The sequence below is a fragment of the Bacillus cereus group sp. BfR-BA-01356 genome, from assembly GCF_022663635.1.
Lineage (GTDB): Bacteria > Bacillota > Bacilli > Bacillales > Bacillaceae_G > Bacillus_A > Bacillus_A cereus.
This window is the reverse complement of sequence record NZ_JAKUFX010000041.1, coordinates 1-42,927: the sequence shown is the minus strand read 5'-3', so window position 1 is coordinate 42,927 and position 42,927 is coordinate 1. Positions and strand designations below refer to the sequence as shown.

Sequence of the window (42,927 nt, the reverse complement as noted above, 5' to 3'; positions counted from 1 at the left end):
CGTCAGGGTTTATTTGATATGCCCGCTTTTATAAAATCTACAAAAGATAATAAAAAACTATATGGAAAGACCGCATTTTGTTTAAAAATATACCTTAAGTTGATGGATGTGGGGCAGCACCACATTGCTATCAAGTTAAAAATTTTTTTCACCCAAAACAAAAAAACGAGCTGAATTTACATAAATAACTATGAAAGAAAACAAAAACTTGGGATTAAAGAACTTGTGATGTATGACTATATTGGCTGTTTTTATCCAGAAGGATACATGAATCCTGATTATACATTTGCATTTAATCATGAGGATACTGAAGGAATTATATTTGTAGGTTTTATAGATGAGGAAGAAGAGGCATTTGTAGGATTGCTTAATTGAATAGGATCTAGAAACAGGTAATCTTCAAATTTTGATAAAACTAGCAATCTCCACGCCGAAATTGGTTAAATTATAAGGGGGAAAAGCTGGTCACGAAAATGATGAAGAGATTACTATTTTCAAATCAGTTGGTTTGGCTGTAGTAGATACTATCATTGCGAATTATTTGTATGAGAAAGTAGTGGAGCGCGGGATGGGATTGAGTTTTGAGGGACTGCCTTTTGGTGGTCTTTTTTGCATAAAATCTTGTAAAGTAAGAAAAAGTTGAATATTAATATTCTAATATTCAATAGAAAGATAAAATGTTTTAAAGTTCAAAATAATACATTATAATATATTTAGTAAAATTAACCAATTTATATTTTGCTCATTATGTATTAAAGGGGAAATGAAAATGGCTGGACAAATTCGTATGTCACCAGAGGAGCTTAAATCGAAAGCAGCTCAATATGGACAAGGTGCAAATCAAATTGAGGACATTTTAAGTCAACTACAAAATTTACAAAATGAATTAAGAGGAGAATGGGAAGGTCGTGCTTTTGAAGGTTTTGACCAACAGTTCAATCAATTAAAGCCAAAAGTACAAAACTTCGCACAGCTATTACAAGAAATTAATATGCAGCTTAATAAAACTGCAGAAGCTGTTGCTTCTCATGATGAAGAATTATCACGTAATTTCGGTTTGAAATAAAAATTGTCATACTCTATATAACAGGCATTTCAAATGAGCCATACAGCTTATAGTGTATGGCTCATTTGATTGCATGCCCAACTTAGCTGGACACACGTTTAAAAAGAGTGATATTAATAGGGAATTTTCATATATTTATTGGGATTTCTTTGGCATCTTCTGAAAATTAGAGAAAGGATTTGAGTGATGGGACAATTTCAAAGTAATTTTCAAACGGCACAACAAATTGCTACGCAGATGAGAACAGCTTCGAATATAATCCAAAGTGCAACAAATCGTTCTATAACAAAGGCGACGCGTACAACACTATCTGTTAATTCCAAAGCACAAGAAGCGAATCAACAAATGTTAGATTTTACGAAACAATTTTCCACTGCCTTTCAACAAGCGGTCGATAATATTCATTCAGTAGCCCAAGAGTTTGAGAGAATGGATAACGAACTTCACAACACTTTTCGCTAATGTGAAAACCTACGTAAAGGTAAAATAGTAGGAGGAATATAATGAGTCAAGATATTGAAAAACAAATCAATCAAGTAAATCAAAAGTTAAGAAGTGTATTTGAAGAACAAGACCGAAATCAATCCGCGATTCACATTCAGGAGCAAGCGGAAGCAGATTTTTATGAATGGAGAGGTCGAAACCATCGTTTGTTTGATCGAATTTTAGGAACTTGGCATGGTGATAGAGAAATGTCTCAATTTTTTATGAATACATATCAAGAGGCACAACATATTGAACGAAAAGTCACATTTGAATTAGAAAACCAAAAAGAAACGTTGCTTAAAGAAAGACGAAACCTTAGTGATTTAGAAAACGACCTTTCCTATCAACAACAACAATTAGCGAGGGAGGTCAATGCATGAGCTTAAATATGTATTTAGGAGAAGTACAAGGCCAAACTCAAAGTATGAATGCTGTATGTAACGCTACTATTCAAGGTATGGAACAAGTCATTCAGTCAATTGATGCCTTTGCAATTGATACTGTTCTACAAGGACAAACTTATAGCAGTGCAAAATCATTTTTTGTACAAACCTTTCGTCCTTTAGCGCAAGGAATCATTTATCTGTGTGAAGAGTTAATTCGCCAGAACGATGCTTTTCCAAGTCAATTTCAATCACAAGTCGCTTCCACAGATGTAATTGAACAAGAAATATTAGAACAAATTCGAGAAATTGACCGAATGAAAGCAAGTATGGAAGCCATCAGTCAAGCTATGCCAATCCCAGGTATGGACGCTATGGCGAATCTTTTTACTGTGATGAGGAAAAAACTGCAAGAAAAGCTGGATCATTTGTATCAATTCAATCAGACCTCTAGTAATAATTATAGTACAGCACTTCAATTAGCAGCTAGTATTGCTGCAGGTCTTGCGGAAGTTCAAAGTGGGAAAGGGTTTAGTCCTGCAAGTGGTACATTTAGTACGCAAGGGTTGAATATGGAATGGACAACTTCAATTCAGGAGATTACAGAAGATAGAAATCGTCAGACTGATAACCTTCTAAATAGTGGTACAATTGAAGAAGGAGCAATTGATGGTAGATTTTCATCGGAATCAGAAGAAAAAGGTTTTGATGGTAAAAAACTAGCAAGGGATATAGCTGGTGAAATAAGTGGTGAATATGATATTCGTCGGGCTTGGGATGGTGTTGATCCATCATCTGGAGAAAAACTGTCTACTTTGGACCGATTTTTAGCTGGTGGGATGGTAGTAGCTGGTCTTACCCCAATTGGAAAAATTCCAAAAGTTGGTAAGGGTGTAAAGATGACTGCTGACGCTACTAAGGTTGTAAATAAAACTAAAAAAGTACCTGTTGAGAAAGTAAATGAAGCTAAAGGTACAAGTGAAGTTAATAAGAAAGTCAGCGGAACTAGTGTAGGAGAAGAAAACGTTACTTATCGTAGGGTTCAAGGTGGTGATAGTAAAGAGTTAATTTTAGTTAATGATGATGGTACACTCTCTTTAAATAGTAAATGGAGGGCAGATCATAATTTAAATGTATCTACTGGAAAAGATCACTCTACATATTTCAAAAATAAACGAGCAGACTCATATATTGTGGAATTTGATGTACCACAGTATTTAGATGATTTAATTAGAGAAAATGCGATTTCTCAGAAGGGTTATAAAACTAATCCACTTAACCAAGGTAGAACAGCTCCTAAGATTGTTGACAAGGGTATTTTTGATAAATATGGATTTGAAGGTATTGCATACGAATTACCTGACCCCATTCGTCGGTGGTTGGTAGAATACGGACGGAATGCTAAACTTATTAAGTAAGAGAGGAGAGCGTGTTAAATGATTAAGCCTTTATACGCCGAAAATATTATAGTAGGTGTAAAATATAAAAATAAGCTCAATTGGTATATAACTGAATCGGATTTATGGTATTTAGATTATAATCAAGCTGGATATTCTCCTAGTGAATATCCAGAGGAAAGAAAAGGCATTAGTATTTTAAATGAGACTACAATAGCTAACTTTTTAGAAAGAATAGAAAAATATAAAAGATTTACAGAAGATATTAGGTTAGAATTTTTAAGGGAAATAAGAACTAATAGAGAAGAAGCCTATTATGATTATAATCCATGTTTCCTAATAGACTTTGAGCGTTTAATTTTTTATTCTAATTATCCGGAATCAATATCTTTTGAAGAATATATTCCGAATAACTGGAGAGGTTATTTACAGCGATTTGATGAACAAGTACCCTATGAATATAGATATTGGGAAGATGAGAATAAAAACTATTTAGTTAGAGAGGATTAGGTCATGGAAGAAAATAAAGTAGTTATGATAAAAGAAACATTTAAAAATGAAGAAACTGGTGAACTAACGCCAGGAGTTACTATAATACTTGATGGGAATTTAAGGGAAGTGTTGGAGATAATTATGGAAAAAGAAGGCTATTCGGATTATCCAGAAGCTTTAAAAGAAGTAATCTTTGAAGGGATTCATCATTTTGTGAAAAGAAATAAATAATAAGCTGACATATACTTTTAAGGTAAAGGGCAATTCTGAAAGGGATATGCCCTTTTTATTTTTTAAATTTGAAATGTAACTCAGATATTAACTTTTTCTTCCTTATTGATACCAATATATTTTAAGTGTAATTTATGAGGTGCTATGATTGAGTATTTCTTACAACATAGCGAAATCTTTTGTTTATTTATAGAACCAATAGCCGAAGGTTTGTACATGGTGTGAGTCCCAATAGATTCGATACCAGAAAACTCTCCGGCTTTTTGAAATTTTTGATAAGCCTAGATCTTATTAATGGGTTGATCTTCTTTTCGAGAAGGGAATAATATTTTACAGAAGGTGTGAAATGGGATGTTGATTTAGATGATGATGGAGAAGATGATATTATTAAGGATATGGTGAAAATGGGTTCAAAAAAGCTTGGTTAACAGTAGCGGGGGTGGTTTAATTAACATGAAAAAAAATACAGATTTTAATAAAAAAGTTTTTGAATATTATATGGCTCTTTACGCTGTAAGTGATATAAGATCGACTATAATTACTCTTGTGATTGGGATAGCAGATATATTTGTGCTTTTGCCTGCTTTTGCGAATCCTGTTCAACCGATATATATGTACATAATAGTTCCACCAGTTGCTTTTTTAAATGTATGGGCAATATGGATTGTTATAAATCCTAGGAAGCGGCAATTACAATACACGCTATTTCGTGGGGTATTTGGCACCGTATGTTCAGTAGGATTATTAGTTATAACCCAAAAGTTTGCATATGGAATGTTAGGATTACAAACTCCTATCTATTTTATTTTTTCGGTTGGTTTGTATATTTTTGCTTTGAATTATTATTATAAAAATCATATTAAAAAACTTCAGGAATCAATCAAAAAATCAAAATCATCGAAAAAAAACTCTGGTTTTGGAGTAGTGGCTTTTGTAGGATTGGGTCAACTCATTGCTAATATCAGTCTTGGTTTTGCAACACAAAAGATGGTAGCAATTGTATTAATGTGTGTATACTCCATGCTTTCGTTTATGTTGTTTCATTTCATTATGGAACTCCATAGGTACTATTATTTAAGGAAGCATATAGAAGATGGGGGTAGAACACATGAAACCTTTTAAAGAGGTTTATTGAATTTTAAGTATTGTGATTTATGGAAGGAAACAAAAACTTATGGTTAAAGAACCTGTGATGTATGACTATATTGGCTGTTTTTATCCAGAAGGAGGAAAGCTGATATGCAAGCATTTAAAGTTGGGAAATTAGTCACATTCGTTGCAATTATAATACTTCTTGTAGTTGCTATTTTATCTCCTTACAACTTATTTAAAAAGATTTATTTTATTATTGGTGTTCTTATTATTGGCGCAATTTCACTTGGTGCAAATAAATTCTTTGAACTGATACACAGTAAATTTAATAAGAAATGATATTACTTATGTGATAGGGAAATTCCCCTCTAAATCATTAAGGATTTAGAGGGGAATTTCCACAATATGATTTTACAGGATTATGTGGAACTAAATTAGTTCATCACCATATTGGTGGTGGTCAAGCTGTTGGTGTTCCGATGCCACTACATCCTGGTTTTTGAGGGGTTCATAACGCAAAAAAAGCGATTGGAGCATGGGTGAAAGATGCAGGATATGTAGAAATGCTTCAGAAATGTATTGAACATCATACATTAGGCGGTAAATAAAAAATAAAAAATGAAAAATGAAAAATGAAATGGAAAATTGTTTTGATAAAATAATTTGAGAGTGGCAAGATTGTAATAGTTCATTACTAAAATCTTTATGGATAGAAGAAGCAGATACTTTTATCTATGAAGGAGAACCAGATATAGAGGGGTACGTATTCTGGAAACCGTTAGAAAAAAATATAATTCATGATTTTTCTAATATAGAAAAAGATTTGGGGATACAATTACATAATTCAATTAAAGAATATTATAATTCTTATTGATTTTTAGACTTTGGAGGTAATTATTTAGGTTATGCTTTTGAATTAAATCCTGTTATACCAGGAATTGAACTGCATGATTTTTATGTATCTTTACAAGGGTACCAAGGCGCACATGATAATCAACTGAATAATATTCCTATTGGTATGGAATTTAATGGTCTCTTGGTAGTTGTAGATAATGAAAATGGTACTGTTACAGGGAAACCAAATCAAGTTCCAAAAAAGTAAAAGGAGAATTATATGGATTTAATAGACTTTAAGAACAAAGGTCTTAAGTATGATTGGAAAACTATTTATACCGGTGTAAATAAAAAATATTTCGAACCGAATGTCATTTCTGATTATGCGGTGGAACTAATGGAAGCCGGTGATGATGAAGCTTTTGTTAATGAACTAGCTTGGGGAATAGATTCTAGTGATTTAGATAAAATTTTGTTTGAAATTAAAGATTTCCACTTTCCTAATCTAGAAGAAAATAGTGAAGAATTACAGAATGAGATAAGTAAACTCAGATTTGTTTACTTATCTAAGTTAAAAGAAAAGATTACTGATGAGGATGAACTATTAAATAGAATTGCAGAGTTTTATGATAGACATGATTATCCTGAAGATATGACAAGTTTTATTACTTATATGCCCCAAGATACCCCAACTACGAAGGAAGATTTGTTAAATAGGTTTTATAAATTTTTGGATTCAGAGAAAAAATTTATTGAATAGCTACTTTGCTAGATTCTGAGGGCAAGAAATGAATTTTTTGAAGAACAAGCCTTCTTTAAGGTTGAATATTTCAATGAACCATGTTATCTAGCTTGGAGTAAGTGAAGAGAAAGTTACATATGGAGAATGATCAACAAAAGAGACCTAACATTTGCGGTCTCTTTTGTTGATTTAAATTAAAAAGTATCATTTAAGTGGATGCCCTTTTGTACCTCTTACTTTACATACAAATAGGCTTCAATTGCTGATACATAGTATCTTTTATCCTTGCTGTTATGTACTTTGTATTGTGGCGCTCCATTCACAGTTACCTTTACATCAATGGTAAATCCTAATCTTACCTCTAAAGCACCAACAACATCTTTACCCTGCCAAGAAAGAGATTCATCGAGTTCAGTTTAACGAAAAACATAGAATACATAATTTTAACTAGACTTATTATTAACTAGTGTATCCCCACCACCAAGCTCTGCCTCAATCTGCGAAGTCTTCGATGACTCATCCATACGCCAATACGTAATAAAGCTGATCGCGATACATCCAGCTACGTAGAAGTAGAATAGTGACTCCATTCCGATACTCTTTAGCCATAATGCGATGAACTCAGCTGTTCCGCCGAATATCGCAACTGTTAGTGCATAGGGTAAACCTACGCCTAGTGCGCGAATTTCAGTTGGGAAGAGTTCTGCTTTTACAATTGCGTTAATTGATGTGTAACCAGTAACGATAATGAGGCCGACCATCATGAGTAAAAATGCTACGATTGGTTCTGTCGTTTTTTCCATAAAGAAGAAGATGGGCGCTGTTAGTAATGTTCCGAGAATACCGAATGCCATTAATAGTGGGCGGCGTCCAATTTTATCGGATAATAGCCCTGCAATTGGCTGAAGTACGACGAATATAAGTAGTGCGACAAAGTTAATCCAGCTTACAACTTCTTTCGGAAGGCCGACTGTGTTTACCATGAACTTTTGTAAATATGTTGTGTACGTATAAAATGCAACAGTGCCTCCTAATGTTAGGCCGACTACTGTTAATACTGCTTTCGGATGTTTCATAAGAGCGCGAATGGTTCCTGCGCTTTCACGTTTTTGTGATTTTATGTTTGAGAACTGCTCCGACTCATCCATCGTGCGGCGAAGCCATAATACAGCTACTGCGCCCATCGCTCCAATAATGAATGGAATGCGCCATCCCCAAGCTTTCATATCTGGTTCGCTTAGTAATTGCTGAAGAACAATTTGAACGCCTAACGCAACCATTTGTCCAGCAACGAGCGTTACATATTGGAAACTTGAATAAAAACCACGGCGGCCACTACTAGCCATTTCAGATAAATACGTTGCGGAAGTTCCATACTCTCCGCCGAGTGACAACCCTTGAAGTAAACGAGCAAGAACTAAAATAATTGGTGCCATAATACCGATACTTTCGTAACTCGGTGTACAGGCGATAATTAAAGAACCACCGGCCATAACCGTAATGGAAAGCGTTAATGCTGCCCGGCGTCCATGCCGATCCGCATAACGTCCCATTAATAAACTGCCGATAGGGCGCATTAAAAATCCAACTGCGAAAATAGCCGCTGTGTTCAGTAACTGACTCGTTGGATCTCCTTTAGGAAAGAACTCTGCTGAAAAATAAACGGCGAAAGCAGAGTAAACGTACCAGTCGTACCATTCAATTAAATTACCGACAGAACCTTTAAAGATATTGCCGGCGACTCGGTTAGATTTTGCTTGAGCCATACTAATTCCTCCTCTTGCTTAGTAATAAAAGGTATATATGAAAGCGTGTTCATTGTATTTGAATTGTACTGTTCTTTATTTAAAATCTCAATATTATGACAATTTTATTCTTTTTGTACTTTATGTACATGGATATTTTTAATAGTTGCTTCATTTTCAGTTTTGTCATAATAATAGAAAAAGGAGATTGATAGTTTTGAATATTTTATCAAAGGATATGAAGCATGAAAAAATCACGCAAAGTGTCATTACAAACGAAAATAGTAAGCTTAATTATCGCGTTAATTTTATTTGTCGTTCTCCTATTAGCGGGAATATTTGTTTACATTCAGTCCGTTGATACGAAGCGCCAAGTAGAACAGTTAGCACTGCAAACAGCGAAGTCGCTTTCTTTTATGCCTGCTATAAAAGATGCTTTTCAAAATAACGAGCATAAAAGTACGATTCAATCTATTGCGGAACAAGTTCGTGAGCAAGCTGGTGCGGATTATGTCATTATAGAAGATCACTTTGGGGTTATGTATTCCCATTCTAATTCGGAGTTAATTGGCACAAAGAGTAACAACCCGTATAACTATGAAGCGCTCACTTTTGGCGGATACTATACGCTCGAAGGAAAGGGTTCAAGTGGCCCGGCTTTAATGGCGAAGGCACCTATTATTGTTCATAACGGAGATTACGATCAAGTAGTAGGCGTTGTGACAGTAGAGTTTTTAATAAAAGGTATTGAATCTAACATATTGAGTAGAACGAAAGAAATTATCCTCTTTTCATTAGCAGTATTATTAGCCGGCATTGTTGGTGGCATTCTTTTAGCACGTAGCATTCGTAAAGATACACTCGGTTTAGAGCCGAATGAAATCGCAGCGTTATACCGGGAACGAAGCGCAATACTACTATCTATAAAAGAAGGGATCATCGCCATTGATCAAAATGGTTTTATTACGATGATGAACACCTCAGCAGAAGAAATGCTTCATGTAAATGATGATTATATGCAGCAGCACATTTCAAAAGTTTTACCGGAATTTAATATGGAGAGAGTGCTAGAAAACGATCAAGAAATCGCGTTTCAAGATAAGGTGTTTATTTTAAATATGACGCCGATACTCGAAAATAACAGTACGGTAGGAGTTGTATGTAGTTTTAGAGATAAAACAGAACTGCAAAACCTTGTTAATACAATATCTGAGGTAAGAAAATATTCCGAGGACTTACGTGCTCAAACACATGAATTTACAAATAAGCTGTTCGTCTTATCAGGATTACTTCAGTTAGGACATTACAAAGAAGCAATTGAATTTATCCAGCAAGAATCTAATATTCATCAAAGTCAAAATCATATTTTATTCCATCAAATTCATGATGCAAAAGTACAAGCAATTTTATTAGGAAAAATCGGAACAGCATCTGAGAAGAAAATCGATTTTCATATTGAAGGAGATAGTGCGCTTCATCCGTTACCAGACCATATAAAAGTGTCGCATCTTATTACGATCCTTGGAAACATAATCGATAATGCATTTGATGCGGTGAATGAACGAGAGGAAAAGAGTGTTTCCTTCTTTGTTACGGATATTGGGCACGATATTGTGTTTGAAGTGATAGATAGCGGGATAGGAATACCGGCAGAAAAAATAACGACCATTTTTCAAAAAGGATTTTCAACAAAAGGAACTGATCGTGGTTACGGACTAGCAAACGTGAAAGAAATGGTAGATCTACTAGAGGGAACAATTGAAATTCAAAACGAGAAAAATGGGGGAGCTATTTTTACAATTTACCTTCCGAAAACATTGAAAGAAAGTACATGACAAACAGGGGGATGGACATATGTTGAAGGTTGCAATTGCAGAGGATGATTTCCGCGTAGCGCAAATTCAAGAGGAGTTTTTATTGAAAATAAAGGATGTAAAAGTGATCGGAAAAGCATTGAACGCAAAAGAAACGATGGAACTACTACAAAAGGAAGAAATCAATTTACTTCTATTAGATAATTACTTACCAGATGGGATTGGAACTGACTTATTACCACAAATTCATGCTGACTTTCCAAATGTTGACGTCATTATGGTAACAGCGGCGAATGAAAACTATATGCTAGAAAAAGCAATTCGAAACGGTGTAAGCAATTACCTTATAAAACCAGTCACGTTAGAAAAATTTGTTCGCACAATTGAAGATTATAAAAGAAAGAAGCAACTATTACATAGTAACAATGAAGTAAATCAAGCACTCATCGATAATTTCTTCGGGACTTCGCAAACACAAGACATAAAAAACTTACCGACAGGTGTGGATCCGTTAACACTGCAAAAAGTGAAAGGCATTATAAAAGGATTCGAAGAGGGCATTACAATAGAAGAAATGGGAGAACAAATGGGGGCCTCCAGAACAACCGCAAGAAGATATTTAGAATACTTAGTAGCGACAAACGAATGCACAGTAGAATACACATACGGCATTATCGGACGACCAGAACGAAAGTACCGAATAGGAAGAGGACTATGAAAAAACGATTATTACTATGTATATGGATCATGACAGGAGTAATAGCTGGTTGTTCCTCAGAAAAATCCCATACGAATACAGTGAACATCGACAAAGTAGAAATTGTTGCACCGAACGTTCAAGGAGCAGGATGGGACTTAACAGCACGGGCGATGCAAAAAACACTAACAGAAGAAAAAATCTTCACAAAACCAATCACTGTCACAAACAAAGTAGGTGGCAGCGGTGATGTCGGATGGAAATATACGAAACAAAAAGGTGGTCACGTACTGGCGATTAACTCAAGCTTACTCATAACGAACAACCTACTAGGCCACAGTAAACTAACATATAAAGACTTCACCCCGCTCGCAACATTAGCATCAGACTGGGAAGTTGTTGTCGTATCAAAAGACTCAAACATAGAAAACGCAAACGAACTAATGAAACAACTAAAACAAAACAAGAAAAACTTCAAAATCGGAGTTGCCCCCGGCCTCGGAAACGACGATCACCTATCCTTCGTACAAGTAAGCAAAGCATTTGGCATAAACCCAGCCGAACTACAATTCTTCGTCTACGAAAACAAAGGAAAAATCATAAGTGCTCTAACGAACAAACAAATCAGCGTCGCAACCATGACCCTATCCGAAGCCGAAAAACAATACAAAGCCGGCAAAATAAAAATACTAGCCGTATCCGCACCAAAGCGCCTAGACCGACTACCAGAAATCCCAACCTGGAAAGAACAAGGAATCAACGTCATATTCCAGCACTGGAAAGGAATTATGGGCCCAAAAGATATGACGGAGGAAGAGGTTGCTTATTGGGATGGTGTGATTAAGAAGATGGTGGAGAGTGATAGTTGGAAGGGGATTTTGAGGGAGCGGGGTTGGAATTCTTATTATAAGGATAGTGGGGAGACGAGGGGGTTTTTGGAGGAGAGTAGTCAGGAGTATGGGGAGTTAGTGGGGGATAATAGGAATTATTAAATCATACGGTATGGCGTATGATTTTTCTTTTATACATATATGTAGTTTGATGAAATGGTAGTAATTGTAATTGTTGCGTGAGTTAAGTTAGGAATATTTTTGAACCTAATATTATAAAATATGAAACTGAACAATATTAAATTATTGATGTATAAAATTTGATATATATTCAAGAGTGAATAGAGTTTTATATTTTTATACTAGCATGAGGATCTAAAACTAATTCAAATATTAATATATGGGGTGGTTGAATGAATTGGATAGAAAATGCTAAGAAAAACATTTTTCCTTTGAGTAACGAAAAGTATAATTTAAAAAAGGCTTTGGGGGAATGGGTATATGAGGGGAACATGTTTGATGTAGAAATTGCAGATGAAATATGTCATTTATGCGATCATTCTAATATCAGATATCAATTTGAAATTGTGAACAAACAAAATGGAAATCTGCTATTAATTGGGTCAGAATGTATTAAAAAGTTTAACATTGTAGTTGTGAATGATGAGGGGACTAAATTATCGTCTGAAGATGCAAAGAAGAAAGTGAATAAAGATAGAAATAAATTAGTCACAGAGGCGAAAGAAAAAAGCGTCTTAAATACTTTAGTAAAATTGGCTTCAGTAGATAATGAGTTTATTATTGAAAACTTTATTGAGTATTTTAAAGAAAGAAAAGCTTTCACTCCTAAGCAATTAAGTTTATTAATATGGAGGCTTAAGAAAGCTGATATTGATTTTAATAAATCGCATTTTAAGTTAACTATTAAGAAAAAAAAGGAGCAGGAAAACTTATTACAGTTAGAGGATTGGAAACTAAAAAGTATTTGGGAATGTTTATCTAGTAGTCAGAAAAAATTCGTTATGGAAAAGAAAGGATTGTCTAGAGCTCCATTTTGATTAAATAATAAGTGATAAGGAGCTGCTTATCATTTATTAGCTGCTCCTTATCTTATCAGTTTGTAATATAGTTCTCTTCTTCTTCGTTTACATTATGAATGGGAGGTCGTTTGAAAGTAAATTTGAAGGTGTTGCCACTTTCTATAACTCTTCTCATTTCATCGTACATTGGCGAGGTAGATTGAATTCCTGTTAAAGTAGCCCATCCACGTGTTCTTGTCAATGCAACGAATAGTTGATTGCGAAGCTGGATATTGTCTTCTTTAGATGCAATAAGATCAAAACCAACTACGTATATAACATGTGCTTCGTTACCTTTAGCACGGTGGATTTGTGAAATCGTAATAGCGTCATCTTCCCAAAATTTATCACGATTTTCCTTTGGCCATTTTGGGAAGAGATAATTTTTTTCTAAGGCACCTGGAATATAGATATTTATGCCAGCTTTCATCAAATGTTCAGAGACGGCCTTTTGTAGTGTTTTTCCTTCTCCTAGGGTAATAATGAGAATGTCTCTTGAAAGATTTAATTTATCATTCTCAATATTTTCTTTTATAGATTTTGTAAGCGCGTTAAGTTCTGCTTCCCTGGAATCGTAAGTTTGAAATTGTAAAACATCACCTTTCCATTGATAGGGAATAAGGTTTGGAGAGTTTTTCTTTGGGCGATGTAGCACAATTTCTTCACCGGATCTAAAGCTACCTTGCTGTACTTCATAACCAATTCCTTCCCAATCTTTTCTAGTTGTTAAACCACGCAGCATTCCTTCATCTCGTAATAGTCCCATTCCAATTGCATGTGCTGCAGTAAGAATTGGGCCTGGCGTACGATAACAACGTTGCATGATTTCACTTTTTTTAATTCCTCCAGAATAAAGACCGCTCACCATTTTACTAAAGTTTTTATCATTACCGAAAAGTTCTTTGGAAGTAGGAACTTTTAGGCTATCTAGACTTTGACTTTCATCATAAGCCCATATTAAACGGCGATCATAGGGAGCACTTTCGTTTATTGGATGGAGTGATTGAAAGGCGAGCCAATAAAAAGGTTGTTTTCCATTATATTTAGCATGGTCACCTACTACTAAATCTTGTGCTTCATCAATTAATACGGCATCGAAGACAGGGTAGATATGTGAATTTTTTAATAGGTCAGTGCAAGCATAGGCAAACTTTTCACTTGGAGAACCTGAAGGTAAATCTGATGGTTTTTTAGGTATTATTCCATGACGTCTACATAGAAAACGATAAAAACCTTCACGATCTTTTGCTCCCCAAGCATGCAAAACTTTGATTTTTCGTTTTACGATCTCATCATAACAAGTTTCTCCATTACTAAAATGGCGTAACCACTTGTCTACTTGTGCAATGAACGAATCGTAAAGACTTCTTGTAAAGAAAACAAGTGCGATATCCCAATCTGGGTGTTTTAAATGCATATGTGCTGCTTTTTGAGCAAGTAAAACGGTTTTTCCGGATCCCGCGATACCACGAATGCGCTGTGCTCCTGGTGGAATAGTTTTTCCTGCTCTTTCTTGCTTTAAATCAAATTCGTAAAGGCTTTTATTTAATGCTGCAATCACAGCAGAACGACTATGCTCATGTCCAATGATTTTTCTTTCTTGTTTTATATGTAGAGGCGCACCACTTAATATAGATAAAAGTAGTTCCCAACGTTCTTCGATTAGTTCTTCCCCCGATTGCGTAACATAAGTAGATTCGATTTTATTTAATAAGCTAGCTTTTCCTAATTGATCTTTAAAAATAATTGGAGGACAAGATGGCAAACGATCGAATCCCTTACTTTTCCATTCGGCTTCTGTTATATAGGGTAATGCAACTAATACTCTACCTGTGATTTTATTTCTGATTTCTGGGAATGCATTACAATTATTTAAAAGTGCGTATAATTGATCTTCGGCTTGTTCGTAGGGATTTCCATATTTTGTGTAAAAATTTTCGAATTCCCAACGGTGTCCATTTAATTTTTTGACTTGATTAATGTGAATTGATTTTACTTCTATAACCACTAAACCGAGATTTCGATCTGCAATGAGAATATCAGGTTCTTTTCTACCATGCCCGGATTTTGAAAATATAGGGTACTTCCAGTAACCTAAGCATTCTCGGGAGCTAAAAGCCTGTCGTACTGCTTCCCAAACTTTTAGCTCCCCCTTTTCTCCGCTTTTTCCAAACTGCTCAGTCACGATAAAGTTTTGTTCATCAATGATTGCCATACCTCTTCCTTCAATCCTTTCATTTATCTATACAGATATAAATTTTGTTGGAAATATTTATATTTTATATTGTATAACGAATAGAGAAATAATAAAATTTGGAAATTTATTATTTCTTAACAAAAATTAAATTTCTTAGAGGATGAAACGTACCTATGTATAAAAGATTACTTTCTTTTATACATAGTTTGGTAAAATAGTAGTAATTGTAATTAATTGTAACGGTGGGGATGAAAATGTTAGAGCAACTCATAATGGAATTAGCTAAGTCAATAAAGCAGGTTGAAGATATAAATGGTGATAAAACTTATTTGGTTATAAACAAAGATGATGGAGACTTAGACATTGAAATCAAATTTTTACGTGAGCAATATGAAGAGAAAGTATCATCTTATTTTAAAGTAAGGTCTGAGCTCCTTAAGAACGCTTGGAAAAAATTTATCGATATGCGTACGGTAAAGAGTGAAGATTTCGGACAAGTGAGTGAATGTAATGATTTCTTAATAGCTTTCTTTTCACAGCTTCCATTTGTGAATGTAACGGAATCAGGGGCTATTACATTTAAAGAGTTCCAAACTGATAATTTACCATGTGAGCAGTATCATAAAGTTGTTGAATTTTTGGAAGAGGTAATAAACGATACGTACGATCCGAAAAATTTAAGTGATCAAATTAGTGGTAATTTGTATAGAGTTAAATCTAAAGGAAGACAAGATTTAAGGTTACTGGGATTTTTAAATGATAATCATGATATTGATACGTCTTTATTAAATGAATACATTGGAGAAAAGAGTAAGAATGATGCTATTCGGAAGCTAGTTTTAAAGCAGGAGTATTTTCAAATTGCTCTGTTTGTACTTAATCTTTTAAGAGTGTATCCGAGGGCTGCCAAGAAAGCTACTTTAGTTGATTTAGCGATGACAATCGTCCGGAACTCTAGAGGGGATAATTTAATGCTAGAATCATTAGCGAAAGAGCGTACACATAATCTCTTAATGTGGTTTGAGAAATTGGAAATAATTAATGCTGAATGGATTCCAGCCGAACAATACATAAAAAAGAGTGAAGAAAAGGGCGGTAATATGAGTAGTAGTTTACGTGAAGGCTTTTTAAAGATACTGAAAGAATATTTGGATGCAAAAACAGAAAAATTTGCAGGACATAAATTAGGATTAACAGTCCGAAATGATATAGCAACGGAAATCATTCGTTTACCATTTATAAATGAGAAGCAGTATAGTGTGATAGGGTCAGTTGGGAAAGGGAATTGGGCAACAGTTCCGTGGATTGCGCTAATGCATAGAGATATTACAACATCGACACAGAGAGGATATTATATAGTCTATTTATTTAGCGAAGATATGCAACGATTGTATTTGACCATTGGACAAGGTGTAACAGAAACAACTAAAGAAGAGATGCGAAAAATTAAAGAAGAGATTCGTGAACAAATACATATGTCCCAAAAGGTGAAAAAAGATGATGAGATTTTCCTAGGAACAAGCTCAAAAGCAAAAGGATATGCAAATTCAACAGCGGCTTATATTGCGTATGATGCTAATAAAATGCCAAACGAAAAAGAGTTAGTAGAGGATCTAGAAGAAATGCTTCGCTATTATGAGGGATACATAGCTTATAAAGAGGAAGGAACGAAATATGAAATGATTTATGAGAGGAAAGAAGTGTATTTAGATCAGCAATCAATTATTGATCATGTGTCTTCTTATATCCAGAGTAAAGGTTTCTTTTATGAGAAAAAGGATCTTATTAATTTCTTCCTTTCATTAAAAACAAAGCCATTTGTAATTTTATCAGGTATTTCAGGTACAGGAAAAACGAAAATTGTGCAGTGGTTTGCAGAGAGTTTAGGGGCTACGGAAGAGAATGGACAATTTACGCTTATTCCGGTTCGACCTGATTGGAGTGATAGTTCTGATTTGCTTGGTTATGTGAATCTTCAAGGGGAATTTCAAGAAAGACCGTTAATTAAAGTGCTTGAAAATGCAGATGCAAACCCAAATAGGCCGTATTTTGTAGTGTTGGACGAGATGAACTTAGCTCGAGTGGAATACTACTTTAGTGATTTTTTAAGCGTAATTGAGAGTCGTAAATGGAAAGATGAAAAAATTATTACGTCACCAGTGCTTCCAGAATCCATTACGAATAAGCACATTACGATCCCATCAAATGTATATATTATCGGAACGGTAAATATGGATGAAACGACACATCCTTTAAGTAAGAAAGTATTAGATCGTGCGAATACAATTGAATTTAATACCGTTAACTTAGATTATTTTAATTTCTTAATGGATATGGAAGAAAAGGAAGCTGAAGTTGTTTCTAATGGCTCTTTAGCAACCGAGTATCTTCATTTAAAAGAATGTTTTAAAGAAAATGAAGATCTTGTGAGAAATATATCGACTATTTTAATAGAAATAAATGAATCACTGGAATCAGTTGGGGCTCAAGTTGGATATCGTATACGAGATGAAATTTGTTTCTATATGGCATACAACGAAAAAGGAAAGTTATTATCGTTTGATGAAGCATTTGATTATCAAATCTATCAAAAGATTTTACCGCGTCTTGCAGGTAGCGATGGAAGAACAGAAGAGGTATTAAAGCAGTTGTATGTATTATGTGCAAATGAGGAATATGATAGTGGCAACAATGACGCTTTATATGCTAAATATCCTCGTTCTGCTAACAAGCTGTCTCATATGTTAAGGAGGTTCGAGTATGATGGTTTCACCTCTTTCTGGATCTAATAATGAGATAGAGTTAGTTAAGATTGAAACAGAGGAGCTATCATTGACGATTAAAGGAAACCCTTATCATGAAAAATACGAGAGTTTAAAAGAGTATCACGCTATGAGTGCGGATGAAATGATGTATTTTCAGGTAGATGGGAAGGCAGAATCCGTTTCTGTATTTGATGCGAGATTGCAGAGATTAGATAAATGGAACGAACATCCGCCGATCTTTTTTGAAAATAGAAGTTATCAGCTTGTTGTTGTTCCGAAAAATAACAAGCAGTTCTCCTTATATCATGAACATCCAGGATTTCGAAAACAAGTTAGTTCCATTCAAATGGGTTCACTTCACGTGTTAATGGGAAATCTTTCTTTTCCGAATGAAGTAGGAAATACAACGTTTGAAATTAAAGATGATAAAGAAACTTTATTAACCGTTACATTTGAAGTTTTTCCAGTAAAACTTGATTATAAGGATGATTATAAAGCTTTATTAGATGAGGTAAATGATGAAATTTATAATTTAGCGTTTCATCTACTAAAGAGAACTTACTTAGGAGCATCTGCAATTTACGCTACAAATCCATCGAAGAGTGAATTTTATCGTATTTTAAATGATTCCTTTGAGCGATTTATGAAGTCGATCTCTCATATAAAAAGACAGCCGCATCACACACTTATGACTAGGCATCAACTTGTACGAGGAGAAAAAATTCGTAAATTGGATTCTGTCGGAATGAATTAATTACGAAAGCGACCACACTTGCTGCAAGGAGAAAACAGTATACCGACTAAAGGCATTACAGCTTATAAGGAAGTGTCATATGACACGCTGGAAAATCGATTTGTTAAATGGATGATTCAAAGAGTTGTACATAAAATAGACGATTTACTTAAGGCGCTAGAGAAAAAGTCTAGATATACACGTGGTGAATCTGATGAAGATTTGCTAGAGCGTGTAAAAAATATGAAGTATCGAATGAAAAGTGAATTGAACGATCCATTTTGGAGAGCAATCGGAAAATTAGATCGTTCAGTTTTTTCACTCGTTATCCAAATGGCAGCAGGATATAGAGATGCGTATCAAATCTACTTAATGCTATCACGAGGCTTAACATTACGAGGACAAATTTTCAAAATGTCGGTAAAGGATGTCGCTAGATTATACGAATACTGGACATATTTAAAACTCGGACAAATTTTATCAAAGAAATATATACCGCTCCATCAAGATGTTATTCAAGTTAAGCAAGATGGTTTATACGTAACACTTGATGAAAGTAAAACTGCCAAAAGAACGTTTAAGCATCCAGAAACAGATGAGACAATCGAACTTTACTTCCAAAAAAGAAACGGTCGACTGCCAACAGTTACACAAAAGCCAGATACGATGCTCGCTATAGAGAAAAAGGGAAAGAGCTATCAATACCAATACATTTTTGATGCGAAATATCGAATTGATTTTGCTGAAACATCTCATTATAAAGGGAAGTATGGCGCCCCTGGCCCAATGGAAGAAGACATTAATACAATGCACCGTTACAGAGACGCACTAGTAATAGAAGAAGAAGGACCATTTGAACGAACAGCTTACGGAGCATACGTATTATTCCCATGGAACCAAGAGGAAGTGTATGAGAACCATCCGTTTTATAAAAGTATTGAAAAAGTAAATATCGGTGGCTTCCCGTTCTTACCAAACGCGACAAGATTAGTAGAACAATTTCTAGAACATCTCATTGAAAAAAGCCCAGAAGAAATTATAAGAGAAGGCATCCTTCCAAGAGGCACAAAAGAAGAATGGAACTCCTCATTAGAAGAAAAAGTATTAGTGGGCAGCGTGAAAACTGAAGGTGACTATGAAACATATAGAAAGAATGGCGTATATCAGCTACCAGTTACACAACTAAAACCAGGATGGCAAGAAGCAAAGTACATAGCATTATATGCACCGAAAAAATGGCATGGTGAAAAAGGCGGAGTTCAATACGTCGCCAAAATCAAACACATTCAAATGCAACAAAACGATGACTATGTACATTTCGAACTAGAGCCATGGAAAAAACTAGACCATCTCATCCGCCCAGTAGGATATGGCATTCAAACATACACAATAACAACTATGTCGTTATTAAAAGAAGTACAAGAACTCCCAGAACTCTTCATGAAATCAAAAGAAGAACGAATTCTTTGGAAAACGCTGCGTCGTTTTACGAAGCAGGTTAAGGTTGAGTTGGATCACCGTAATTTAGATGAGGCATCTTCTATTAAGAGTTATTATGTGCAAGATGTTCAGATTTGGGTTGATTATGAGAATGGGGTTGTTATGGTTGGGAGAGATGGGAGAGGATCGGTGTTGTTTAGGGAGGTATTAGAGATTTTAAATGTTGGGGAATAATATATAGATAAGGGACCAACCTTATTTTCACATGGAATAAGTGAGTTATCGCAAGATGCTTTTATTTATTGGCTAGCAGAGTGAACGAACTTAATCTATAAAGAAACCGATGAATGGTTACATACAGCAGGTACAGGTCTTATTAAAAGAAAGTTTTTCTTTTAATAGTTTGAAATAGAGCATATAGTCGTAGCGGTGGAGAGTTATCATCAATATTGTTTGAAAAAAGAATAATACCCCCACCGAAAGAAACTACCACTAACTTAAAATAGATAGTTAAGAAATCTTGATTTTTAAGGAGCTTCAACTGCTGTATATAATTGATTGGAAATAAACTATAAAATAGAAATGAAGTTCTTAAGCTGATTCAATAGAGATTTATGAGTTATAGGAAGATTAATTTTACTTAAAATGAATTGGTTCTCCGCAAAAAATTGGTGGAGCGTGGAAGCGAACATCCCTGTCAAATTCTGATGGGGATATTTTTATTAGGATTAGCGTGATGGCGATAGTATTAATGTTTCATATAACAAAAGAATTTTGGAGAAGAAAAATCACTGCTGATAATTTGACTTAGAAAAGATGAAGGATTATACCTTTATTAAACAAGCTAAATAATATCTGTGGTAAAATAACAATAAGAATATAAGAAAATTTTTCCATGTTATTAAATTGATAATATGCACTCACGATCTAGAAAAGAAACTTATATCTGGTTTAGTAATCAAGAGATAAGGGAACATTTTCTGGAAGGTATGAAAGGAAATGAATATGAGCAAATCAATGAAGCGAATTAACCAATTTAGAGATGAGCGTAACTGGCGGCAATTTCATAATGAAAAAGATCTAGCCATTTCCATCTCTTTAGAAGCAAATGAATTATTGGAATTATTCCAATGGAAAACACCGGAGGAAGCCAAGGGAAATCCCGAGCGACTCAAAGAAGAACTGGCCGATGTGCTGATTTACTCTTATATGATGGCTGATAATCTAGGCTTTGATATCGATGAAATTATCGCTGAAAAACTAATTAAGAATGACCGAAAATATCCAGTTCCCAAAAGCCTTGGTCAAAAAAAGAAATATAATGAATTGGATGAGGTGGATTGAACAATGGTTAAGTACAAATGTATAACATTGAAAGTGAAGAATGGAGAACTGGAAGGTTTCGATGAACTTCGCCAGCGTGAACAAAATAGTCTTAGAAATGGCGATGTCGTTTATATCTACAAAGGAACGAAGTCGAAAAAGATTTACATTGGACAAACGATACACTTTACTAAGAGAAATAAGGATCACTACAATGGTAACGAGGAAAAATTTAATATAGCAGATTTCGACCAAGTAATTATTCTTATTTCATCCTATTTCAACGGTTCAGCCTTAAATGATGTCGAAAGCCAGCTGATTACCTACTTTAAGGCCGATAATCCAAAATCTAAAAAGCCGCTGGTTCAATATAATCATGAGATTATTAATCGGACCAATGGCAACAGCGTGAATGACTACAGAGACCGAGAAAAGGTTGCTTTAGAAGTCATTTTGCCTTTTTGGGAAGATTTATACAAAATTGGATGGGTAAGCACACCGACTTTAAAGGAGCTGCGCAATGGAGCACTGGTCAAATATAGCCCAATTAAAGAATTAACAAGCCAGCAAATGGAGCATCTTGAGGAGATTGAATCGAATCCTGATAAAAGCTTTGTAATTAATGGAGATGCAGGTACTGGCAAAACCGTATTGCTGACTCATTTGGTCGCTAAGCTGTTGAAAGAAAAACCTAATCAGCGAATCGCAGTCGTTTTGCAGCCTAATTGGATTAAAACGGCAGAGGAGATCTTTAGAGTATATGGAATGAACAACAGTAACCTGACAATCGCTACCTCGACACGGTTGATTAATGCTGATGAAAATTATGATGTGGTAATTGTTGACGAATCTCATAAGCTTTCTAGAAAATTTTCCAAGCAAATGGCATCTTTTAACAACGTGTATAAAGGAAGGTTCGCCCAGGATGAGAACCACTTGGAGGCTTTAAAGAAATTAGGCCGTCAAATCGTGTTAATGTATGACGTATTACAAGCTATTCGCCCTGCCAATATGACACGTGCGCAATTCAATGAAGCAACGAAAGACTTTAAACAGAGATATTTAACAACTCAATTTAGAATCCAAGCTCCAGCGGGAAAGAACTATACGTCAGAAGATTTTGTAAATGGCATAAAATATCTTTTGTATAAGGATACTGGTCTATTAGAACAAACGAATTTTAACCCGAAATTTGACAGAGCTGTGTTCCAAGATAGTGATGCGGATGCTTATTTTGGATATTTTGAAACAGAGCCTTTAAAGAATTTGATTGACTGGGTAGAAGAAGACAGAATTTATGAAAAAGAACATATAAATCGCGTGTTAGGTGGATTAGTTGAACCTTGGAAGCAGGCTGATGGCAAAGATCCGTCAATCACTCATTGGCATGAAGGAAATATCAAACGAAGATGGAATTCCACTCAAGAAAATTGGGTTTGTTCAGGGGATGCTGATGCTGAAGATCAAATTGGCTCCGTCTTTGCAGTTCAAGGAATCGATTTGAATAAAGTCGGCGTTTTAGTCGGCAATGATCTTCAAGTCGACGAAAAGGGCCGATTATTCGGCAATCCAGAAAATTTCCATAATGTAAACGGCAAATTCTCTAAAGACGATGAAAGCCCGGAAAATGCAAAAGAGTTTACTTTATTTGTATTGAATATTTACTATATTCTAATGACTAGAGGGATTGACGGGATTCGATTGGGATTTTGGAAAAATGATGCATTTAAAAAGTATATGAAGGAAGTATTGGAGATTAAATAAGTACCGGAAACTTTACGATCTCAAATTTTTTACAACTTTCAGCTCGTATTTTCAGGGGCTTATCATAACACTTTGCAAACTTCATTAAATAAGGTATGAGGCTTTTGGCCATATAATCATTATGAACAATTTGACTTCCCACCGAAAGCCCCACCAAATTAACTTAAATGGCTGAGAAACCTAAGAGTTTAAAGGGATTTTTTGTGCATATATGATTGAGGGGGAATAACGTTTAGATACAAAGGGAGTTAGATTCTGGATAAGGTATCAAGTTTATTTTCACATGGGATGAGTGAGTTTAGGTGAAGTAGAGAAATTTTTAAATATAATAGATAAATAGTAGTTGGATAAAGTGTATTGTTAGCTATGGAAGAAGGGCGTATGAGGTATACGCCCTTCTTTTTATTTGTAAATAAAGTGGCAGTAAAATTTAAATGATGACCTCCTTCTGTTAAGACAAGAAACGTATGTTTTATATTTCGGAAATATCAAACGGAAGTTGCATCAAGGGTTTATAAGGTATTATATATTTTTTTATATAAACGTTATGATGTATAAATTAAAATTTATTGATAAGAATCTTGACCAGCTGTTAACTAGTTTTCTGTAAGTTTAAAGAAAGGTTTGTACCAAGTTGTTGTGACTTTACCCAATGGATAATATTAACTGTGAAGCTAAATAAGCCGACAAGTTATTGGAGTAAGATTAGTTAGTTTAAATGTAAGAGTTAGGTGTTTAATCAAAAGGAGATTAGATATAATTACGCCATTAAAAGTTTATGAGTTTATTTACTAACAATCTAAATAAACTTGGTAGTAAATAAGTTTCTAACTCCCGTGTTTCATTGCATTGGTAAATATTTTTTAGCAAACTCTCTCCATAATGGAGCCGAAAAAATGTTTGCAAATTAGGAATTTATAGTAAAACCTTAATTAGAATGTTAAGCTTTTATTAAAAATCAGAATTTTTAATTAATAACGTTGATTACTATTGTATGCAATGGTATTATGAATGTGAAAAGCTGATGGAGGTGTTTGAATGAGAAAATGGGAAACGTTTATCATAGATTATATGAATAAATCTAGAAAGACCCTTGTGAAAACGATAGATATTGAACATCATCTTAAAACATTATTCAAACAAGAGTATGATGACGATGGTGGATATTTTAGGTTTTCTACTACGTTGAAGAACATGGTAGAAGAAGAGAGGATTCGACCAGTAAAAGCAAGAGGGCATAATCATCAGATTCCACCTGTATTTAATGAATATAGATTAGTAAAACAAGAAAAAATAACGAACCCCACTCATATTAAAAAGTTAATGACCGATTATCCATTGTTCAATATGACTGCTTTTTATGATGAAGCAGAATTTGAAAAATGGAAGTTTTATATAGATCGAGTTCATGCTTTTCTTACACACAACAGTGATACCAAAAAGAATATGTTAAAAGCAAATGAACGTTCCTTTGAATTATTTAGAAATGAAAAGTTTCTTTTAGATAAAGAAGGAATAAAGTTTTTAGCTAATTTAGGGCTCACTCTATCGGATTTAAACTGCCGAAGAACTTATGAACCTTTTGTAGAGTACCAATCAGATCCCTCCAAAAAGCCAAAAACCATTTTAATTATTGAAAATAGAGATACCTTTGATTCGGTAAAAGAGTTAATGATGGATGGTATTGATACATGGAGCGGAATTACTTTTGATATGGTGATATACGGAGAAGGGGATAAAATAAAACGAAGCTTCTATTTTTTAGAGGAATACAAGCTAGAAGATTACGAAGTCTATTACTTTGGGGATTTAGATGCAAGAGGGATTCATATTTGTTCCGAATTAATCAAAATAGATAATAGAGTAAAACCATTTATTCCTTTTTATATAGAACTTTTAAATCGTTATTGTCATGATCCTTCAACGAGAACTATCGAAAGAAAATTGAAACAAACTATTATTGACGATTCATTAAAATTATTTTCATCTTTTTTTGAAGGTGATTATATTGATGAACTCAAAAAATACACCGAAATTATTCAGAATGTTCAAATATACATCCCGCAAGAAGGACTGAATTTAGTGATTCTCCGTAAATTAGGGGAAAGGAGGTAGGGTTCTTTTTGAACACGAACATTGAATCTATGCTAGAAGGTTTTAATGAGCGGATGAAGCATGTAGCGATGTTTTCACCCATCCTACGATTAGAACAACCAGTGAAGTTTAAAGAATTGCCTATCCCTACGGTTGCTCTCTATATACTTCTTTATATGCTCGAAAACAAACTAGCATTTAATAAAAACACGACAAAAGAAGAATTACAATATGTCATTTTAGAAGTGGTCCGACGATATTGGAACAAGAATTTTACCAAAGCAGACGCAGACGAGCTCGAAGATTGGTTGGTTTCTAAAAACCTTCGAAACAGAGGAAGAGCCCACACATTTACGTATTACGATTTCAATAAAAAAGACGAAAAAACTTATTATTTTCATCTAATTGAATATGGAGAAGGAATGAACGTTTTTAGTGATACAGAAGATCGTGTAGACGATTTTACATTATCTTCAACGGGATTGGAGCTGCTATTCAAAACGAAAGAAGTATTTGGAGAACTTCAAATCACTATTTCTCAATTATTCTTCAAACGACAATTTGAAAAGGGACTTTTCACCGATGCTTTAAGGAGAGTTCACGAAATGCATACGTTGATAGAAGATGAAAAAAAGAAAATAAAAAAATTACAAAATACTATTATCAAGGATGCTCTTGGTGTTTCTCAACGTTCTGAACTTGAAGTCATGATAAAAAGAATTGATGAAACTTTAAAATCAGAACACGAACAATTTGATGATTTAAGAAAATTGGTAGAAGAAAAAATTGATGAATTCTATGAAGGTAGTCTAACAGAAAAAGAACAAGAAGGAATCCATATAATCCAAGAAATTGAAGGGAAATTACTTCAAGCAATTAGTGTGCATGAATCCTTATTTACTGAAAAACAAAAAACACAAAATATTATGAGCGAATCACTTGAATCTTCCATCATTCACGCATTTTCAGTTCATTTAGATTTTGAAAACGAAATATTAAGGGAACTAATAGAAACCCCTGCTACAGAAGAAGTATTAAATGCTATTTCTAAACCATTTCTACCTTTGACGCATCATAAAACGTTTAATCCGCTACTTGCATTAGTTCCTCAAAAGAGATACAAGAAAAAACAACTAAAAGAAGAAGAAATTGTTGAAGTAGATGAAGAAAAAATGAGGTTGCAAGAGGAAGAAGAAGCTAGGAAAAAGGAAGAAATCGAAAACAAAGAATATCGATATATAACTGCTTTATTGAAACACTTGGTTGAGAAGGATAATTATCTATTAAGTGATATTTTCCAAATGATTGAAACTCAAGATGAACGTCTTTATGAGGATATTCTATACAATCCAGATCCACTGTTGGGGTTAATTGCAGAACTACATCAGTCCGAATACAATCGTTTTGAAAAAGTGACTTCAGATGTGTGGAAAAACCTCCCGGATGATAAAAAGATTAATAGAATGTTAATAAGACTATCAAATGAATTTGTAACATTACAAGAGATAGAATCCTTTAGTTTATTAGAAACAGGTAGATCTCACTATATCGGAACTATGAAATACAAGGATATGTTAATTACAAGGGGTGATTTTTATGGAGTGGACAGAAGAAATCGTAAGTAAAGGGTTTGCCTTGTATGTGGCCCTTAGTAAAAAAGGGTTTATTACAAGCAAAGAAGATGAATATTTTCAGTGGTATGAGGAAAGGGGTGTTCAAGATTTTATTCGGAAAGTAATTGAACCTACAGGGAAAGTCATGATCTTCTTGGATGAACAAGATGGCGTTATTCAAATGGTGCCGGAGGTCGAGAATGAAACGATGTCTTATACGAATGATGATTTAAAGAAAGAATTAGGCTTTAAGGACAATAAGGAAATTCATCTATTCTACTTTATTTTGTTCATCTTAATAGCAGAGTTAGAACAACCATATGATACAGAGTCTGCTGATCGGATGTATCTCCCAATGGATGAACTATTGGATAAAATGAATGGATACATCGAGCAATATGAACGACTGGGCGAAGAGAAGTTAGAAGAATTAAGTGATGAATATGATGTGGACGTGGCTGGGATTGTAGAAGCTTGGGGAAGAATGGCCGACTTTAAAGAAGGTGCTACAAGCCATATTCGAACAAAAGATAATCGACGGATGTATATCGAAAAAACATTGAAATTCTTAGAAAAAGAAAAGCTTATCAGAATAAGAGAACATACTAATATTTCTGTTACCAACAAAATGAAAAATATTATTAGTCATTATTATCACAATGTCGAGAACAAGAGCAAAATTCATGATCTATTGCTGGTAACAAGAGAAGGAACTGTGGGAGAAGAGGAGGAATGATAAGATGCCACGATTGATGAAAGTGAGAATGACCAATATCCAATTAGATGAAGGGAAGAAAATCATCTCAAACAGCTTGTGGGAACCAAATGCCAAAGATGCTCTATTCATCTTAGAAAACGGCGGAGGAAAAACGAGTTTTATTCAACTAGTTACTCAAACCGTTCTTCCTAACTCCAATTTAAGCAAACGTTTATTAAAAGAAGTGGTGTATAAAGGTACAACTGGTCATATTATGACGGAATGGAAACTAGATGGAGAAAACCTTCCGTACAAATACTTATGTTTAGGGTTTACTTATATGAATGGGGAAACAAAAACAGAAGAATTAAATTATTTCACATATTTGTTCACCTATAACAGAGGGGACACATTAAATATTGATACCCTTCCTACCACAGTAAACGGGAAAGTAACAAGACTAAATGAATACCGTAAGTTTTTAAGACAAAATGATATTCGTATATTTGACGTCAACCGTGATTATAAAAAGGAATTAAAACGATTTCACCTTATTGAAGATGAATGGAAGATGATACAAAAGATTAATGGAGATGAAGGTGGAGTAGATAATTACTTCAAAACTGCATCCAGCACGTATGACTTATTAGTGAAACTTCTTATCCCAGAAGTCGAAAACACTATATTTGACAGTGAAGAAAAGAAAAAGGAAATCCAAACGTACTTTAAAGAATACAGTAAAAATCTATTAAGTATTCCGGATATGAAAAGAGACTTGGATGATTTCCAAAGGATAAAAAATTGTGCTGAAGACATGGTAAAAGCAGTAGAAGACTTTCAAGTAAAAAAGAAATCCTTTGCGGAAGCACAAAAGCATGTAGTTACGTTAAAGAAAAGCATTGAACTTCAAATTGCTGATAAGGAAGAGAAAATGGATATCTTAATGAGGGATATTAAGAAAAATCAATCATTAATGCATGAAGCGGATTGGAAGATTGACAGCTATAAGTCTCATATTTTAAAAGGACAGATCGAAGCAAAAGAAATAGAGCTAGCTGCTGTTGAAAATGAATTTAAAATGAAAACAGAACAACTAAAACAAGCAAAAGCATTACTAAAACAATTAAAAGTAAAAAAAGAATATGGAGATTATCTAGATATTCATAAAAAAGTACTACAGTTAAATGAAGAAATATCTTCTTTAACAGCAAGTGAACCAGAATTAGAAAAGAGAAGAAATGAATCTAAAACTCTCTTAACAGAAGCGTTAAATTTTCTCATAGAAGAACAACAATTTGCTTTGGATGATATTAACAAAAATATCGAATTTAAAGTAGAAGAAATTAATCTTAAAGACGCAGAACGAAAACGATTAGAGAAGGAGAAACAAGATTTATATGGCGAGTACAAGGATGCAGAAAATTATTTAAATAATTACCAAGAAGGTAAACAAAAACTGATAGATGAATTAGGAGAAGAAGCCGGATATCATCCATCTGTCACGTTCAAATCACTAAATGAACAACAACAACAATCTTCAATGACTATTGCCCAAAAAGAAGAGAAAAGTCGATTAAATAAACAGGAGATGAATGAAAAACGTGAGTTTGTAACGGGTCAAAGAATTGCTATAGACAACAAAAATAACGAAATTACTTCGTTAAAGGCCGAACATGCCACATTTGAAAAGGAGAAACATAAGTTACTTTCACTTCTTTTAGACGATGGGAAGAATACAATAAACATATTCGAAGATATGCAGGAGTTTTTTCGGTATTATCAATATTCAAAAGTGGAAGCGGAGCAAAAAATAGATAAATTTAAACAGTATATTCATGATTTAGCAAAAAAACTTAGCCTTTGGGAATCACACAATTTCTTTGTTCCTGATGAAACGTTATTAAAGGTTCAACAACATCTAGAAAAAAAAGGTGTTATTACTATGTTAGGTAGTGAATGGCTATCGGAACTTTCTAGTGAAGAAATGAAAAGCCAGTACCTTAATTCCTATCCATTGCTTCCTTATACGTTATTGGTTGAAGAAGCAAACTTAACAGAAGTCAAAAAATCCTTGAATAGCTTGAATGAAGAACTGTTAAACGTACCGTTACTGTTTTATGTAAAGAGTAAACTTCAAATTCAAACAAAATCAGTAGATGCAAAAATAGATGAACTTTTCCCTCTATATGATGAGTTATATCTCTATCATCAGTTAGATGTTCAGTGGTTTGCATCTAGAGCTAAAATCCAAGAAATTATTGATGGGTTAAAAATGGAGCTTTCTCAATATAAAGAACAAGTAACTTTTGCACAAACGACTCTCAATAATTACAATGAAATATTAACTGCATTAGAAACATTCCATACTCGTTATTCTAGTACGTTCCCGGAATCCAACATGCAAGCTGTTCAGAAATTATCGGAAGATATAAAAGAAATTTACCAACAAATAAATGATACCAATGAACATATTAAGATGTTAGAAAATGAGAACGAATTAATTAGTAAATTTATCTCAGATGAAAAAGTAAAAATAGAAAAAAGAAATTCTCATATAAAGCTTCTTCAAAGCTTTATGGACCTTTACCCAAATCCCGAAGAGTTAGTTGAAAAAGTAAAATATTTAAAAGACCAACATGATCAATACGAGACAAAAGTAAATCTGTGCGAAGAAGAAGTAATAGAGCTACGTGAAACATTAGATAGACAGAAAGATAAGAAACGAAACGTTGAATCTGTTATAGATGGATTAGATAAAGAAAGAAAACACCACCAATTGGACAAGAGCCTTGAACCTTCTGATAGTTACACTAGTGAAGAAAAGAATGAGTACGTAGCCTGTTTTACTGCAGTTCAAAAAGATTACGCTGACAAAGATCAATCGAAAAACTTTCTTGAAGGAAATCTTTCAGATAAAAAAAATGAACTTTTAAAATCTGAAAAACGAATCAATGATATCGGATTTACTCTAGAAGAAGTTAAAGTGTTCTATTCTGAAGAAATCAATCTAGAAGAATTAATTATAAAACAAAAAGAGAAAGTTAACACAATTTCTATTTCCGAAAGGGATATTGAAATCGAAAAAGGAAAAGTAGGAGAAAATCTAAAAGAGAAAACCGAACAATTAGAATTAGCTACGAAGGAGATTGATGAGAAGTACGGAAGAGAAGTATTTCTTTATGAATGGGAGCATGAAGAAGAACTTAACCGTTTCAAGCAGTCAAAAGAACAATGGGGCGAAGCTAATAAAGAACTTGTAACTAAGAAGGAATTGTTAAGAAATTCTATGACAGATGCTGAAAAAGCAATGGTACACTTGCAAATGGAAAATCTTCCTCTATATAATGAAAGATTCGGTTTAATACTTGAAGAAGAAATTATTTCAAAGTCAAAAACATATCAAAAATATGCACAAACTCATGCTAATGAGCACGTAACAAAGTTGCAAAAGTTAGAAGAGAGCAAAAAAGGTGTATACCTATCATTTGAAACGTATTTAAAGAAGATTCAAGAATCTAATAACCCTAAGACTGAACAATTTGCGAATGGGTTGTCAAAATTGAAAACAAGTGATCAAATATTTGAGTTAGAATTTATTTTAGAATCGTTTAATCGCATCTTTGACACCATTAATGCCTTTGAAGAAGATTTAAAGCGAAAGATAACAGAATGTGAAAAGGATAAGGTAAAACTGGTAGAATTATGTTTTCAGCGAGTAGAGGCTATTTATAAGAACGTAAATGAAATCCCAAAATTCTCCAAAGTGAAAGTATTTGGTTATGAATTGCAATTGATTAAAATGAGATGGGACCGTTTTGATGATGAAACCACTCATAGTAATTTACATTATCATGTCCAAACCATTCTGGAGACTTTACAACGAATGAAGCGAGATAATAAACTAGAAAATGAATTGAATGAATACCTAGTACAAAAACTTGATACAGTGGTATTATTAGATAAAATTGCACCTATCAAGAAGTGTTTTGTTAGTATATATAAACCACGAAAAAAATCACTTATGACGACCAGTCCAGAAAACTGGAAACCTTGGGATGAAGTTTCTAAATGGTCTGGTGGAGAGGAATTCAGTTCCTATATGTCCATGTTTATGATACTTGTAACGTATTTGCGTAAAAAAGTTAACGCTAGAGACGATTCTTGGAAAGTGATTATTGCGGATAATCCTTTTGGTAAAGCTTCATCAGAACACGTAGTAAAACCAATAATGGAACTAGCTAGAAATAGTAAAATACAACTGTTTTGTCTAACAGCTCATAACAATGAAGACATTCGTTCTCATTTTGAATGTGTCATGAGTAATCGTTATTACAATACAGTAGGTATTGAACTACTTCAAGTGGAGCATAGAGAAAAAGGGGTTTCACTTGGAATGTTTGCTTATGAGCATGATTAATAATTTTTGAGGGTCATATTGGCCCTCTATATATATAGAATTTAGAGGTGTCAAATATGTCAAAGGTAACTATTAACATACGGGTAGAACAAGAAATGAAAGAGAAACTGAACGATATAGGAAAGCAATTAGGATTATCAGAAGCAGATGTATGTAGAATGGCCTTTGCAGAATATATACAAAATCGAATTCATTTGATAAACAAGGATAAAAATAATTGATAAAGGAGTTTGATAGATACAATTATTCATTAAAGATTTTTGGAGGTGCCATTCGATTGTTTTTATAGTTTGATAATGGTTAAGTAGAGATAAGTTTTTTATAAAGAATAATTAACATTTATTAGTGTTTATATGGAAGAGCGTCCTAAAAATATATAATTTTGGTGCTCTTTTTTTATTTAATTTGTAGGGAATGTGACTGATTCTGTGATCACTGGCTTTGCAGAGAGTAATTATAAATGAATAAAAACCGCATTAAATGTTAAATTAAAACGGTTTCTATCAGTATGACCAAGGGGGCTTGAACCGCCGAATGCCACCCATGTTAAGGTGGAAATCTGATTTTATCTATGTCGGTATTAATCAATTTTTTCTGTACATTCCTCTTGCACCTCCCCCAACGTCACCCCCTAACCTAAAGAAGACAAATCAAAAAGGGGGAACCAAAACACTCATGAAAACCACCACAAAAGAAAAAAGAAACACCATCATCATGCTACTACTCTCAGCCGTAATAGGAATCTTTTCACCACTACTCATGTACATCACACTGGCACGTAAAAATGAGGTGTACAAGTACCATTGCCGAAAGGCGTTCAACTTTCATTTGTTAATCTTTCTTCTATTTAATATTAGTTCGCGTATTAGTGATGTTTTGTTTTTGATTGTATTTATCTTTGAGGTAGTTCAAGTGATCATTGTTGCGTGGAAAGTAATACGTGATGAACCGTATCGTTATTTCATTCGAATTCCGTTATTTAAAGAAGATAAGTACGCGTTGGAAGGAGAATAGGTGATGAAACAAGAAGTGGAGGTAAAGGGAAAGCAATTTTTTGTTATGGTTGCAGTGTTGTTTATTGCGATTTATATTGTTTTACCAAAAAGAAAGTATGAGTACTTTTATGATGGTATTAGCGAGTATGAAAATCGTTATAGAGGGAATGTTCCTTTTTTATTACTTGTTGTAGGTTTGTTTCAATATTGTAGGCAGAATGAGATGAGTTTTTCTCATATGCTTCAGTATGTAAAAGAGAAGTTATCGGAGTAGGTGATGACATGGCTTGGCTGATTAGTGAGTTCGCAAGTGTTGGGGATGTTACGGTGCGGGCGCTTCGTTATTATGACAAGATTAATTTATTAAAACCGAGCGATTATACTGAGGGTGGGCATCGGTTATATACGAAAGATGATCTGTATGTGCTGCAACAAATTCAATCGTTTAAGCATCTTGGTTTTTCGCTTGGAGAAATTCAAAATATTATATTGCAGCGTGATATAGAGCCAGAAGTCTTTTTAAGACAGATGCATTTTCAAAGAGAAGTGCTTCTGGCAGAGCAAGAAAGAATTACGAAGGTGCTTTCGCATATGGATGAGATGACGAAGAAGTTTCAAAAGGAAGAACGAGTGGATGTCGCTTTGTTTTCTTCGTTTTTGCAAACCTTCATATGGGAGAAAGAAAATAAAGAATGGTTAGAGGAACACTTTTCAACGGAGAGTATTCAAGCGTTTTATAATAATAAGGAATTAAAAGAAAAGTTTGATCGGCGTTTTATGGATGTGATAGGGAAGTTGAAAAAGTATAAGGAAGAAGAGAAGGATCCGAGTCATCATGACGTTCAAGTTACTTTGAAGGAATTTTTCCATTTAATAGAAAAGATAACTGACTATCTTGATATATCTCAAAGTGAGGTAGTGAGTGTAATTAAACAATCAAAAATTTCAATGGCCGAATTCCCTACTCTTTTCACAAATGAGGAAGAACAGTATATAAAAGAAGCTATGAATAAAATGTAGCCCATCAGTAGATAGTTTCCTCATTAGTAATGAAATAGGGAAGCTGTCCCTTTATTTTATTAAGGTTAAATACGATTCTTCATATCATACTGTACTCTTTTGTTTATTACTTTTATTAGTACCTTTATAGGCAGTTCATTTGATAAATTAAAATTTTATTATCTGACAAATCAATTAAATGATTTGTTGTTAAAAAAAATATTAAAACATGGTAATATATAGTTTGAATGAAATTAATTGTAATTAAATAAAAGAATGAGAGGGACAAGAGATTTGAATACTTTATTTTTAGTATTGTTTTATGTGTGCTTAATAGCATTAATTATTGGGATTATTAAACCTCAATTAGTAGTTAGATGGGGATCAGAAGAAAAACGAAATAGAAAAAGTGTATTAAAGTTCTATGGAATAGGCGTAGTAGCAATGTTTATTTTATTTGGTGTAACTTCTGAGGATACGAAAAAGACAGAAGAAGCAAAAACCGAGGCTAAGCCAGCTAAAGCTGAACAGAAGAAAGAGTTAACAGCAGAGGAAAAAGCAGCAGCAGAACAAGCAGCGGCAGAGAAAGCAGCAGCAGAGAAAGCGGCAGCAGAGAAAGCAGCAGCGGAGAAGGCAGCAGCAGAACAAGCAGCGGCAGAGAAAGCAGCAGCGGAGAAAGCGGCAAAAGAGGAAGAAGAGCGAATTGGATATGAAACAGGAATTACATATGATCAACTAGCCAGAACACCGGATGAGTTTAAAGGAAAGAAAGCTAAATTTACAGGGAAAGTCCTTCAAGTAATGGAAGGAAAAGGCGAGACGCAATTAAGAGTAGCGGTTAATGGAAATTACGATAAAGTATTATACGTTGTTTATAAAAGTGACATTCTAAATTCAAGAGTGTTAGAAAAAGATAATGTTACTGTTAAGGGGAAATCTGCAGGTATATATACTTATAAATCTACTATGGGTGGCGAAATTAGTATTCCAGCAATGTTAGTAGAAAAAATTGATATTAATTAATAAGAAGCAACAAAGCAGTTTAACACCTAGTTAAACTGCTTTTCCATTATAATAGAAGAAAAACCTAACGGAGGAAATTCCCATGCCAACCTACAAAAACTAATCCGAAACAAAATCCCACAAATAATAAAAACCAACGGAAAAACACCCACAACAAGAATCCTAAACGAAGATGAATACATAGAGGAACTCTGCAAGAAAACACAAGAAGAACTAACAGAATATATCGAAGCAAAAACAAAACCCGATAAACTCGAAGAACTATCCGACTACTAGAACTAATCAACGCTCTAGCTGAACACGAAGGCACAACACTAGAAGAAATTAACAACATCCGTAAAAAGAAAGCAGAAGAAAGAGGCGGCTTCTCAGATCGAGTCTTCTTAATCGAAGTAACCGATAACTAACCCCTCCGAAGCCCCTTACAAGCCCCTACCAAGTAATAAATCACTAAGAAAAAACATAACAAAAACAAAAATAACAACAAACACCGTAGTAGTAGTCAAAAAAATTTAAAATAACACGCCAAAAACCCGCTTAGTCTCCCATATATATTATGAAGGGGCTTTTACTTTTGAACGGAGACGGGAGGAATTAGGATGGCGGTATACCGTAATGTGCAGGTGAATTTTTGGCAGGATGATTTTGTTTTGGATTTGACGCCGGAGGAGCGGTATTTTTATGTTTATTTGTTAACTTGTTCGAAGACGACGCAGTGCGGGATTTTTCCTTTTCCGAAGCGGTTAGCTGAGATGGAGACGGGTTATAACAGGGAGACTGTTGATAAGCTTGTGCAGCGCTTTGTTGATTATGGGAAGATTCTTTATGATGCGGATACTCGGGAGCTATTCGTTTTGAATTGGCTTCGTTATAATCCTGTGACGAATACGAATGTGGAGAAGTGTGTGCTTCGTGAGCTTAAGGGTGTGAAGAATAAGGAGTTTGTACATATGTTTCTTCAGAAGTGCGTAGAGGAAGAGCTGAATGTTCCGATGCTTTTAGCGCATTTCGGTATGCCTGATGATTTGACTGTGGATGATGTTGAGCCGATTTATGAGGAGACACAGGAAGAAGAAGAGGTTGTAGAGGAAGAAACGGGAAGTCGTGTGTTTTCTTTTTATGAGCAGCATTTCGGTAGTTTGTCTCCCCATACTGTGGAGGAACTGAGTGCGTGGATGGAAGATTTGTCAGAGGAGCTTGTGCTGAAGGCTCTTCAAATTGCGTTTGAGAATAATAAGCGGACGGTTGCTTATGTGAAGGGGATTTTGAGAGGATGGCACGGGAAAGGATTTACGAAAGTATGTGAGGTTGAGGCGGATACGGCGAGCTTTAGGAAGAAGGAGTCGTCTGTTGTTAGTACCGGGGAGACGGAGGAGTTTTTGGCGAGGTGTGAGGAGTGGGAGAAGAGTGCGCCGTCTGAGGAAGAGTTGCAGCGCTTTTTAGCTGAGCGTGGGTGGCGTCCATGAGTATTCAAAATGTGGAGGCGGAAAAGACGGTGTTAGGTTCTCTATTACTTGATGGAGAGCTTATTAAGGAGTGCCGTTTGACGGAGCAGTATTTTTCGATGCCGGTGCATAAGTCTATATTTCAATTAATGCAAAAAATGGAAGAAGAGGGGCAACCGATTGATCTTGTGACGTTCATTTCTAGGATAGATCCGAAGTTTTTAGAGGGGATCGGGGGAATGGAGTATTTTATAGGATTAATGGATGGTGTGCCTACAATTGCCAACTTCTCTTATTATGAGGGGCTTGTTCGAGGTGCTTGGAAAATGTATCAGGCTGGTGTTCTCGGGCACAAGATGGGTGAGCGTCTTATTGCGGAGAAGAATGAGGAAATTATTGGTGAGACGATTACGGCACTTTGTGAGTTAGAGGAGAAGGACTGTGTATGTGAGTTTGATTTGAAGGATGCGCTAGTTGATTTATATGAAGAGCTTCATCAAGATGCGAAAGAGATTACTGGTATTGAGACTGGTTATACATCGCTAAATAAAATGACGTGCGGATTGCAGGAAGGTGATTTTGTCGTTCTTGGTGCGCGTCCTTCTATGGGGAAGACTGCGTTTGCGTTAAATGTTGGACTGCATGCGGCGAAGTTTGGAGCGGCGGTTGGATTATTTTCATTAGAGATGAGTAGTAAGCAATTGTTAAAAAGGATGGCGTCTTGCGTAGGTGAAGTGTCAGGAGGTAGGCTGAAAAATCCGAAGCATCGTTTTGCGATAGAGGACTGGGAAAAGGTGAGTAAGGCATTTGCGGAAATCGGGGAATTACCATTTGAGATTTACGATAACGCAGGCATTTCGGTGCAAGATATTTGGATGCAAACTCGTAAGTTAAAGAGGAAGCATGGTGATAAGAAGGTTTTAGTTATTGTAGATTACTTGCAGCTTATTACGGGCGATCCGAAGCATAAGGGCAATCGATTTCAAGAGATTAGTGAAATTTCTCGTAAGCTTAAGGTATTAGCGCGTGAATTAAATGTTTGTGTAGTGGCGTTGTCGCAATTATCTCGTTCTGTAGAAGCACGGCAAGATAAGCGCCCTCTTTTATCTGATTTAAGAGAGACAGGACAAATTGAGCAAGATGCGGATGTCATTATGCTTATGTATCGCGAGGATTATTATGATAAAGAAACGGTGCAGAAAGAGATGACGGAGATTCATGTGGCGAAGCATCGGAATGGGCCTGTTGGAAGTTTTAAACTGAGATTTTCGAAGGAGTTTGGGCGGTTTTTGGAGGGAATGAATTAAGTGTTGGGAAAATAGCCGACTATTTTTTATATGAAAAAATTATTAAGTTTAATACGCAAATTTTTTGATTTAAAAGCTCTTTAGTATATAAGTGTATAAAAATATTAAGTTAGTGTATTGGGAAAAATGGGGTTCATGTTTATGAAAGAAAGCATTATATTTTTGGATGGGATAACAGAGTATGAATACTTGAAAACTTTATATGATTGTTGAACAAGAATTACAAGGGTGATACATGCCAAAAATGTATCACCTTTTATTTTTTATGACGTTTTAGGTATTGATAATTTGTAATAAAGTTTGATCAAATGTCCTATATTGATATGCAGGGTTTTTACTTTTTCAGCAAGTGGGTTATTTGTTGAATGGTTAAATACCTATTATTTTGCTGCGGTGAATATACCGGAGGGTATGTTAAGACTTTCATTAGGATAGGAGTGAATAAGTAATTATGAAACAAGCGATACGCGTCCTTATTTCTGGTGCGAGTATTGCCGGTCCGGCACTCGCTTACTGGCTTCATCGTTATGGCTTCGACGTGACTGTAGTAGAACGCGCACCCGCATTGCGCTCTGGTGGATACGGGGTTGATATCCGTGGTGCAGCTGTTACGGTGCTTGGAAGGATGGGTATACTCGATCAAGTTCGTGCAGCTGACACAAACATGACTGGTGTTTATTTCGTGAACAGCAAAGGTGAGGTTGAAGGTCAATTAAGTGAAGCAAGTCTAGCGAACCAGCATGGTGTGGACATCGAAATCATGCGTGATGATTTGAGTAATATTTTGTACGATTTAACTAAGGATACAATTAAATACATTTGGAGCGAGTCGATTACTGCTATACATGACAATGAAGCAGGTGTAGAAGTCCAATTTATTCATGAAAAGCCACAGACGTTTGATCTGGTCATCGGTGCGGACGGGCTACATTCTAATGTGAGGTCCCTGACTTTTGGTGATGAAGCACAGTTTAAACGTACACTTGGTTGTTATATATCGATTTTCACTCTCGAGAATTACCTCAACCTTGACCACCGCGTACTGCTTTATACAATGCCAGGAAAAACTGTGGGTATGTATAGCGCTCGTGGTAATACAGAGGCAAAAGGTATGCTCCTGTTCCAATCAGAGGCACTGGAGTACGACCGCTATGATGAAGAATCTCAAAAAAAACTTGTAGAAAATGCCTTTGTAGACCATACAGAAGACTGGGAAACTTCACACATACTTAAAACTATGAAAGAGGCGAATGACTTTTATTTTGATGAGATTTGTCAAATTCACATGCCAACATGGTCAAAAGATCGAATTACATTGGTAGGTGATGCAGCGTATGGCCCATCACCTCTATCAGGGCAAGGTACTAGTCTAGCACTTGTCGGAGCTTATGTATTAGCAGGTGAACTCAAAAACGCGCATGGTGATCATTCCCGTGCCTATGTTGCTTATGAGAAAGAGATGAGAAAGTTTGTTGAGAAGAATCAAAAAATAGGGAAACTAGCTGCTGGGAGCATGGTTGAAAAATCGAACTTTAAAATCTTTCTGCGCAATTTCATGTTACGAGTACCAACCCTTATGGTCGTACAGTTTAAGATTATCTCGAAAATGGTAGCGAAAGCCGCTAACGGAATCGAGCTAAAAGACTATTGATATGAGTATTTAAGAAAAGAGCTTTGTCTCCATGATTTATATTACCGCATGAGATTGATTGTGATAGCTGTTCTTGAAAAGACTGAAAAATCGATAAATATAAACGAGATAATAAAATGAAAAAATTATTTGATAGGGGGAAGTTTTAAGCTGAGATTTTTGAAGGAGTTTGGACAGTTTGTGGAGGGGAAATAGTGAAAAGACTGGAGTATCACTTTGTAAATAAAATAAAGCATAAGTTTTCCACTGTATTTACTTATGCTTTATTTTTGAATATGTTTCTTATTTCCCCATAAAGAAGGATTTTCGCTCTGTAGTAATCCATTGCTGCAAATCATCTTGGCTACGTCGGACAAGTCGGTTCACTAATACATCATGCCATACATAATCCTCTAATAGGTATATATGAACCGGATCATCTGTATAAAAGGCAACGTTACGCTCTTCAAGTGATGGTCCATAAATCATCTCTTTAGAATCTATGGATAAAATAAACCAATGTTCTGTAGACTGAGTTTCTGTATAGGGTGTGATACGATGGGCTTCTAGATTTTTAATTGGCTTTTCAACATGTAGGGTAATACCTTGTACTGTAACTTTATCAGCTACTTCAGATAGATCTTCTTTTAACGCTTCATACATCTCATCCCACATTGAAATGACAATACGTCGTTCTGCTTTTTTTATTAATGCCTGACAATAGCTAATGATTGTTTGATTGTCTTTTAAAGTAATGACTCGATTATCCGTTTTTTCTTCGGAAGTTTCTAACTTCTTTAATGAATCACTAATTCCTTCATAAGTAGACTGCCATTCTGATTGAGCCTTCTGTAAAAAGATTTCAACAGGTAGAGGTGAATAGCGAGTGGTGTCATTTATTTCTTCCTTCATGACAATTCCTTTTTCTACAAGGTTACCTAAAATCTCATAAATTCGCGCTCTTGGGACACCCGAATCTTTACTCACTTGGTAGGCTGTGACAGGCCCTTGTTTAACAAGAGATACATAAGATTTAGCTTCATATTCATTGAAACCAATTTTTTTAAGCTGTTGCACTATGTAGTCCACTTTTTTCGTCCTCCGATGTTTGCTTTTATATTTTAACGTTACAATAACTGTTTACATTTAGCAAATTATTAGTTACTATTCGAATAGTGACTAAAGGGGAGGTTAATAGTATGGATTTTTATTTAGACCCATCTGTATTAATGATTTTGATTGTTTTTGGATTTGTAGCTGCATTTATTGATTCAGTTGTAGGTGGTGGTGGACTCATTGCTTTACCAGCTTTATTATTTACAGGACTGAATCCAGCAAGTGCAGTAGCTACGAATAAACTAGCGTCGACAATGGGAAGTGCAACTAGTAATATTGTGTTTTATCGTTCTGGTAATCTTGATTTGAAATCGGCGTTTAAATTAGTTCCGCTCACTTTCATAGGTTCCATAATAGGGGCATGGACCGTTCATTTAATGAATCCAGAAGTACTGAAGCCATTGATGTTGATTATGCTTGGTGCGGTCGCTATTTATACGATATTCAAAAAGGATTGGGGTAGTATTTCCACTCATAAGAAATTGTCTGGTCGACACGTCATTATTTTTACTTTTTTTGTTTTTGCTATTGGTTTTTATGATGGATTTCTAGGTCCTGGAACAGGTTCATTTTTAATGTTTTCTCTTTTATTTATTGGGTATGATTTTTTAAAAGCAGCAGGTAATGCGAAGCTTCTTAATTTAGGAAGTAATGTTGGTGCATTGTTGATGTTTATGTATGTAGGGCAAGTCAACTATGCATATGGTTTTATAATGGGGATTGCTCAAATTGCTGGAGGGATTGTTGGCTCCAAATTTGCTATAAAAAAAGGAAGCGGGTATGTTCGTGCTCTTTTCATTACAGTAACTTGTTTATTGTTAGCGAAAAATTTGTATGACTATATTCAATAAGTAATTAAAGAACGTAGAAAAGGTCAAAGATGTCTACATAGAATATAAGAAGATACCAGGAGAAAATTCCTTTTAACATTTTTTAGATGCTACCTTATTTGAAGATAGCATCTAAAAAGAAAATCTAAGTGAAGAGAATGAAAATAATATAAACTCATATTTTTCTGGGGTATGTTTATTGATCATAGTGAAATGTTTATTCTATATTCTTCTTATAATTAGGCCTCAACAAACTCTTAAAATCTAACTCAGCAATTAGCACACTCAGCAATATAAGCGTAGCCCCTAAGTATCCTTTTCCTGTCAGCGTTTCACCTGTGAAGACGAAAGCAAAGCCTGCGGAAAAGACAGGTTCTAATGAAAAAATAAGACCTGTATGGGTAGGTGTAGTGTATTGCTGGGCAATTACTTGCACGATGAATGCGACTGCGGTGCAAAATATGCTTAAAGCTAATATGATGAGCCATGAGTTGATTGTGCTAGGAAGCTTTGGCGTTTCTATAATGAATGAAAAAATAAGACTAAATAGACCGACGAAACCTAGTTGCACTACTCCAAGTGCAATGGAATTCACATGTTTCGTTACGCTTCCAGTAATGATGACGTGGATCGCATAAAATAGGGCAGACAGTATGCAAAATATATCGCCGTTACCGATTTTGAATTCGCTCGTTAATGTTAATAAGCCGATTCCTATTATCGTTAAAATGATTCCTACTATAACTTTCTTTTCCGGAATGTGTTTTAAAAATATAGCTGATAATATTGGAATGAAAATGACTGTGAGACATAGTAAGAAACCAGCATTAGAAACACTCGTATACTTTGTACCGAAAGTCGCGAAAATATAAACGATAAATAAGACAGAAGCAAGTATAAATGCATATTTTACAGTTTTAAAATCAACTTTGAATAAATGTTTGTAAAATATTAAACCTGATAAAAGAAAAGCGATAATAAATCGTAATGCAATTAAATTATATTCTTCTATGCCATCAAGTCCAAGCTTTGTAAGTAGGATGGATGCACCCCAAAAAAATGTAACTAGTAGTAACATTAAATCCGCTTTTAATTGTAGTTTCATTTCTATTCCCTCGTTATGTATAAATTTTATCCCGCATTAACGGGCAGTAAGATTCCCACCTCAAAATTCGGCTGGAGCAAAGAAGTTAGGTGGGAGATCAACTGCCCGTAAATGCCCGATTGGTTCAACTAATAATCAGTGGGGGATGAACAAAACCCCCACTGATTAAAGTTTCACTTTATAATCCCATACCCCTATCCCCATTTTTAATTTTAATATTAATTCTGAATACTTGTAACTTAAATTTATCGACGGTTTTTTCAGAACAATTGGGAAGTAATAGTATGTATAAAAAAAAGCCCAGTTTGGAGGGGCTTTTTTTCTATGTAAAATTTCATTTGTTTTGTTTACATAATATCTTTACAATCATTTGATAAAATAAAGTCAACTGCATATTGTGAGGGTGGATGGTTATCCCTTCTTTCTATTCGGAAGGAAAGACCAACTATGAAAAGTCAAGGGGACATTTTCAAAAAATATTGCTAGAGGATTTTGAAAATAAATCCACTGGATTCGATAGGAAGTGGCTAAACGTCTTCATAAAGT

At 34.7% G+C, this 42,927-nt stretch carries 33 protein-coding genes and 10 pseudogenes; 37 read left to right on the top strand and 6 right to left on the bottom strand.

What is annotated here, in order from left to right; genetic code table 11:
- Positions 1-189 precede the first annotated feature (189 nt).
- The 8 genes and pseudogenes from MR168_RS15715 to MR168_RS15685 all read left to right on the top strand — a co-directional run.
- Positions 190-375, top strand: a pseudogene (locus tag MR168_RS15715) (DUF4176 domain-containing protein); the annotation flags it as partial.
- A 76-nt stretch (positions 376-451) separates the two neighbouring features.
- Positions 452-643, top strand: a pseudogene (locus MR168_RS33355) (hypothetical protein); the annotation flags it as partial.
- Positions 644-769: 126 nt separating this feature from the next.
- Positions 770-1,066 carry a WXG100 family type VII secretion target gene (locus MR168_RS15710; RefSeq protein ID WP_000918587.1) on the top strand — a complete coding sequence of 99 codons (297 nt, stop codon included), beginning with the start codon at positions 770-772 and terminating at the stop codon, positions 1,064-1,066.
- 186 nt (positions 1,067-1,252) lie between these two features.
- Positions 1,253-1,528 carry a TIGR04197 family type VII secretion effector gene (locus tag MR168_RS15705; RefSeq protein ID WP_000529655.1) on the top strand — a complete coding sequence of 92 codons (276 nt, stop codon included), beginning with the start codon at positions 1,253-1,255 and terminating at the stop codon, positions 1,526-1,528.
- A gap of 41 nt (positions 1,529-1,569) precedes the next feature.
- Positions 1,570-1,932, top strand: coding sequence for a DUF3958 family protein (locus tag MR168_RS15700; RefSeq protein WP_000076120.1), 363 nt, complete (start codon positions 1,570-1,572; stop codon positions 1,930-1,932).
- Positions 1,929-3,353: a pre-toxin TG domain-containing protein gene (locus MR168_RS15695; protein WP_242291415.1), complete on the top strand. Its 1,425-nt coding sequence runs from the start codon at positions 1,929-1,931 to the stop codon at positions 3,351-3,353. Before MR168_RS15700 ends, MR168_RS15695 begins: the two co-directional genes overlap by 4 nt.
- An 18-nt stretch (positions 3,354-3,371) precedes the next feature.
- Positions 3,372-3,842: a hypothetical protein gene (locus MR168_RS15690; RefSeq protein WP_000595044.1), complete on the top strand. Its 471-nt coding sequence runs from the start codon at positions 3,372-3,374 to the stop codon at positions 3,840-3,842.
- 3 nt (positions 3,843-3,845) lie between these two features.
- The gene (locus tag MR168_RS15685; protein ID WP_000392187.1) at positions 3,846-4,055 is read left to right on the top strand and encodes a hypothetical protein; all 210 of its coding nucleotides are present in this window, start codon (positions 3,846-3,848) and stop codon (positions 4,053-4,055) included.
- An 80-nt stretch (positions 4,056-4,135) separates the two neighbouring features.
- Here the strand turns inward: MR168_RS15685 and MR168_RS15680 are convergent.
- Positions 4,136-4,381: pseudogene (locus MR168_RS15680) on the bottom strand (site-specific integrase); the annotation flags it as partial.
- A gap of 127 nt (positions 4,382-4,508) precedes the next feature.
- Between MR168_RS15680 and MR168_RS15675 the strand changes: the two are divergent.
- From MR168_RS15675 to MR168_RS15650, 6 genes and pseudogenes are all read left to right on the top strand, one after another.
- The gene (locus tag MR168_RS15675; protein WP_140159397.1) at positions 4,509-5,177 is read left to right on the top strand and encodes a hypothetical protein; all 669 of its coding nucleotides are present in this window, start codon (positions 4,509-4,511) and stop codon (positions 5,175-5,177) included.
- 13 nt (positions 5,178-5,190) lie between these two features.
- A pseudogene (locus MR168_RS15670) lies at positions 5,191-5,283 on the top strand (DUF4176 domain-containing protein); the annotation flags it as partial.
- Positions 5,284-5,294: 11 nt separating this feature from the next.
- Positions 5,295-5,486 (top strand): hypothetical protein, encoded by a 192-nt coding sequence (locus MR168_RS15665; protein WP_001147552.1) that lies wholly within the window; start codon positions 5,295-5,297, stop codon positions 5,484-5,486.
- 95 nt (positions 5,487-5,581) lie between these two features.
- Positions 5,582-5,650, top strand: a pseudogene (locus tag MR168_RS33930) (hypothetical protein); the annotation flags it as partial.
- Between the two features lie 122 nt (positions 5,651-5,772).
- A pseudogene (locus tag MR168_RS15655) lies at positions 5,773-6,216 on the top strand (SecY-interacting protein Syd); the annotation flags it as partial.
- A 45-nt stretch (positions 6,217-6,261) separates the two neighbouring features.
- Positions 6,262-6,741, top strand: coding sequence for a DUF2247 family protein (locus MR168_RS15650; protein ID WP_000364132.1), 480 nt, complete (start codon positions 6,262-6,264; stop codon positions 6,739-6,741).
- Positions 6,742-6,956: 215 nt separating this feature from the next.
- Here the strand turns inward: MR168_RS15650 and MR168_RS33925 are convergent.
- A pseudogene (locus MR168_RS33925) lies at positions 6,957-7,127 on the bottom strand (N-acetylmuramoyl-L-alanine amidase); the annotation flags it as partial.
- A 39-nt stretch (positions 7,128-7,166) separates the two neighbouring features.
- Positions 7,167-8,489 (bottom strand): MFS transporter, encoded by a 1,323-nt coding sequence (locus tag MR168_RS15645; RefSeq protein ID WP_017656890.1) that lies wholly within the window; start codon positions 8,487-8,489, stop codon positions 7,167-7,169.
- Positions 8,490-8,713: 224 nt separating this feature from the next.
- Here MR168_RS15645 and MR168_RS15640 point away from each other — a divergent pair, with 224 nt between their 5' ends.
- The 4 genes from MR168_RS15640 (at position 8,714) to MR168_RS15625 (ending at position 12,867) form a co-directional block, all read left to right on the top strand.
- The gene (locus MR168_RS15640; protein WP_086412356.1) at positions 8,714-10,303 is read left to right on the top strand and encodes an ATP-binding protein; all 1,590 of its coding nucleotides are present in this window, start codon (positions 8,714-8,716) and stop codon (positions 10,301-10,303) included.
- A 19-nt stretch (positions 10,304-10,322) separates the two neighbouring features.
- Positions 10,323-11,000 (top strand): response regulator, encoded by a 678-nt coding sequence (locus tag MR168_RS15635; RefSeq protein WP_086412355.1) that lies wholly within the window; start codon positions 10,323-10,325, stop codon positions 10,998-11,000.
- Positions 10,997-11,971 (top strand): tripartite tricarboxylate transporter substrate binding protein, encoded by a 975-nt coding sequence (locus MR168_RS15630; protein WP_086412354.1) that lies wholly within the window; start codon positions 10,997-10,999, stop codon positions 11,969-11,971. Before MR168_RS15635 ends, MR168_RS15630 begins: the two co-directional genes overlap by 4 nt.
- A 251-nt stretch (positions 11,972-12,222) precedes the next feature.
- The gene (locus tag MR168_RS15625) at positions 12,223-12,867 is read left to right on the top strand and encodes a hypothetical protein (protein ID WP_046392397.1); all 645 of its coding nucleotides are present in this window, start codon (positions 12,223-12,225) and stop codon (positions 12,865-12,867) included.
- Positions 12,868-12,922: 55 nt separating this feature from the next.
- Here the strand turns inward: MR168_RS15625 and MR168_RS15620 are convergent, their stop codons facing one another.
- Positions 12,923-15,103 (bottom strand): DEAD/DEAH box helicase, encoded by a 2,181-nt coding sequence (locus tag MR168_RS15620; protein ID WP_070179774.1) that lies wholly within the window; start codon positions 15,101-15,103, stop codon positions 12,923-12,925.
- Between the two features lie 236 nt (positions 15,104-15,339).
- Here MR168_RS15620 and MR168_RS15615 point away from each other — a divergent pair, with 236 nt between their 5' ends.
- The 18 genes and pseudogenes from MR168_RS15615 to MR168_RS15535 all read left to right on the top strand — a co-directional run bounded on the left by MR168_RS15615 (position 15,340) and on the right by MR168_RS15535 (position 39,351).
- On the top strand, positions 15,340-17,874 hold the full coding sequence (locus MR168_RS15615; RefSeq protein WP_086412353.1) for an MrcB family domain-containing protein: 2,535 nt from the start codon (positions 15,340-15,342) through the stop codon (positions 17,872-17,874).
- Positions 17,849-20,257 (top strand): annotated as a pseudogene (locus MR168_RS15610) (DUF2357 domain-containing protein). The gene MR168_RS15615 and the pseudogene MR168_RS15610 overlap by 26 nt, the downstream one beginning before the upstream one ends.
- A gap of 3 nt (positions 20,258-20,260) precedes the next feature.
- Positions 20,261-20,407: pseudogene (locus tag MR168_RS33920) on the top strand (PD-(D/E)XK nuclease family protein); the annotation flags it as partial.
- Positions 20,408-21,028: 621 nt separating this feature from the next.
- Complete coding sequence (locus tag MR168_RS15605) at positions 21,029-21,367, top strand: nucleotide pyrophosphohydrolase (RefSeq protein WP_481747026.1); 339 nt, start codon at positions 21,029-21,031, stop codon at positions 21,365-21,367.
- Between the two features lie 3 nt (positions 21,368-21,370).
- Positions 21,371-23,110 (top strand): DUF2075 domain-containing protein, encoded by a 1,740-nt coding sequence (locus MR168_RS15600; protein WP_086412351.1) that lies wholly within the window; start codon positions 21,371-21,373, stop codon positions 23,108-23,110.
- A 1,038-nt stretch (positions 23,111-24,148) separates the two neighbouring features.
- Positions 24,149-25,225 (top strand): Wadjet anti-phage system protein JetD domain-containing protein, encoded by a 1,077-nt coding sequence (locus tag MR168_RS15595; RefSeq protein WP_086412350.1) that lies wholly within the window; start codon positions 24,149-24,151, stop codon positions 25,223-25,225.
- A 101-nt stretch (positions 25,226-25,326) separates the two neighbouring features.
- Positions 25,327-26,829, top strand: coding sequence for a hypothetical protein (locus MR168_RS15590; protein ID WP_242291413.1), 1,503 nt, complete (start codon positions 25,327-25,329; stop codon positions 26,827-26,829).
- Positions 26,801-27,553 carry a DUF6063 family protein gene (locus MR168_RS15585; RefSeq protein ID WP_000455271.1) on the top strand — a complete coding sequence of 251 codons (753 nt, stop codon included), beginning with the start codon at positions 26,801-26,803 and terminating at the stop codon, positions 27,551-27,553. The genes MR168_RS15590 and MR168_RS15585 overlap by 29 nt, the downstream gene beginning before the upstream one ends.
- Positions 27,554-27,557: 4 nt before the next feature.
- Positions 27,558-31,931 (top strand): coiled-coil domain-containing protein, encoded by a 4,374-nt coding sequence (locus tag MR168_RS15580; protein ID WP_103597443.1) that lies wholly within the window; start codon positions 27,558-27,560, stop codon positions 31,929-31,931.
- 56 nt (positions 31,932-31,987) lie between these two features.
- Positions 31,988-32,152, top strand: a complete 165-nt coding sequence (locus tag MR168_RS15575; protein ID WP_000049356.1) for a CopG family transcriptional regulator — start codon at positions 31,988-31,990, stop codon at positions 32,150-32,152.
- A 454-nt stretch (positions 32,153-32,606) separates the two neighbouring features.
- Positions 32,607-32,945, top strand: a complete 339-nt coding sequence (locus MR168_RS15570) for a DUF4870 domain-containing protein (protein ID WP_086412360.1) — start codon at positions 32,607-32,609, stop codon at positions 32,943-32,945.
- Positions 32,946-32,948: 3 nt separating this feature from the next.
- Positions 32,949-33,200, top strand: coding sequence for a hypothetical protein (locus MR168_RS15565; RefSeq protein ID WP_000808339.1), 252 nt, complete (start codon positions 32,949-32,951; stop codon positions 33,198-33,200).
- An 8-nt stretch (positions 33,201-33,208) separates the two neighbouring features.
- Positions 33,209-33,946, top strand: coding sequence for a MerR family transcriptional regulator (locus MR168_RS15560; protein WP_086412347.1), 738 nt, complete (start codon positions 33,209-33,211; stop codon positions 33,944-33,946).
- Between the two features lie 273 nt (positions 33,947-34,219).
- Positions 34,220-34,948, top strand: a complete 729-nt coding sequence (locus MR168_RS15555) for a hypothetical protein (RefSeq protein WP_001093925.1) — start codon at positions 34,220-34,222, stop codon at positions 34,946-34,948.
- An 82-nt stretch (positions 34,949-35,030) separates the two neighbouring features.
- Positions 35,031-35,355 (top strand): annotated as a pseudogene (locus tag MR168_RS15550) (nucleoside triphosphate pyrophosphohydrolase).
- A gap of 192 nt (positions 35,356-35,547) precedes the next feature.
- The gene (locus tag MR168_RS15545; protein ID WP_086412346.1) at positions 35,548-36,414 is read left to right on the top strand and encodes a DnaD domain-containing protein; all 867 of its coding nucleotides are present in this window, start codon (positions 35,548-35,550) and stop codon (positions 36,412-36,414) included.
- Positions 36,411-37,700 (top strand): replicative DNA helicase, encoded by a 1,290-nt coding sequence (gene dnaB, locus MR168_RS15540; RefSeq protein ID WP_140159396.1) that lies wholly within the window; start codon positions 36,411-36,413, stop codon positions 37,698-37,700. Before MR168_RS15545 ends, dnaB begins: the two co-directional genes overlap by 4 nt.
- 451 nt (positions 37,701-38,151) lie before the next feature.
- On the top strand, positions 38,152-39,351 hold the full coding sequence (locus MR168_RS15535) for an FAD-dependent monooxygenase (protein WP_086412344.1): 1,200 nt from the start codon (positions 38,152-38,154) through the stop codon (positions 39,349-39,351).
- Between the two features lie 282 nt (positions 39,352-39,633).
- Here the strand turns inward: MR168_RS15535 and MR168_RS15530 are convergent, their stop codons facing one another.
- A complete protein-coding gene (locus MR168_RS15530; RefSeq protein WP_086412343.1) occupies positions 39,634-40,419 on the bottom strand; it encodes a TrmB family transcriptional regulator in 786 nt (261 codons plus the stop codon).
- Between the two features lie 110 nt (positions 40,420-40,529).
- Between MR168_RS15530 and MR168_RS15525 the strand changes: the two genes are divergently transcribed.
- On the top strand, positions 40,530-41,297 hold the full coding sequence (locus MR168_RS15525) for a TSUP family transporter (RefSeq protein WP_000348458.1): 768 nt from the start codon (positions 40,530-40,532) through the stop codon (positions 41,295-41,297).
- A 196-nt stretch (positions 41,298-41,493) separates the two neighbouring features.
- Here MR168_RS15525 and MR168_RS15520 read toward each other — a convergent pair whose 3' ends face one another.
- On the bottom strand, positions 41,494-42,381 hold the full coding sequence (locus MR168_RS15520; protein WP_006923077.1) for a DMT family transporter: 888 nt from the start codon (positions 42,379-42,381) through the stop codon (positions 41,494-41,496).
- Between the last annotated feature and the right edge of the window lie 546 nt (positions 42,382-42,927).

Excerpts from the sequence above, each read along its gene's own strand:
- MR168_RS15675 (WP_140159397.1), top strand. The coding sequence starts at position 4,509 with ATGAAAAAAAATACAGATTTTAATAAAAAAGTTTTTGAATATTATATG.
- MR168_RS15705 (WP_000529655.1), top strand. The coding sequence starts at position 1,253 with ATGGGACAATTTCAAAGTAATTTTCAAACGGCACAACAAATTGCTACG.
- MR168_RS15575 (WP_000049356.1), top strand. The coding sequence starts at position 31,988 with ATGTCAAAGGTAACTATTAACATACGGGTAGAACAAGAAATGAAAGAG.
- MR168_RS15645 (WP_017656890.1), bottom strand. The coding sequence starts at position 8,489 with ATGGCTCAAGCAAAATCTAACCGAGTCGCCGGCAATATCTTTAAAGGT.
- MR168_RS15535 (WP_086412344.1), top strand. The coding sequence starts at position 38,152 with ATGAAACAAGCGATACGCGTCCTTATTTCTGGTGCGAGTATTGCCGGT.
- MR168_RS15710 (WP_000918587.1), top strand. The coding sequence starts at position 770 with ATGGCTGGACAAATTCGTATGTCACCAGAGGAGCTTAAATCGAAAGCA.
- MR168_RS15520 (WP_006923077.1), bottom strand. The coding sequence starts at position 42,381 with ATGAAACTACAATTAAAAGCGGATTTAATGTTACTACTAGTTACATTT.
- MR168_RS15605 (WP_481747026.1), top strand. The coding sequence starts at position 21,029 with ATGAGCAAATCAATGAAGCGAATTAACCAATTTAGAGATGAGCGTAAC.
- MR168_RS15585 (WP_000455271.1), top strand. The coding sequence starts at position 26,801 with ATGGAGTGGACAGAAGAAATCGTAAGTAAAGGGTTTGCCTTGTATGTG.
- MR168_RS15560 (WP_086412347.1), top strand. The coding sequence starts at position 33,209 with ATGGCTTGGCTGATTAGTGAGTTCGCAAGTGTTGGGGATGTTACGGTG.
- MR168_RS15630 (WP_086412354.1), top strand. The coding sequence starts at position 10,997 with ATGAAAAAACGATTATTACTATGTATATGGATCATGACAGGAGTAATA.
- MR168_RS15700 (WP_000076120.1), top strand. The coding sequence starts at position 1,570 with ATGAGTCAAGATATTGAAAAACAAATCAATCAAGTAAATCAAAAGTTA.
- MR168_RS15545 (WP_086412346.1), top strand. The coding sequence starts at position 35,548 with ATGGCGGTATACCGTAATGTGCAGGTGAATTTTTGGCAGGATGATTTT.
- MR168_RS15665 (WP_001147552.1), top strand. The coding sequence starts at position 5,295 with ATGCAAGCATTTAAAGTTGGGAAATTAGTCACATTCGTTGCAATTATA.
- MR168_RS15570 (WP_086412360.1), top strand. The coding sequence starts at position 32,607 with ATGAAAACCACCACAAAAGAAAAAAGAAACACCATCATCATGCTACTA.
- MR168_RS15615 (WP_086412353.1), top strand. The coding sequence starts at position 15,340 with ATGTTAGAGCAACTCATAATGGAATTAGCTAAGTCAATAAAGCAGGTT.
- MR168_RS15525 (WP_000348458.1), top strand. The coding sequence starts at position 40,530 with ATGGATTTTTATTTAGACCCATCTGTATTAATGATTTTGATTGTTTTT.
- MR168_RS15620 (WP_070179774.1), bottom strand. The coding sequence starts at position 15,103 with ATGGCAATCATTGATGAACAAAACTTTATCGTGACTGAGCAGTTTGGA.
- MR168_RS15650 (WP_000364132.1), top strand. The coding sequence starts at position 6,262 with ATGGATTTAATAGACTTTAAGAACAAAGGTCTTAAGTATGATTGGAAA.
- MR168_RS15640 (WP_086412356.1), top strand. The coding sequence starts at position 8,714 with ATGAAAAAATCACGCAAAGTGTCATTACAAACGAAAATAGTAAGCTTA.
- MR168_RS15600 (WP_086412351.1), top strand. The coding sequence starts at position 21,371 with ATGGTTAAGTACAAATGTATAACATTGAAAGTGAAGAATGGAGAACTG.
- MR168_RS15625 (WP_046392397.1), top strand. The coding sequence starts at position 12,223 with ATGAATTGGATAGAAAATGCTAAGAAAAACATTTTTCCTTTGAGTAAC.
- dnaB (WP_140159396.1), top strand. The coding sequence starts at position 36,411 with ATGAGTATTCAAAATGTGGAGGCGGAAAAGACGGTGTTAGGTTCTCTA.
- MR168_RS15595 (WP_086412350.1), top strand. The coding sequence starts at position 24,149 with ATGAGAAAATGGGAAACGTTTATCATAGATTATATGAATAAATCTAGA.
- MR168_RS15695 (WP_242291415.1), top strand. The coding sequence starts at position 1,929 with ATGAGCTTAAATATGTATTTAGGAGAAGTACAAGGCCAAACTCAAAGT.
- MR168_RS15580 (WP_103597443.1), top strand. The coding sequence starts at position 27,558 with ATGCCACGATTGATGAAAGTGAGAATGACCAATATCCAATTAGATGAA.
- MR168_RS15685 (WP_000392187.1), top strand. The coding sequence starts at position 3,846 with ATGGAAGAAAATAAAGTAGTTATGATAAAAGAAACATTTAAAAATGAA.
- MR168_RS15690 (WP_000595044.1), top strand. The coding sequence starts at position 3,372 with ATGATTAAGCCTTTATACGCCGAAAATATTATAGTAGGTGTAAAATAT.
- MR168_RS15565 (WP_000808339.1), top strand. The coding sequence starts at position 32,949 with ATGAAACAAGAAGTGGAGGTAAAGGGAAAGCAATTTTTTGTTATGGTT.
- MR168_RS15635 (WP_086412355.1), top strand. The coding sequence starts at position 10,323 with ATGTTGAAGGTTGCAATTGCAGAGGATGATTTCCGCGTAGCGCAAATT.